Source organism: Arthrobacter sp. NPDC080073, assembly GCF_040686575.1.
Classification (GTDB): Bacteria; Actinomycetota; Actinomycetes; order Actinomycetales; family Micrococcaceae; genus Arthrobacter.
This window is the reverse complement of record NZ_JBFBKR010000003.1, coordinates 1-56622: the sequence shown is the minus strand read 5'-3', so window position 1 is coordinate 56622 and position 56622 is coordinate 1. Positions and strand designations below refer to the sequence as shown.

At 62.8% G+C, this 56622-nt stretch carries 51 protein-coding genes, 1 tRNA gene and 2 pseudogenes; 21 read left to right on the top strand and 33 right to left on the bottom strand.

Annotation, left to right across the window (positions count from 1 at the left end; genetic code table 11):
- Positions 1-38: 38 nt before the first annotated feature.
- Genes AB0O52_RS04495 through AB0O52_RS04485 form a run of 3 tightly spaced genes read left to right on the top strand, consistent with a single transcriptional unit; the run spans position 39 to position 3276 of the window.
- Positions 39-941, top strand: coding sequence for an alpha/beta hydrolase (locus AB0O52_RS04495; RefSeq protein ID WP_364533992.1), 903 nt, complete (start codon positions 39-41; stop codon positions 939-941).
- Between the two features lie 7 nt (positions 942-948).
- On the top strand, positions 949-1962 hold the full coding sequence (locus AB0O52_RS04490) for an NAD(P)/FAD-dependent oxidoreductase (protein ID WP_364533989.1): 1014 nt from the start codon (positions 949-951) through the stop codon (positions 1960-1962).
- Positions 1963-2007: 45 nt separating this feature from the next.
- Positions 2008-3276, top strand: a complete 1269-nt coding sequence (locus tag AB0O52_RS04485; protein WP_364533986.1) for an FAD-dependent monooxygenase — start codon at positions 2008-2010, stop codon at positions 3274-3276.
- 301 nt (positions 3277-3577) lie between these two features.
- Here AB0O52_RS04485 and AB0O52_RS04480 read toward each other — a convergent pair.
- Positions 3578-3650 (bottom strand) — tRNA-Ala (locus AB0O52_RS04480).
- A 247-nt stretch (positions 3651-3897) separates the two neighbouring features.
- Positions 3898-4833 (bottom strand): NAD(P)-dependent oxidoreductase, encoded by a 936-nt coding sequence (locus AB0O52_RS04475; protein ID WP_364533983.1) that lies wholly within the window; start codon positions 4831-4833, stop codon positions 3898-3900.
- Between AB0O52_RS04475 and AB0O52_RS04470 the strand changes: the two genes are divergently transcribed.
- Positions 4824-5522 carry a ScbR family autoregulator-binding transcription factor gene (locus AB0O52_RS04470; RefSeq protein ID WP_364533980.1) on the top strand — a complete coding sequence of 233 codons (699 nt, stop codon included), beginning with the start codon at positions 4824-4826 and terminating at the stop codon, positions 5520-5522. The genes AB0O52_RS04475 and AB0O52_RS04470 overlap by 10 nt on opposite strands.
- A gap of 19 nt (positions 5523-5541) precedes the next feature.
- On the opposite strand, the gene AB0O52_RS04465 is transcribed toward AB0O52_RS04470, so the two are convergent.
- Positions 5542-6429 (bottom strand): ScbA/BarX family gamma-butyrolactone biosynthesis protein, encoded by an 888-nt coding sequence (locus AB0O52_RS04465; RefSeq protein ID WP_364533978.1) that lies wholly within the window; start codon positions 6427-6429, stop codon positions 5542-5544.
- 133 nt (positions 6430-6562) lie between these two features.
- Here AB0O52_RS04465 and AB0O52_RS04460 point away from each other — a divergent pair, with 133 nt between their 5' ends.
- On the top strand, positions 6563-7180 hold the full coding sequence (locus tag AB0O52_RS04460) for a TetR/AcrR family transcriptional regulator (protein ID WP_364533975.1): 618 nt from the start codon (positions 6563-6565) through the stop codon (positions 7178-7180).
- A gap of 75 nt (positions 7181-7255) precedes the next feature.
- Positions 7256-8035, top strand: a complete 780-nt coding sequence (locus AB0O52_RS04455) for an SDR family oxidoreductase (protein ID WP_364533972.1) — start codon at positions 7256-7258, stop codon at positions 8033-8035.
- 44 nt (positions 8036-8079) lie between these two features.
- On the opposite strand, the gene AB0O52_RS04450 is transcribed toward AB0O52_RS04455, so the two are convergent.
- Positions 8080-8712 (bottom strand): TetR family transcriptional regulator C-terminal domain-containing protein, encoded by a 633-nt coding sequence (locus tag AB0O52_RS04450; RefSeq protein WP_364533969.1) that lies wholly within the window; start codon positions 8710-8712, stop codon positions 8080-8082.
- Between the two features lie 83 nt (positions 8713-8795).
- On the opposite strand from AB0O52_RS04450, the gene AB0O52_RS04445 reads away from it, so the two are divergent.
- Both AB0O52_RS04445 and AB0O52_RS04440 read left to right on the top strand, forming a co-directional pair.
- Positions 8796-9842: an agmatine deiminase family protein gene (locus AB0O52_RS04445; RefSeq protein WP_364533966.1), complete on the top strand. Its 1047-nt coding sequence runs from the start codon at positions 8796-8798 to the stop codon at positions 9840-9842.
- Entirely contained in the window at positions 9839-11560 is a 1722-nt protein-coding gene (locus tag AB0O52_RS04440; RefSeq protein WP_364533963.1) for an amidase, read from the top strand. The genes AB0O52_RS04445 and AB0O52_RS04440 overlap by 4 nt, the downstream gene beginning before the upstream one ends.
- 4 nt (positions 11561-11564) lie before the next feature.
- Here the strand turns inward: AB0O52_RS04440 and AB0O52_RS04435 are convergent, their stop codons facing one another.
- Both AB0O52_RS04435 and AB0O52_RS04430 read right to left on the bottom strand, forming a co-directional pair.
- Positions 11565-11924, bottom strand: coding sequence for a sec-independent translocase (locus AB0O52_RS04435; RefSeq protein WP_364533960.1), 360 nt, complete (start codon positions 11922-11924; stop codon positions 11565-11567).
- A gap of 53 nt (positions 11925-11977) precedes the next feature.
- Positions 11978-12581: pseudogene (locus AB0O52_RS04430) on the bottom strand (transposase); the annotation flags it as partial.
- 632 nt (positions 12582-13213) lie between these two features.
- On the opposite strand from AB0O52_RS04430, the gene AB0O52_RS04425 reads away from it, so the two are divergent.
- Positions 13214-13510, top strand: a complete 297-nt coding sequence (locus tag AB0O52_RS04425) for an Imm8 family immunity protein (RefSeq protein WP_364533957.1) — start codon at positions 13214-13216, stop codon at positions 13508-13510.
- Between the two features lie 635 nt (positions 13511-14145).
- Here AB0O52_RS04425 and AB0O52_RS04420 read toward each other — a convergent pair.
- From AB0O52_RS04420 to AB0O52_RS04380, 9 genes are all read right to left on the bottom strand, one after another.
- Complete coding sequence (locus AB0O52_RS04420; protein ID WP_364533954.1) at positions 14146-14976, bottom strand: aldo/keto reductase; 831 nt, start codon at positions 14974-14976, stop codon at positions 14146-14148.
- Between the two features lie 761 nt (positions 14977-15737).
- Positions 15738-16931: a Gfo/Idh/MocA family oxidoreductase gene (locus tag AB0O52_RS04415; RefSeq protein WP_364533951.1), complete on the bottom strand. Its 1194-nt coding sequence runs from the start codon at positions 16929-16931 to the stop codon at positions 15738-15740.
- Between the two features lie 29 nt (positions 16932-16960).
- Positions 16961-17818, bottom strand: coding sequence for a mycofactocin-coupled SDR family oxidoreductase (locus tag AB0O52_RS04410; RefSeq protein ID WP_364533948.1), 858 nt, complete (start codon positions 17816-17818; stop codon positions 16961-16963).
- On the bottom strand, positions 17808-19541 hold the full coding sequence (locus tag AB0O52_RS04405) for a GMC family oxidoreductase (protein ID WP_364533945.1): 1734 nt from the start codon (positions 19539-19541) through the stop codon (positions 17808-17810). The genes AB0O52_RS04410 and AB0O52_RS04405 overlap by 11 nt, the downstream gene beginning before the upstream one ends.
- Positions 19538-20083, bottom strand: coding sequence for a gluconate 2-dehydrogenase subunit 3 family protein (locus AB0O52_RS04400; protein WP_364533942.1), 546 nt, complete (start codon positions 20081-20083; stop codon positions 19538-19540). The genes AB0O52_RS04405 and AB0O52_RS04400 overlap by 4 nt, the downstream gene beginning before the upstream one ends.
- 13 nt (positions 20084-20096) lie before the next feature.
- Entirely contained in the window at positions 20097-20957 is an 861-nt protein-coding gene (locus AB0O52_RS04395) for a sugar phosphate isomerase/epimerase family protein (protein WP_364533939.1), read from the bottom strand.
- 28 nt (positions 20958-20985) lie between these two features.
- A complete protein-coding gene (locus tag AB0O52_RS04390) occupies positions 20986-22044 on the bottom strand; it encodes a substrate-binding domain-containing protein (RefSeq protein ID WP_364533936.1) in 1059 nt (352 codons plus the stop codon).
- Between the two features lie 59 nt (positions 22045-22103).
- Positions 22104-23207, bottom strand: coding sequence for an ABC transporter permease (locus AB0O52_RS04385; protein ID WP_364533933.1), 1104 nt, complete (start codon positions 23205-23207; stop codon positions 22104-22106).
- A 2-nt stretch (positions 23208-23209) separates the two neighbouring features.
- Entirely contained in the window at positions 23210-24688 is a 1479-nt protein-coding gene (locus tag AB0O52_RS04380) for a sugar ABC transporter ATP-binding protein (RefSeq protein ID WP_364533930.1), read from the bottom strand.
- A 149-nt stretch (positions 24689-24837) separates the two neighbouring features.
- Between AB0O52_RS04380 and AB0O52_RS04375 the strand changes: the two genes are divergently transcribed.
- Complete coding sequence (locus AB0O52_RS04375) at positions 24838-26091, top strand: ROK family transcriptional regulator (protein WP_364533927.1); 1254 nt, start codon at positions 24838-24840, stop codon at positions 26089-26091.
- A gap of 303 nt (positions 26092-26394) precedes the next feature.
- Here the strand turns inward: AB0O52_RS04375 and ppgK are convergent, their stop codons facing one another.
- From ppgK to AB0O52_RS04325, 10 genes are all read right to left on the bottom strand, one after another.
- Positions 26395-27165, bottom strand: a complete 771-nt coding sequence (ppgK, locus tag AB0O52_RS04370) for a polyphosphate--glucose phosphotransferase (RefSeq protein WP_364533924.1) — start codon at positions 27163-27165, stop codon at positions 26395-26397.
- A 108-nt stretch (positions 27166-27273) separates the two neighbouring features.
- Positions 27274-28275: a sugar phosphate isomerase/epimerase gene (locus AB0O52_RS04365; protein ID WP_364533921.1), complete on the bottom strand. Its 1002-nt coding sequence runs from the start codon at positions 28273-28275 to the stop codon at positions 27274-27276.
- A gap of 31 nt (positions 28276-28306) precedes the next feature.
- Complete coding sequence (locus tag AB0O52_RS04360; RefSeq protein ID WP_364533918.1) at positions 28307-28630, bottom strand: putative quinol monooxygenase; 324 nt, start codon at positions 28628-28630, stop codon at positions 28307-28309.
- Between the two features lie 75 nt (positions 28631-28705).
- Positions 28706-29878 carry a Gfo/Idh/MocA family oxidoreductase gene (locus AB0O52_RS04355; RefSeq protein ID WP_364533915.1) on the bottom strand — a complete coding sequence of 391 codons (1173 nt, stop codon included), beginning with the start codon at positions 29876-29878 and terminating at the stop codon, positions 28706-28708.
- Positions 29879-29947: 69 nt separating this feature from the next.
- Positions 29948-30763, bottom strand: a complete 816-nt coding sequence (locus AB0O52_RS04350) for a sugar phosphate isomerase/epimerase (RefSeq protein WP_364533912.1) — start codon at positions 30761-30763, stop codon at positions 29948-29950.
- A complete protein-coding gene (locus tag AB0O52_RS04345) occupies positions 30760-31914 on the bottom strand; it encodes a Gfo/Idh/MocA family oxidoreductase (RefSeq protein WP_364533909.1) in 1155 nt (384 codons plus the stop codon). Before AB0O52_RS04345 ends, AB0O52_RS04350 begins: the two co-directional genes overlap by 4 nt.
- Positions 31915-31920: 6 nt before the next feature.
- The gene (locus AB0O52_RS04340) at positions 31921-32907 is read right to left on the bottom strand and encodes an ABC transporter permease (protein WP_364533906.1); all 987 of its coding nucleotides are present in this window, start codon (positions 32905-32907) and stop codon (positions 31921-31923) included.
- 3 nt (positions 32908-32910) lie between these two features.
- The gene (locus AB0O52_RS04335; RefSeq protein WP_364533903.1) at positions 32911-34419 is read right to left on the bottom strand and encodes a sugar ABC transporter ATP-binding protein; all 1509 of its coding nucleotides are present in this window, start codon (positions 34417-34419) and stop codon (positions 32911-32913) included.
- A 51-nt stretch (positions 34420-34470) separates the two neighbouring features.
- Complete coding sequence (locus AB0O52_RS04330; RefSeq protein ID WP_364533900.1) at positions 34471-35631, bottom strand: substrate-binding domain-containing protein; 1161 nt, start codon at positions 35629-35631, stop codon at positions 34471-34473.
- A gap of 47 nt (positions 35632-35678) precedes the next feature.
- Positions 35679-36158, bottom strand: a complete 480-nt coding sequence (locus AB0O52_RS04325) for a hypothetical protein (RefSeq protein ID WP_364533897.1) — start codon at positions 36156-36158, stop codon at positions 35679-35681.
- Between the two features lie 210 nt (positions 36159-36368).
- On the opposite strand from AB0O52_RS04325, the gene AB0O52_RS04320 reads away from it, so the two are divergent.
- Positions 36369-37457 carry a LacI family DNA-binding transcriptional regulator gene (locus AB0O52_RS04320; RefSeq protein ID WP_364533894.1) on the top strand — a complete coding sequence of 363 codons (1089 nt, stop codon included), beginning with the start codon at positions 36369-36371 and terminating at the stop codon, positions 37455-37457.
- A 476-nt stretch (positions 37458-37933) separates the two neighbouring features.
- Here AB0O52_RS04320 and AB0O52_RS04315 read toward each other — a convergent pair whose 3' ends face one another.
- A complete protein-coding gene (locus tag AB0O52_RS04315) occupies positions 37934-38461 on the bottom strand; it encodes a hypothetical protein (protein ID WP_364533892.1) in 528 nt (175 codons plus the stop codon).
- Positions 38462-38723: 262 nt separating this feature from the next.
- Here AB0O52_RS04315 and AB0O52_RS04310 point away from each other — a divergent pair, with 262 nt between their 5' ends.
- Entirely contained in the window at positions 38724-39485 is a 762-nt protein-coding gene (locus tag AB0O52_RS04310) for a hypothetical protein (protein WP_364533889.1), read from the top strand.
- Positions 39486-39582: 97 nt separating this feature from the next.
- On the opposite strand, the gene AB0O52_RS04305 is transcribed toward AB0O52_RS04310, so the two are convergent.
- From AB0O52_RS04305 to AB0O52_RS04295, 3 genes are all read right to left on the bottom strand, one after another.
- Positions 39583-39726: a hypothetical protein gene (locus AB0O52_RS04305; RefSeq protein ID WP_364533886.1), complete on the bottom strand. Its 144-nt coding sequence runs from the start codon at positions 39724-39726 to the stop codon at positions 39583-39585.
- A gap of 87 nt (positions 39727-39813) precedes the next feature.
- Positions 39814-40047: a hypothetical protein gene (locus AB0O52_RS04300; protein WP_364534788.1), complete on the bottom strand. Its 234-nt coding sequence runs from the start codon at positions 40045-40047 to the stop codon at positions 39814-39816.
- Positions 40047-40232, bottom strand: a complete 186-nt coding sequence (locus AB0O52_RS04295) for a hypothetical protein (RefSeq protein WP_364533883.1) — start codon at positions 40230-40232, stop codon at positions 40047-40049. Before AB0O52_RS04295 ends, AB0O52_RS04300 begins: the two co-directional genes overlap by 1 nt.
- Positions 40233-40238: 6 nt before the next feature.
- On the opposite strand from AB0O52_RS04295, the gene AB0O52_RS04290 reads away from it, so the two are divergent.
- Positions 40239-41084 carry a phosphotransferase gene (locus AB0O52_RS04290; RefSeq protein WP_364533880.1) on the top strand — a complete coding sequence of 282 codons (846 nt, stop codon included), beginning with the start codon at positions 40239-40241 and terminating at the stop codon, positions 41082-41084.
- A gap of 7 nt (positions 41085-41091) precedes the next feature.
- On the opposite strand, the gene AB0O52_RS04285 is transcribed toward AB0O52_RS04290, so the two are convergent.
- Positions 41092-41880 carry an alpha/beta hydrolase gene (locus AB0O52_RS04285; protein ID WP_364533877.1) on the bottom strand — a complete coding sequence of 263 codons (789 nt, stop codon included), beginning with the start codon at positions 41878-41880 and terminating at the stop codon, positions 41092-41094.
- A gap of 134 nt (positions 41881-42014) precedes the next feature.
- On the opposite strand from AB0O52_RS04285, the gene AB0O52_RS04280 reads away from it, so the two are divergent.
- The 8 genes from AB0O52_RS04280 to AB0O52_RS04245 all read left to right on the top strand — a co-directional run bounded on the left by AB0O52_RS04280 (position 42015) and on the right by AB0O52_RS04245 (position 54120).
- Positions 42015-42842 carry an ABC transporter ATP-binding protein gene (locus AB0O52_RS04280; protein WP_364533874.1) on the top strand — a complete coding sequence of 276 codons (828 nt, stop codon included), beginning with the start codon at positions 42015-42017 and terminating at the stop codon, positions 42840-42842.
- Between the two features lie 8 nt (positions 42843-42850).
- The gene (locus tag AB0O52_RS04275) at positions 42851-43639 is read left to right on the top strand and encodes a dipeptide/oligopeptide/nickel ABC transporter ATP-binding protein (RefSeq protein ID WP_364533871.1); all 789 of its coding nucleotides are present in this window, start codon (positions 42851-42853) and stop codon (positions 43637-43639) included.
- A complete protein-coding gene (locus AB0O52_RS04270) occupies positions 43636-44907 on the top strand; it encodes an MFS transporter (protein ID WP_364533868.1) in 1272 nt (423 codons plus the stop codon). Before AB0O52_RS04275 ends, AB0O52_RS04270 begins: the two co-directional genes overlap by 4 nt.
- Before the next feature lie 35 nt (positions 44908-44942).
- The gene (locus tag AB0O52_RS04265) at positions 44943-46469 is read left to right on the top strand and encodes an ABC transporter substrate-binding protein (protein WP_364533865.1); all 1527 of its coding nucleotides are present in this window, start codon (positions 44943-44945) and stop codon (positions 46467-46469) included.
- Positions 46469-48301 carry an ABC transporter permease subunit gene (locus tag AB0O52_RS04260; protein ID WP_364533862.1) on the top strand — a complete coding sequence of 611 codons (1833 nt, stop codon included), beginning with the start codon at positions 46469-46471 and terminating at the stop codon, positions 48299-48301. Before AB0O52_RS04265 ends, AB0O52_RS04260 begins: the two co-directional genes overlap by 1 nt.
- Before the next feature lie 76 nt (positions 48302-48377).
- Positions 48378-49034: a hypothetical protein gene (locus AB0O52_RS04255; protein ID WP_364533859.1), complete on the top strand. Its 657-nt coding sequence runs from the start codon at positions 48378-48380 to the stop codon at positions 49032-49034.
- A complete protein-coding gene (locus AB0O52_RS04250; RefSeq protein ID WP_364533856.1) occupies positions 49031-50647 on the top strand; it encodes a DNA polymerase Y family protein in 1617 nt (538 codons plus the stop codon). Before AB0O52_RS04255 ends, AB0O52_RS04250 begins: the two co-directional genes overlap by 4 nt.
- A 41-nt stretch (positions 50648-50688) precedes the next feature.
- Entirely contained in the window at positions 50689-54120 is a 3432-nt protein-coding gene (locus AB0O52_RS04245) for an error-prone DNA polymerase (protein WP_364533853.1), read from the top strand.
- On the opposite strand, the gene AB0O52_RS04240 is transcribed toward AB0O52_RS04245, so the two are convergent.
- The 3 genes and pseudogenes from AB0O52_RS04240 to AB0O52_RS04230 all read right to left on the bottom strand — a co-directional run.
- Complete coding sequence (locus AB0O52_RS04240) at positions 54113-54862, bottom strand: ThuA domain-containing protein (protein WP_364533850.1); 750 nt, start codon at positions 54860-54862, stop codon at positions 54113-54115. The two genes, AB0O52_RS04245 and AB0O52_RS04240, sit on opposite strands and share 8 nt — an antisense overlap.
- A complete protein-coding gene (locus AB0O52_RS04235; RefSeq protein ID WP_364533847.1) occupies positions 54862-55965 on the bottom strand; it encodes a Gfo/Idh/MocA family oxidoreductase in 1104 nt (367 codons plus the stop codon). The genes AB0O52_RS04240 and AB0O52_RS04235 overlap by 1 nt, the downstream gene beginning before the upstream one ends.
- A gap of 138 nt (positions 55966-56103) precedes the next feature.
- Positions 56104-56622, bottom strand: a pseudogene (locus AB0O52_RS04230) (DUF3417 domain-containing protein); the annotation flags it as partial.

Below are 56622 nucleotides of genomic sequence, written 5' to 3'. Positions count from 1 at the left end.
TCTCTTCTCCGCCCAACCTCGAAACAGGCGCAACACATATGGACTTCGAACACGTCACTTTCGACTTGCCGCATGGCACTTTTCACGCTCTGCAGGGCGGTGACCCCACAGGTCAACCGACGATCTTCCTGCACGGGTTCCCGGACCACCCGCCGACGGCGAAGGCGTTCCTCGCCGAACTCGGCCGCCAGGGTCGCTACGTCCTCGCGCCCTGGCTTCGCGGTTACACCCCGTCCCCGACCGCGGGTCCATTCGATTTCGCATCCTTGACCGGCGACATGGTCGCACTGATCGACCAGTGGTCTCCCCGGCGCCAGGTGGACCTCATTGGCCACGACTGGGGCGCCTTCATCACGTACGACGCCACCGTCACCGCGCCGGAGCGCATCAAACGCGCAGTCACGCTCGCTATCCCCCACCCCCTCACATTCATCGGCCGGCCTCGCCCCGCCCAGCTCCGCCGGAGCTGGTACATGGCCTTCTTCCAGCTTCCCGGAAGCGGCATGATCGCCCGAGCCCGCGACTTCGCCCTCATCGACCGCCTCTGGCGTCAATGGTCACCAAGCCTGACGCTCGACCCGGCTCTCCAAGTGGAGCTACACGAGCACCTCGGAGCGAGCTTTCCCGCGCCCCTCAAGTACTACCGGGCGATGACTCGCCTGGGCATGCTGAAGGCTGCACGCCGACTCTCCCACCCCATCACGGTGCCCCTGCTACACATCCACGGCGCAGACGACGACTGCATCCTCCCCCCGAACGTCGACGACCGGCATCGATACGCCGTACCGCACGTGCGCGCGATCGTCCCCAACCTCGGCCACTTCCTGCACATCGAAGCCCCCGAAGCGATCGCGGAACGGATCGCGACATGGGTGGCGAGTGGCTCACCTGACCCTCGCGGCGAAACCAACCCAATGGCCGTCCAGAACCCGAAAGGCTGACCAAACCATGACTGAGACGACTCCTCCATTCACGAGCGACGAACTGGCCGAAGGCACTATCGACACGGTGGTGATCGGAGGCGGCGCCGCAGGACTGAACGGCGCTCTGATCCTCGCCCGCTCCCGCCGCTCGGTCGTCGTGATCGACAGCGGCTACCCCCGCAACGCGCCAGCGGAAGCCGTGCACGGCCTCCTCGCCCTAGACGGCACTCCGCCCTCCGAGATCCTTCGACGAGGACGGGAGCACGTGCGCCACTACGGCGGACGCATCGTCCTCGGCGAGGTAGTCACGGCTGAGCCTGCCGCCCCCTCAGCTGACGGGGATTTGCGGTTCACCATCACCCTCGCCGACGGCCGCAGCATCACCGCCCGCCGCATCCTCGTGGCCACCGGCCTCACCGACGTTCTGCCGGACGTGCCCGGCCTCGCCGAGCACTGGGGGCACAGCGTGGTGCACTGCCCGTACTGCCACGGCTGGGAGGTCCGCGACGAACCCATCGGTATCCTCGCCACCGGTCCGGTCTCCATCGCCCACGCGTATCTGTACCGTCAGCTGACCGAGGACCTGACCTACTTCACGGACGGCACCGAGCTGGACGAGGACAACCGCGCCCGCTTCGCCGCCCGCGGCATCCGTGTCATCGACACCCCGGTCACCGAGGTCGTCAACGGCGAGGAGGGCGCTCTCGCCGGGGTGCGCCTGGCCGACGGTCAGGTTGTGGCCCGCCGCATCCTCGCGGTCCTTGCGCAACTGCAGATCCGCGCCCAGGGCCTGGGAGGTCTACACCTGCCCGTGCAGGACCTGCCGAACAAGGGCCGCAGTTTCGCCTCCGGCACGGCCGGCATCACCGACGTGCCAGGGGTGTGGGTGGCCGGCAACGCCACTGATCTGACCGCCCAGGTCGGGGCCTCCGCAGCGGCCGGCGCACTGGCCGGAGCCGACATCAACAGGATGCTGGCCATAGCGGACACCGACGCGGCCCTGCACGCGGCTGGACCAAGTCCGACACCCCATGTCTGAACGCGCCGGCGTCGAAACCACCACTCCCGAAAGGTACGAGATCCCATGATTGCTGCTGAAGACACGTTCGACGCGCCCAATCCCATGGACAAGAACATGACATTGCGACAGCGGGCCCTGGTGGTCGGCCTCGGGATCAGCGGGACCGCCTCCGCGCTGCGACTGCATCGCGCGGGCTGGGACGTGGTAGTGCTGGAGAAGGCCCCCGAGCGGCGCCGCGGCGGATACTTCATCGCCCTGTTCGGCACCGGGCTCGCCGCCGCCGAACGACTGGGCATCGCCGATGCCGTACCGAATCGCGTCGCTCCGGAAGCCTTGAGCTACGAAGTCGACCGCAAGGGCCGACGCCGGCCCGGTCTAAGCTACGCCGACGTGTTCGGCGGGTCTCGCCTCGTCTTGCGGGGCGACATCGAAGACGCAGCCTTCAACGCCCTGCCCGACGAAGTGGAGATCCGGTACTCGACCGTGCCGATCGCGCTGGAGCAGTACCTCGACGGGGTGGACGTAGAAATCCGAGACCTGACGACGGAGACGGCCACCGTCGAACGGTTCGACCTGGTGGTCGGGGCAGACGGACTGCGCTCAACAGTGCGCCGGCTTGCGTTCGAACCCGAGCAGAGCCCAATCCGTCCAATGAACTACATGATCGCCGCGTACAGCCTGCCCGGGGCGGTACCTGGCTACCGCCCGCAAGACGGGCTCATCCTGGCCGAGGAGGGCCGATCAGCCTGGGTGTTCCCGTTCGCTGACCGCCCGCCGACGGTGCTGCTCTCCTACCGAACCGACGACGTGGACGCCGAGTTCACCCGGCCGGCCATCGACTCGCTGCGCGCCGCCTACGGCCCCGAGCCCACCGGCTCCACGCTCGGTTGGCTGCTCGATCAGTTCGAGAAGGCCCCGGACCACCTGTTCGACTCCGCCGAGCAGGTTCACCTCGACCATTGGCACCGTGGCCGAGTCGTCCTCGTTGGCGATGCCGCGTGGTGCCTGACCGTTTACTCCGGCATGGGGGCATCCACCGGCCTGGCCGGGGCCGACCTGCTCGGCACCATGCTCGAACGCCACCCGCACGACGTGCCACGAGCGCTGCAGGACTGGGAGGACCACCTGCGCCCGTTCGTCGCCCACCACCTCGGCAGCGGTGTGAACATGCGCAGCTTCTTCACCCCAGGCAACCGCGCCGAGTTGCTGCTTCGGTCCGCGATGATCCGCCTCGCCCGGCTGCCGATCGCCGGCCGGTTGCTCGCCAAGATAAGGACCAACAGCGCGGGCGTGCAGATGAAAAGTCTGGATATCGCCGACGCTGCAGCGTGAGGCCAACCCGGTGCGGACCGTGTCGACCTGAGCACATAGAGAGGCATATGCCAGCCAACACGCCCGCCGACAGCACCCGTTGACGACGGGCATTACCGCCACGCGAAGAAGGCTCCGTCCCACGTGGGGACGGAGCCTTCTCAGAAGAGCCGGTCGCTGGCCGCTAAAGTGGAGACCTCACAAATTTGAGAGTCCAACTTTCGGGGACCAGTTCAACCGGGTGGCTCTCTCAATTTCCAAAAACTTGAGGCCCTACTCGACGGCATGAACTTGGTCCATGCTTCGAATAAGGCCTCCAGAGTGGAGCTGAGGGGACTCGAACCCCTGACCCCCTGCATGCCATGCAGGTGCGCTACCAGCTGCGCCACAGCCCCAAACTTTGCCCGCAGGGACTTCGATCCCCGCCGGAGCAACTCGTCAATACTAAACCACAACGATGTGAGATAGGAAATCGAACACCGGCGGTACCAGGACAGATGAGGTGCGGTCGATTGCTCGGCCGCACCTCCCCCCATTACTGCCCTTTAACTTGTTGCCGCAAACACAACGAGCCACTGCATTGAAGTGTAGAGACTGACGGGCCATTAAACAAACCGTTCAACCGGTTTAGGGTGGAGCGGACTAACGCGGAACTTGGTAGGCGGAAGAAAATTCGCCAAGAGCACTGTTGAACGCCTCCGGTTCCCGCCCGGAGATCCGCCAAAGACCTTCAGAGGAATACCAGTGATCCTTCGTCACCAAGTCAATCTGATGCCCGCTGAATCCCGCAGCGCGCAAGGCCGAGCGGGCACGTTCGTCATCTCCCAGGAATTTCGGGTACTCCACTCCGAACACCCGGGCAACGCTCTCCAAGAGGAATGACACCCGAACAGGTTCCGGATACGCGGCATGGAAGACGTGTCCGGGTTGGCCGGGCGCCAACGCAAGCCCGGAAATCAGCCTTCCCAGCGCCTCCACACCGATAAGCGAAAGCAGCGCCGAACCATCCCCCGGCCACCCTTCAGCCACCCTCATCAGTTTGAGCAGTCCCGGAACAAACCAGCGGTCCCCGGCGCCGAACACGAGGTTGGGACGAACCACTTCGCCGCCGTAGCCGAGAACCAGCTGTTCGGCGACGGCACGGCTGGCACTGGCCACGGAGGCCGGGTGATAGCCGGCTCCGGATTCAAGGATGCCGCGGTGGGGGCCGCTTCCGTAAACGCTGCAGGTGCTGACATAGATCAGCCGGGCAACTCCGGCTTGCCGGCACTCCTCGACGACGTGGCCGGTGCCGGCCTCGTTGATCGCATAGGCAAGACGCGGTTCGGAACCCACATATGATGCGGCATGGATGACAACATCGGTATCGGCGAGGAAGCGGGTCAGGCTCCCAGGTACGGAAATGTCGGCGGTCGCAATGGTAGCGTTATTGTTTCGTAGTCCTGCAGCCGGTTTTCGTGAGAGCGCCACCACGTGCGCCCCTCCGGATCCGGCGAGTGGGGCTACAACCCGGCTTCCAATGAAACCAGACGAACCCAGGACCAGGACCCGGGGAACATGGTCAACACATGTTGACATGGACTCCACCGATCTTCAGGCCCGTCAGTTTCATGTACTCAAGTATCACGGACGCAGAAACCGGAGAGGTCTCCACGCGGATCATGCAACAACGTGCCAAAGCCACTCGAACGGCAGTTATCCAGGGTGCATCGTCGATCTTTGAAGAGGTCGGCTACGGGAATGCAAGCCTAAGCGACGTCACTGACCGCGCTTCGGTCACTAAAGGCGCGCTCTATTTCCATTTCAAGTCGAAGGAAGACCTGGCGTTGGCCGTCATCGCCGAACAGCACAACATCGTGCGTGTCGCCGGGGAGAAGATCGCCGCCGCCGGACTGCCGGCGCTGGAGACCATGATCGCCATGTGCCGGACCTTCGGGCAACAGCTGCTTGACGAGCCAATCGTCAGGGCTGGAATCCGGCTGACATTTGAAGCTTCGGCGTTCAACGGAGACGTCAAAGGTCCCTACCAGGACTGGGTCACAACCATGGAGATGCTGACGCGCCAAGCCCAACTGGAGGGTGACGTGCGGCCCGACGTTGACGCGGCAGACTTCGCACGGTATTTGGTTGCGTCCTTCACAGGGGTCCAGATGGTTTCCAACGTGCTGACCGAACGACGCGACGTTCTCAAACGGATTGACGACATGTGGCGTTTCATGATGCCGGCCCTTGTGCCGATTGACCGGGAAGGCCCAGGCGCTCCCTGAATCAACGCGGGCTTTGACATCAACGCGGGGTTTTGACCCGGGCCAACAAGGACATGAGGGTCTCATCTTTGTGCAACAACCGGACCCTCATGACCGCATCGGCACTATTTGACTCGAACTGTGTCACAGCGACATTCACTGGGTAGCTGAACTCGACCAACTTGATGAATTCCGCCTCAAACAAGGCAAAATCGGCATCCGGTTTGGAACTCGCGGCGCGCACAGCTTGCCTCGCCGCCTCAATCAGGAGCATGCCCGGCACGTGGTCCAGGGGATGGTCAAAGAAGATCGGGTGGGTTGGATCGACCCGCAGCGGCCAGACGAACGGGCTCCGGCTTTGCCCGAGCATCACGTTCCGTTGGGTGGCATGCCCGACGTCGGCACACTCCAGCAAGTCTTCGGCAGCGGCGGCCGACCCGGCAGGGACCGCCCCGCGAAATCGCTCATAGGTCGCCGGATTCACAATGCGGGCGGCCGCCGCCCCCTCCCCCACGGGAGCGCCGTCAACAACGAACCGCGCAGACACCGTCAGGGCCGACAGCTGTCCTCCGCTGAGCTTCATATCCTTGACGTCAAGTTCCACAGCAACCTGCGTGGGCACCAGGGGATCCAAGACCGCCGGTTCCACTGAGATGCTCATGTGCGGCATGAGGAACTTGTGCGTGAGAGGCACTCCGCACAAATGGGACAGGAAGATTACGGCCTGCCTCAACGTCTCAGCCATCAGGGCGGAATCCGGCGAACCGTCCGGGGATCCATAAAATACGTGCCATCGCGGCCATTGCGCTCCCGCAACGAAACGCCTGGAACTTGATTGAACAAAGTCAGTCAAGAAGACTTCCGAAACGGAACGCTTATGAACGAGCTCCCGATTGACGGAAGCCTCGAAGAGCGCTTCATCGCGCATTGGTTCCCCTACCCCTCCCAGGATCTGCCAGATGAATCGTCGCTGCTGTCGCGCCTCCATTAAATGTCCAAATACTATCGGCAAGCCGGGCCGGTGATTGACATACCTACTGGTCGGTTTGTAGCTTGGCAATATGGAGTTTGGCGACACAGGCAGCACGCCCAAGGGCGCGGCCACCCGGAATGAGATCCTTCGGGTTGCCGCGGACGTTTTTGCGCGCAAGGGTTTCGAGCAGACCCGGATGGACGACATCATCCGCGAAGTCGGACTGACGAAGGGAGCCATTTACTTCCACTTCCCCTCGAAAGCGATGTTGGCCCAGGCCGTCGTCGACGAGCAAAAGGCGCGTTGGCTGCGTCGCGTGCAAGAGGAAATTCTCAGCAAGAACAATCCGCTGGAGGAGTTGCGCCATCTCGGGGAGTTCATGGTTAGAACAGTCCTGAGCGACTCATCCGCGTGGGGAGTGGTGCACCTGGCCAATCGACTGGCCTCCTCGAAAGAGCACCCCGGCGGCGCCTCCCCCCTCGCTGCGTGGGTGGACCTCGTGGCCGGCATCCTTCAACGGGGCCGCGCCAGCGGAGTCTTGACGTTTCCAGGGGATCCCGGCGATGCGGCTACCGTTATTGTGGCCGCATTCGACGGATTGAAGTCTGTCACCGACGCCCTTGACCCCAAAGATCTCGATGCCTTCGAACGACGCGCGGCGCTCCTGTTGCAACTCCTCGAACAGCAGTTCATCTCCACCCAGTAACGCAGCACACCACGTGCCAAAGTCTTCGACGCTTGCCAAAAAACAAACCGCACAGTCAGTTTATTAGGAGTAGAAATGAACATCTCAGCCAAAACAGCCCTCATCACTGGAGCGTCCACGGGCATTGGTTCGGTCTTCGCCCGAAGGCTGTCTGCCGAGGGCGCACGCTTGATTCTGGTTGCCCGCAGCCAGGACAAACTTGACGCGCTTGCCGGCGAACTCCGCGAGCACGGCACCGAAGTGACTGTCCTGGCAATGGACTTGAGCCGGCCGGATTCAGGGAAGGAACTCCACCTCGCCACAGAGGCACTGGGGCTCAAAGTGGACATCCTGGTCAACAATGCGGGATTCGGAACACACGGACAAGTTCTCCATGCAGACGCTGACCGCTACGTCGAACAAATCCAGTTGAACTGCTCCACCTTGGTCGGCACCTCTACGCGCTACCTGCCCGGAATGGTCGAGCGCGGCGCCGGGGCCATTATCAACATCGCAAGTACGGCCGCGTTCCAGCCGATACCCCACATGGCCGTCTACGGCGCGACAAAGGCCTTCGTGCTCTCGTTCACCCAGGCGCTATGGGCAGAGACACAAGGCACAGGCGTGAAAGTGCTCGCCGTTTGCCCGGGGGCCACGGACACGCCCTTCTTTGAAATCGCAGGAGAGGCCGCAACCGCTGGATCCATGCGGACCCCGGAGCAGGTTGTGGACACCGCCATGTCCGCGATCCGCGGGAACAAGCCGAGCGTCGTGGATGGCCGGCTCAACTCCTTTATTGCCCGGGTTGCCGTCAAGCTGCTCCCGGAGAAGCTGGTGATCGCGGCCGCGGGCCGGGCCGTGCGCCCGGCCAACTAGTCCCCACCGGCTCCCAGCCTTCGCAAGCGAGCTTTCCTAGTGCGCTAGACACCGCCAGGCAGCAGCGAACCGCGGGCCGCACCTACCATGCCTTCCACTGCGCGGGCCAGGTGCGTACCGCGGTCGCTGACGCCGTCCCAGCGCACCAGTGCCTGGGCATTCAGGCCGTCCACCATGCCCAGGATCTGCCAGGCGACTGACGGAGCGTCGTACGTCTCGAACTCACCAGCGTCGATCCCCGCTTCGACGACGCGCTGAACCACCGCTTGCCATGCATCCATCTGCTCACGGACGCAGGCTGCGAGCGCTTCGTTCCGCCGCCCCAGGGTCCACGCCTCAACCCAGATGGCAGTGACATCGAGGCGGCTCCCGTCCATGAGCGTTTCGAGGAGCATCCCGAGTTGTTCCACGGGAGTCGGCCGCCTCTCCAGAAGGCTGGCGACCTCCTCGGTCTCCGCCGCCACGATGGTCGCAAAGATGCCTGCCACGAGGGCCTCCACATTGGGCTGGTAATGCGCAACAAGCCCCGAGGCCACACCCACCCGCGCTGCCACGTTGCGCAGGGTGATGGCGGAAAGCCCCTGCTCAAGCGCTATTTCCCTGGCGGCCTCGGCTATTTCGGCCGCGCGTTCGGCCGGCGTCTTCCGCGCAGCGCGTTTCTGTATGGTGCTTGACATCACACAACAGTCTAAAGTAGTTTTCTTCTTATTGATCACGCGATCAACAAGAATTTTCACCTCAAAACACGGAGGAGACTTCCATGGCCTGGAGAATGCCAGCCGAAACCGCACCCCACGAGCGCACCTGGATGGCGTTCCCCCGCACTGGCCTGACCTTGGGCAAGGACCCCGCTTCGGCGGAAGAAGCGTACGCAGCCTGGACCGCCGTCGCCCATGCAGTGTCCGAGTTCGAGCCCGTCACCATGGTGGTAGACCCCAGTGAACGGGAGCGGGCCAGCCGCATGCTCGGCGCCGGAATCGAACAGCTCGAGGCTCCCCTCGACGAGTTCTGGATGCGCGACGTCGGAGCCACGTTCGTCGTCGACGACGAGCGTCCCGGCGTGCTCGGCGCAGTCGACTGGATCTTCAACGGCTGGGGCGCCCCGGCTTGGTCCGAATGGGAGAAGAGCGCCGGCATGGCCCGCTTCGTCGCCGAAGCGTCCAGTGCGGAACTGGTCACCTCCTTGCTGGTCAACGAAGGCGGCGCCATCCACGTCGACGGTGAAGGCACTGTCCTGGTCACCGAAACCGTCCAGCTGGATCCACGCCGAAACCCTTACGCGGACAAGGCACGCGTGGAGGCGGAACTGTCACGCACGCTGGGCACTACCCACACCGTGTGGGTACCGCGGGGCCTGACGCGTGACTACGAGGACCTCGGCACGCGCGGCCACATCGACATGGTGGCCACACTCCCCTCCCCCGGCCGGGTCCTCCTGCACTCGCAGACCAATCCCGGGCACCCCGATTTCGAGGTCAGCCGCACCCTCCAGCGGTTCTTCGAAACCCAGCAGGACGCCGCGGGCAAGCCGTTCGAGATCACGTTGCTTCCCGCGCCTGAAACCCTGCGCGACGAGGAAGGATTCGTCGACTGGAGCTATGTCAACCACCTCGTGGTCAACGGCGGCGTGATCGCGTGCGGCTATGGCGAGGAGCGGGCCGACGCCCTGGCTGCGGAAATCCTGGCGGAGGCCTACCCGGGCCGCCGCGTCCTCACCGTGGACGCCCGGCCAATCCTCGCCCGGGGCGGAGGAATCCACTGCATCACCCAACAGCAGCCCAAACTCAACAGCCAGGCCGCACGATGAGCCGCTTCGACGTCGTCGAGGCCTCCATCGCGCAGTTGCGCGCCGCACTGGAGGCCGGCGAGGCAACCAGCGAGGAACTCACGCAGGCCTATCTGGACCGCATCGACGCCTACGACCACAACGGCATCAAGCTGAACGCACTTGTTGTCATGAACCCCGACGCGCTCGCGGATGCCCGGGCCTCCGACGAGCGCCGCGCAAGCGGCGCCACCCTCGGACCCCTCGACGGCATTCCCTACACCGCCAAGGACAGCTACCTGGCCAAAGCGCTCACGGCCGCCGCGGGCTCCCCCGCGTTCGAGAACCTCATCGCCCAACGCGATGCCTTCACCATCGAACGCCTCCGCGCGGCAGGCGCCGTGCTCATTGGCCTGACCAACATGCCACCCATGGCAAACGGCGGCATGCAGCGCGGTGTCTATGGACGCGCCGAGAGCCCTTACAACGGCGAGTTCCTCACCGCGGCTTTCGGGTCCGGGTCCTCGAACGGCTCGGGCACCGCTACCGCGGCGAGCTTCGGAGCCTTCGGCCTGGGCGAGGAGACCTGGTCCAGTGGCCGCGCGCCGGCGTCGAACAACGCCTTGTGCGCGTACACACCGTCGCGTGGAGTCATCTCGGTGCGCGGCAACTGGCCGCTGGTCCCCACGATGGACGTCGTGGTGCCCCACACCCGGTCCATGGCAGACCTCTTGGAACTGCTCGATGTCATTGTTGCCGACGACGCCGACACCCGCGGCGACTTCTGGCGCGCGCAACCGTGGGTGGAGATCCCGGCAGCGTCCCGGGTCCGTCCGGCTTCCTACCCGGCACTGGCACCTGCCGGCGTCGACGGTGCGCGTTCGGCACTGAAGGGCAAACGCTTCGGGGTGCCGGCCATGTACATCAACGCGGACCCCGACGCCGGTACCAGCGGAACTCCCGGCATCGGCGGACCCACCGGCCAGCGAATCCACACGCGCGAATCCGTGATCGAACTGTGGGAGGCTGCCCGGCGGGACCTCGAAGCCGCCGGCGCCGACGTGGTGTTGGTGGATTTCCCCGTGGTGTCCAACTACGAAGGCGACCGCCCGGGCGCGCCCACCATCGCCACCCGCGGACTGGTGAGCCTGGAATTTCTTCGACGGGAGATCGTCGATCTCTCGGCCTGGGCGTGGGAGGACTTCCTCGCAGCCAACGCCGATCCGGCGCTCAACAGCCTGGCCGACGTCGACGGCGCCACGATCTTCCCGCACCCGGACGGCGCGCTTCCGGACCGCTATGACGGGTTCGACGACGACATCGCCGACTACCCGGCGCACATCCGCGCTCACCGGGTTGCTTCCGTTACCGACATCCCGTACCTCGAAGAAGGCCTTCGCGGACTCGAAGAGACCCGGCGGGTGGACCTTGAGGAATGGATGGACGGTCTCGCCCTGGACGCGGTCATCTTCCCGGCCGCCGCCGACGTCGGACCAGCCGACATGGACGTCAACGAATCCTCAGCCGATCTCGGCTGGCGCAACGGCGTCTGGGTGGCCAATGGCAACCTCGTTCCGCGGCATCTGGGGATCCCGACGGTCACCGTGCCGATGGGAACCATGAGCGATACCGGCATGCCCGTGGGGCTCACGTTCGCCGGCCGCGCGTACGACGACACCGCACTGCTCGCCCTGGCAGCGGCCTTCGAAGCAACAGGCGAGCGCCGCACCGCCCCCCCGCGCACGCCGCGCCTGGACTAAAGGATCAGGTGGACTCGTCGTCGAAAGGAGCCTTCTGCCCGGCCGCCAACCGCACAACCGGGCGGGCAGGAGGCTGGACCGGGGTGGGGACAACCGGCTCAGGAACCGGCTCGTCCTCCAGGAGGGCTTCGCGGATAATGCGGCGGGGGTCGTATTGGCGTGGATCCATTTTCCGCCAATCGATGTCCTCGAATTCCGGGCCGAGCTCCTGGCGGATCTTTTCCTGCGCGCCGGAGGCCATGCGCCGCAGTTCGCGGATAAGCCGCCCCAGCTTCCTCGCATACTCCGGAAGCTTGGTTGGTCCAAGGACCAAAACAGCAATGATCAGGAGAAGGACTACCTTCTCGACCGAAATATCGATCATGGCTCCATTCTAAATCCACCGCCCGGGCGCTCCGGGCGGCAGGGGGCCGGGGTGTTGCGCACCTGCCCGTCACGGACCTTGACGACGACCGCGTCCACGAAGAGCACCGGATAGACCGGGTCCAAAGGCCGGGCCGACCACTCCGCGAGTTCGCCAACAACCCTTTCCGTGATGCGGCTGATGGTGTCTTTGGAGACTCTGGCCCCGTAGACCTCCTCAAAGTGCGCGGCGATTTCCCCGGTGGTCAATCCCCGGGCGGAGAGCGAGCACGATCTGGCCGATCCCGTCCAAACGCCGTTTCCGCTTGGGCAAAATGACCGGCTCGAACGAGCCGTCCCGATCCCGGGGCACCTCAATTTCAACCGGGCCGATCTCGGTAAGCACGGTCTTGGACCTGGTGCCGTTGCGCATGTTGCCTGCGATCGGCGTCTTGCCATGCTCGTGCCCGAGGTGCTCGGTCAGCTCCGCTTCCTGCGCGGTCTCCAACACATTCCTCGTGAGCTGGTTCAGCAGCCCGCCCGGGCCGACCAAGCTCACGCCCTGCTCCTTGGCCTGCGCGAGCAACCGTTCCGCAAGCTCCTTCTGATCGATGATCTCTCCCGTCACAGGATCGATCATCACCCCTGCCAACTCAGTCGTGGGCTCTGACACGGCCATCTCCTCTCGGATCAAGCCGGACCCCACACACCGTTTTTCTTACAGTCCCTCCATAGACGAACCGGACGTTTTCCCAGGGTCAGACGTCTTTTGCATGCTTGGGAGTCTTCGCCCGGTATATCTGGATTTGCTGCGTCGAACCTCAGCGCCACAGGTTTCCTGCATCTAAGGCATGTTTCCATGGTTAGGGGTTGCAGTGAGTGGTGTCGTTCCGGGTTTCGTCCCGCGGATACTGGTGGATCCGGATGTCGGGCTTTTCAGGGCCGAGGAGCGAACTTTCACGGCGATGCTGGACGGCTGGCGGGAGATGCTGGCTCGTGGGCTTAAGACGGAGACCATTAAGAAGTACTGCCAGCCGCTGGAGCGATTCCAAAGGTTCACGGGTGAGTTCCCGTGGCAGCGGCGTCCGGCGGCCAAGTCGTCACAATGGCTCAGGTTTCGACCCTCACCGACAATTCATCCGCAGCCTGAAATGGTACGTGGCCAGAGAGCTCTACTACGCTCTCACGAAGGGCCTTATGCAGTGTGGAAAGGGGATGTAGAGGATGTTCGCGGAGGTAAGGCAGTTTCACTGGCTCGACATCGAGGATGACACGGTTGCCCCTGATTTCCCGACTCTCCTAGTGATGTAGGTGGCATCGCCCGGGCGGGCGGCTTTTCTTCGGTACGAGGTAGCCGTCACAACGATAGAGGAACTGACCCTCCGGATGAACTTTCAACCGTGCATAGCCGGATATGGGCAGGTGGTTGTTGCCAAGTTCGACCGACGCAATATCGAGTCCTTTCTTCGGTCCGCCGTTGCTCAAGTGTCCGCCGAATCATGGGGGGAGCTGGACCTTGCACTAGGATGCTTCGGGAGGTCCGAGTTCACCATGTCCGATACATACTGGTCTCCGGATCCTTGGGAAGCTCCTGGAAGAATGATGTGATTCAGAGTGAACTGGGTCCAGATGGACCGACCCGCGCCGCCCATGAGGCAGGCGGATGACGTTTGTCGGACTGGTGCTCCGCGGTCCTTACGAGACTTCCGTGCCCCTTTAAATTAATTTAATAGCGGGTTTAATTAATTTAATAGCGGGGGTATCGTGACGATGATCTGCAGCGGCCTGCTTGAGCGTAATCAGCCACTTAGCCGCGGCATAGGTGCCACGGCTTCAAGCGTTCAGAGCTCGGCCCGCCAAAACGGGACCACGGAGTGCCTCGAGGAGGCGGAGGGGCCCTCTACTTCCCCGGAAGTTCTGCAAGGCAAGCACTGAGATTGACAGTGAAGGAATCGTAGGAATGCCGTGTGACAAGAATTCCTCGGCGCCCTTCGTGGAACGCCCGTGTCTTGGCGGTGGTCACGGCTTGGTCGAGCTGGCGTTCCATGCCGGCACGATTGGTCACACTGACTGCGATTGGGAGGTCAATGGTCGTCCCCAAGGGTCTATCGTTCTTGGGAGGAGCTCTAGAGCTGCCGCTGGTGCCTCCACTGCATATGCCGGTGGAGGCCGGAAAGCTTGAGCTGAAGGAGGGCCTGCACTCTCGTCGCTTGTGGCCGCGGTGCATGTTATATGTGCACGCCCTAACCGAAGTCGTCGGGGTCGTGGCCCGTCCGTCTCCCGCTTTCAAGGGATCGGATCACGGTGTGGTCATGGGCATCCAGCCGGAAATCAAAGATGTCGATGTTCTCTCTCATCCTGGCGGGAGTTACGGATTTCGGGATCACTACGTTGCCGATTTCTACATGCCAACGCAGGACGACTTGGACCAGGCTTTTGGAGTGCTTCCGTGCGATCGCCTCCAGCTTGGGATTTCCGAGAACTGTGCCTCGACCGAGAGGTGACCAGGCCTGAGTTAGCACGTTGTGCTCGGCGTTGAATTGGCGCAGTCGCTCATTTTGGAAGCCGGGGTGTACTTCAATCTGGTTGACGACGGGCTTAACCGAAGTTTCCTTGAAGAGGCGGGATAGGTGGTGTGGCTGGAAATTTGACACACCAATCGATTTGGCCCGGCCTTCAGCAAGAATATTTTCCAACGCTTGCCACGTCTCCACGTACCTGTCTTGCTGCGGATGAGGCCAGTGAATCAGATAAAGATCAACGTAGTCCAGACCGAGAGCGGCCAGGCTCCGTTCAAATGCTGCTGCTGCTGCGGTTTCGGAGCCGTGGCTGTCGCCCCAGATTTTAGTCGTGATATGGACCTCGTCGCGGGGCACACCTGAGCGTCGTATCCCTTCGCCGACTCCCGGCTCGTTTGCGTAGAACGCGGCCGTATCGATGCTGCGGTAACCGAGTCCCAGTGCGTTCTCGATTGCAGCAGCCGCCACCTCGTTTGCGGTACCGTCGACGCCCAGTCCAATTTGAGGAATGGACCGTCCGTTATTCTGGTGCAGCCATGGAAGCTGTTTGGTCAAAACGGAACCTCCTGAGGTTCTCCAATGGTTCTTACTCGGTGGCGGTCCCATCTCCACACTTGCGGTCCGGCTTTGAGGCGCCCTTCGCAGGAACTGATGTCAGTGCAGGTCCACTGCGAACCGAGTGTCCATGTCTGGACAGAGGCGGTGTAGTATCCATATTCGCTATCGCGCCACACATTGAGATTTGAAAATGTCCGCTTGGAGTTGGCCGGCTGGTGCGGATCCAGACAGAGAAAATCCGACATGTCTGCTGAAACAGGCGTGAAGCATTCGTTATCCGTACGCGGGGAAGCATCTCCGAGTAGTTCTCGGAGCAAACGGCAGTCTCCAGCATCTACAGCGAAGCACCACAACGACAGCAGATTCTCCACGTGGTGCCTGAGCGTGGCCATTCCGCTCAGATTTAGCTCCATACACAGAGGCAAGGGCCGGAAATTCGCTGCCAGTCCATTTTCGCGACGAGCTGGTTCGTTCAGCCCAGCCTGCGAGGGGTTGCAGCGCCCAGGACCGTGCTCCCCCACGCGGAATTCGCTGCCGGTCAGTCGCTTCGAAATTACAGATTTGCCGGGCGGATTCGTCATCGCTGTTTTCCTTTTGTAGCGGCTTGTAGCGGCGCGGTGGCACCTGCCCAAAGGCCGTCGGATTGATAACCGGCCACGGGCGGAACCTTTGTCGAACTGGCGAACACCCTGCCGCCGACCCCTCCGAGTAAAAGGCGCTTTGCCCTCAGAATCGGCCGGCGGCACGGGGTGCACTGGCTAGGGGGTCAACGCGTATTCCTTAGCCCACGGGGGCTGGACGTCCTGGTCAAGTTCGACAACGATCGGTTTCTTGTCCGTTAGGGTCCACTCCGGAAGATAGACGCGTTCCCCGCCCCGCATAGCCGATTCGTGCGAGAGGATGCCGGAACAGGTAATGTTCGCCGCCTGAACGGCGTTCGGGAAGGGTTCGGCCTCCCCGAGGACGGCTTGCAACAGACGGTTGGCCAGATGGGGGTGAGAACCGCCATGGCCCCCTCCCTGAACGAAGGAGCGGTGTTCCGTTTCGCCTCCCGCCGTGTAGACCCCGGCAGTTGTAAAGTGCCGGATTGGTTCGGGGAGACGATCGGCGAAGTCGGGGACCGTGATGCGTTCGGGTTTTTCGCCGAGGTACAGCACGTGGGCCGCATCTTCTGTCTGTGCCCATTCGAAGGAACGAATGGAGCCGTATACGTCAAAACTTTCGCGGTATTCGCGAGCTACGGCCCAAAGGTGCCTTGTCACTTCTGCACCTGTATCGCTGTCAAGGAATTTGATATGCGTGGATTCGATCGCGAAGGGGGAACCATACTGGCCCTTCATCCGGTCGAAGACGCTCCCCGAGCCCAGGCACTGGACGTACTCGGCTTGGTTACCGCCGAGCCCAAGGGTGGGCCCAATGGCGTGGGTGCCGTTATACATGGGCGGCATGCCATCCCAGTAGGACGGCCAGCCCGTCATGTCCTGATGGTGGGAGGCGCGAAGAAACTGGACTTTCCCGAGGGCGCCTGTCCGGTAGAGCTCCTGGAGGTAAAGGAATTCCCTGCTGTACAGGGTGGTCTCCATCATCATGTATGTCAGTCCGGTCCGCTGTTGGGCGTCGACTATGCGCTTGCAGTCCTCCACAGAGGTAGCCATTGGTATGGTGCAGCCGACATGCTTGCCGGCTTCCAGGGCCGCGACCACCTGATCGGCGTGCAGCTGGAGAGGCGTGTTGATGTGGATGACGTCGATGTTGGGATCGGCCAGCATTTTGTCGTAGTCGGTGTATCTGACCTCGACTCCGTACTGGTCACCGACCTCGTTCAATTTCGATTCGGTGCGCTGGCAGATCGCGTACATTTCAGCGTTCGGGTGCTGCTGGTAGATGGGGATGAATTCGGCGCCGAATTCCAGGCCGACGATGCCGACCTTGAGGATCTTGGAGGATGACACAGCGTGCCCCTTTCTGATGCTATGAGTGGTTATTTTTTGCTCTCGCCAGCGTCAACGGTCATTTCCAGACCGGTGATCAGGCGTGCTTCGTCGGAGAGTAGCCACAGGACGGCGGCGGTGGTATCCGCTACTTCCAGATCGGTGTTGATCAACTGCCCGGCGCGGAAATCCGCCAGCAGTTGCTCCCGAGGGACATTGTTCAGTTCCACCATCGCCGTCGTCATTTCCGTGTTGATGCCCCCGGGAAGGACGGTGTTACAGCGGATGCCGTATTCCCCCAACTCCTGGGCCAGTGAAGTGCTCAAGCCCCGCAGTGCCATCTTCGCGGCAACGTAGTGGGCCAAGCGGGGCACGGCCTTCAGACCAACCCCGGAGCTGATCAGCACCAAGGACGAACCCGCTCCCCGCCCTATCAGGTGCGGCACGGTTGCCTTGCAGGTGTAGAAGACTCCGGTGAGATTGATGTCGATCATGGTTTGCCAATTCTCGACGGGCAGCTCCCACGTGCGGTGGAACCCGTCGGTGATGCCGGCATTGGCAATGACAAAATCAATCCCGCCCAGCCGGGCTGCGGTGTCTGCCGCCGCCCGGGCAAGACCGTCATAGTCGCGCACGTCTACTTCGAAGGACACGCAGCGCCGGCCCAGGGCGAGGACGTCCTCTCGGGTCTGTTTCAGGTCGGCGCTGGTGGCGGTGTTGTAGTGTGGCTCGTTGACATGGCCCGCGGACCCTAGATCCACCAGTGCGATATCCGCCCCTTCACGTGCCAGGCGCAGAGCATGGCTCCGGCCCTGCCCGCGTGCCCCGCCCGTGATAAACGCCACCTTGCCGGAAAACCTGGGTGGCGCGGATTGATCCATGGGCCCGGCGGGGAGGTCATGATGCATGGATGAGCCCCATCTGAGCGCCGTCCACGCCCAGTTTCTTGAGCAGGTGCTCTGCGCTGAAGTAAGCCAACGCCTGGATGGTCTGGTTCGGGTTGTACCCGCCGTAGCTGACGAACTGGCCGCCGCCAATGGCGTACAACCCCTCGCACTCGTGGACCTCGCCGTAGATGTCCGTCACGGATGTGGCGGGATTCTCGCCCATCCGGTGCACCCCGACGTCGTGTGTTGAGAGGTGATACGGGGGCCGGGGCGAATCCATCCAGTAATCCTTCGCCCCCATCTCGCGGGCGATTTTCTCCTTGTACCGGCCCATCAGAGTGACGGAATTGGCATCGTGATCGTCCCAGTCATGGGTGATGCGCAGCGCCGGCTGGCCCCAGCGGTCCTTGATGGTCGGATCAAGGTCGGCGTAATGGCGCGCGTACGGGAAGTTCGTGGTTTGGGAGTACATGCGGTGCATGTGTGTGTAGTTGTCCCGGAGCCAGTGCTTGAGGTCCCGGCCCCACTTGCGGGTCCGCGGATCCATGTTGTGGTACGCCTCGATGGGCTGAAGGTCCCCGACCACGCTGATGATGGGAGATCCCCAGAGGACTCCCAGGTCGTTGTCCGGGACAAGTTCGGACGTATAGTCATCCACTGCGCTGGAGGCGTTGAACGTGCCCAGGAACGGGTTGGTGGGCTCAGGCAGGATGGAAGTGAACCAGCCGAAGTTGTGGGTCATGAAGTGCTGGCCCACCTGACCGTTTCTATTGATATCCGAGAGCAGCAACAGACGGACGTTCTCCAGGGAATAGGCCGTCAGGATGACCTTGTCGGCAGTCGCCTCCCGGTACGTGCCCGCGCTGTCGAGGTAGCTCACGCCAGTGGCACGCTTGCCGTCCGCGGTCCGGTTGATCCGCAGAACGCGGCTCAGGGGCCGGAGGTCCAGGTTGCCGGTGGCTTTCGCGGCTGGCACCGACGTTACCTGCGTGGTGGACTTAGCCTTGACGTGGCACGGGTAGCCGTGGCAGAAGCCGCAGTTCACACAGGCGGGCCGGCCCTTGTATTCCTGGGAGTTGATGGCCAGCGGCTGGCGGAAGGGGTGCAGACCCAGCCGCTTGGTCGCCGCCACGAAGGGTACGTCCCCTGGTCCCTGTGTGACCGGCGGCATCGGGTAGTCCCTGCTGCGCGGCGGTTCGAACGGGTTACCGCCCTCGGGGATCATTCCGCCGGTGTTGCCGAGCCCGGAGATGCCCTGCTCGTATTCCACTCTGTCGTAGTACGGCTCCAGGTCGGCGTAGCTGATCGGCCAGTCCTCCAGCGTGGAGCCTTCAGGCAGTGCCTGGCCGCCGAACCGTTCAGCGATGGCGCTCTTCATTCGGAAGTCGGCTTCTCTGAACCTGTAGGCGGCGGCACCCCAGTGCAGGGTGCCGCCACCGGTTCCGATGGACGGCAGACCGTACAGAGGCTCATCGTTGCCTAGGGCCCCGGCGGACCAGGGAAGGACGCGGGCGGTCTCGCCGTCGGAGGCGCGCCAGGTCACCGGGTCCACGTTCACGCCGGCGACGATGGCGCCCCGCTGGTAGTACCGGATTTCGTCCTGCTTGATGGCGAAGTCTTCCTCGGTGTAGTCCTGGCCCTTGTCCAGACCAAGCACCTTCAGACCGGCTTTGGTCAGTTGTTCGGCCAGGATTCCACCGGTGGATCCCATGCCGACGATGATGGCGTCGAAGTTCTCGCTCATTGTGCTCCTCCAATACGGGAGTAAAGATCCTTGATGGTCAGCATCGGAATGGTCCGGGTGTCGAAGTCCGGAGCCATCTGCTCCGCCGTGTACCCCCACTGGGCGCCGGGAAAACCGACCAGCTCCCAGCCGACCAGCCCGCGGTTTCCGCCATAGGCCGGATCCCCGAAGAAGCCCTGCACCGTGTGTTCCCGGACGATGCGGAAGAACTGGCCTGCAAAGTCCGAAGGATCCCTTTCGCTCAGCTCAGCCAACTGGCGAACGACCTCTTCCTGCTGCCCGTCGGACAGTTCGTGGAACCGTCCCTCGGTAATACCCGCTGTGAACTCCGCCAATGCGATCAGGCCGCTGCGGTACACGGACTGCAGCTCCCGCAGGAATCCGCCCAGAGCCTTATCGATGTATTCCGTTACTCCTGCCTCCCTGGCACCCGGCGAGCCGGGCTCGGACGGGATGATCTGCCCCGCAAGGGCATCAATCACCGCGGCCTCCTCGCGGTTGAGGAAGGTCAGAGGAAAGTCGAGCACAAATTTCGACGCCATCTACGTCGCCCTCCTATACCTGCGCGCCCAGGCGCAGTTTCTTGCGTTCCTCCACGAGCGGGCGCAGGAACTCAATGCTTGACCGCGCGTCCTCGTCCGGCTCGATGCCACGCTGGTGGAAGCCGGTTTCCATCGTCAGGTACCCGTCAAACTTGATGTCCAGCATCGCGTCGACCAGGGCCGGCCAGTCACCGATGCCCTTACCGGGGGGCAGCCGGTCGTTGTCAGAAATGTGGATGTGCTTCAGGTTCTCGCCCATCTTGTAGACGTAGTCCGTGTTGACTTCGCGGCGGTACATGACGTGGAAGGTGTCGAACATGAGTTTGACGTTGTCCCGGTTGACGTCCTCCATCAGTTCGATGGCGTCATCGGCGCTTTCACACAGGTTCGTGTCGTGCGAGGTCGGTTCGATCACTAGGGTGACGCCCGTGTGCGCGACCCGGTCCGCGATCTCGGTGAGGCATTCACGGGTCCATGCCCAGGCCTGCCGCCGGGTCGTGCCGAAGATCATCCAGCCGGGCAGGTATATCAAGGTCTTACCGCCCCACTGGGCGGTGAGTTCGGCCAGCTCGACGTAGTGTTCGATGGTGGCGCGGCGTTCCTCAATATAGGGCGACGCCGGGTTGTTTCCGGGGCCGCCGGAGGGAGCGGGCAACATGCTGGAAAGCGACAGGCCATGTTCGTCGAGGAGATCCTTGATCTCGGCCCGCCGTTCGGCTCCGAGGTAGGCCGGGTAGGCGTGCGGGGCTGCGCCACCGATCTCAATGCCGTCATAGCCCATTTTGGCGATCCGCTTGATCGTCTCCTCGAGTGTGTAGGAGGGGACCCAGACGAAGAAGCTGGAATAAGCCCAGGTGTTGTACGAAATTTTCATAATGGTTCCTTTTCTTGGCAGTGAGGGTTTACTGGGGTGCTTTGCCCAGGTACTGATCTACGTTGGTCTTGTCGATAAGGGTGGAGTCGAGCTTGATGCGCGGATCGAGGGGCTCGCCGGCGCAGAGCTTCGCGGCGGCAATGACCGATTCCTTGACCACGAGTGGGTACCCGACGGTGGCTGCGTAGCTTCCGTCCTTGACCAGATCCAGCGCTTCGGCCTCCCCATCGATGCCGAACACCTTGATTTCGCCTTCGCGGCCGGCTTCTTTGATCGCCTGGATGGCGCCGAAGGCCATCTGGTCGTTGTGTGCGTAGACCGCCTGGATCTTGCCTGTTCCGAAGCGCTGCAGAAGGTCCTCCATGACCTTCAATCCTGTGGCGCGGTCGTAGTTTGCGGTCTGGGACGCGATGATTTGAACCTTTGATCCGGCGATACCCTTGCGGAAGCCGGCTGCCCGGGCGATTGTCGGGGACGCGCCAAGGCTTCCGGAGAGTTCCACGACGCTTCCGGTTCCCCCGAGAGCCTGAGCCACGGCCTGGCCGTCGACCACGCCGGCTTCCTCGTTGTCCGAGCCAATATAAGTGGAAACCTCTGCGTTGACCTGGCGGTCCGCGGCAATGACTTTGATGCCGGCGGCAGTGGCCTGTTTCGCAACTCCTGCCAAGGCGTTGGCATCCTGGGGCGAAAGGATAAGCACCTTGATGCCCTGGGCGATCATTTCTGACACCTGGTTTGACTGGTTGGTCGCATCGCCGCGTCCGTCACTGACGGTGACCTTCATTTTCGGGAAGAAGGCTTTCGCAAATTCTGGAATCTGCTGCGTTGATTTCGCTCCGTAGGGGAAGGAGGCGCTGCTCCAGGAGACACCGACTTTGCAGTCGATTCCCGCCGGATCAGCCTTTAGCTGAAGCTGTCCTTGGCATGTTTGGCCGCAGTAAATGCTCGGGGCGAGTTTGTTGCCGACGGCTTCGTTTGAAGATGTCGCAGTGGTTTGTCCGGTGCAGGCGGTAAGCAGAGTCACTGCGACTCCTGCGGCGGCCATGGCGGTGAAGGACCGGGTGCGCTGTTTTGTGGCGTGCGTCATTGCATTTCTCACTTTCGTTGGTGTGTCAGGATTGCGATTGCGTTTCGGCTGAGATGATGTCAGCGGGGCATCGTCTGCTCAGCAGGCGAGGATCCATCCGGCTGTGGGGAGTCTGGAATCGCTTCAGACGCTGGGAGGGCGGGTGGCTGGCTGGTGGCTGCCTTCGGTGAGTCGGTGCGTCGTTCTTTGAACCGCCTCACGGTTGCTTTGGCGGCGACCAGGACGGCGATCACGATGACGGCGCCCTTGACGATCTGCTGGTCAAACGGTGAGATCCCGAGGAGATTCATGACGTTGGACAATATGGCCAGCAGGATGGCTCCGAACACTGTTCCAACAGCACCGCCGATGCCGCCCATCAGGCTGGTTCCGCCGATCACGACGGCGGTGATGGCGTCCAGGTTGGACAGGCTGCCGGCCGTCGGATCTCCGACGCCGAGGCGGGCCGCGGTCATGACTCCGGCCAAGCCCGCACACAGGCCGCTGATGGAATAGGCCAGCATGATGGTGCGGGTGGTCCGGACTCCCGAGAGACGTGCGGCTTCTATGCTGCCGCCGATGGCGTAGATGTACCGCCCGAAGGCAAGGTAGCGCAGTACAAGAATGCCGCTGACGGCGATCAACAGGAACACGATGAAGGGGCCCGGTATGCCGAGGAAGCTGCCGCTTCCTATGAAGGTGAAGAATGGTTCGCGGTTGGAGAATTGTCTTGGGCCTCCGTCCGTGAGGCGTAGCGAAAGGCCCTGGATGGCGACCATGGTGGCCAGGGTCATGATGAAGGGCTGGACCTTCAGGACTGCGACGCCGATGCCGTTGATGATGCCTGCCACTACTCCGACAAGCATGCCAGCCACGATGGCCAGTGGAACGATCAGGCCGTTGTTTATCAGGATCGCCGTCGTAACGCCGGAAAGAGCGAGGATGGAACCAACGGAAAGGTCGATCCCGCCGGTGAGGATGACGAACGTCATTCCAACCGCAATTATCCCCACGATCGCTGATTGGCGACCGACATTGAGCATGTTGCTGGGCTGGAAGAACGAGGGGACCAATAGGGCCACGGCAGCGACCACAATGACAAGGATCAGGATCGGCAGCAGATTATTGCGCAGTTTCAGGGACAGGCTGTTGGCTCCTGGCCCTTTTCGCATTTGGGTTGTCACTTCTATCTACCTCCAACGGCGTAAAACATGATTTGTTCTTCTGTGGCTGTAGCGCCTTCGAGTTCGGCCGCAACCTCGCCGTGATACATGACCAGAATGCGATTGCTGAGGGCCAGGACCTCGGGCAGTTCCGAGGAGATGACGATGATGGCCAGGCCTTGACGGCACAGTTCGTGGATCAGTTCGTAGATTTCCTGCTTGGCGCCGATATCGATGCCGCGAGTGGGCTCATCAAGGATGAGGACGTCCACGCCAGCCTCCAGCCACTTCGCCAGCACAACCTTCTGCTGATTTCCGCCCGAAAGCGTGGCCACCGGGGAGGAGACGTCCGGGAGTTTGATGCGCAGCTTGTCAACATAACCCTTTGCCAGGGTCCGGTCCCGGCTTGGGGAGGCCGTGGCTGTGCGGTTCTTGAGCATGCTGACGAGAGGGATGTTCATCGCGGTGGACAAGGCGGTGAACAGCCCTTGGGTTTTCCGCTCTTCGGGCACGAGGCCGATTCCAGCATCGATGGCCTGAAGTGGCTTTCCGGCTTTCAGCTTCCGGCCCTTAATGAAGACTTCACCGCTTGTGTAGGGATCGGCACCGTAGATAGCCCTTGCCAGTTCCGTACGTCCTGCACCTCTGAGGCCAGCCACCCCGACTACCTCTCCAGATCGAACATGGAAGGAGATGTCGTTCAGGACTCCTTCGCGGGTCAGGTTCTTGACTTCGAGAGCCGTCTCTCCCAGTGTTCCGGAGACTTCACGTTCCCCGCGAGTGAAGTTTCTGCCCACCATTTTGGAAACGAGGTCGTCATGATCGGTCTCTGAGATCTTTCCAGCGCCGGTGAGCTTGCCGTCTTTCAGGACGATGTAGCGGTCGGCGAGATCGAAAACTTCTTCCAGCCGGTGGGACACAAAGATGATGCTCACACCCCGTTCCTTCAGACCGTGGACCAGCTGGAGAAGGTGATCCACATCGTCGCCCCCGAGTACAGCGGTGGGTTCATCCAGAATCAGAACCTGGGCATTACGGTGCAGCGACTTGGCAATCTCAAGCATCTGCTTTTCGGCCACGCTCAACTGACGCACCTTACGATTGACGTCGACGTTGAGTCCAAGGCTTCCCAAAAAATCCCGCGCTTCGCGCTTCGCGGCCTTCCAGTCGATTACGCCCTTGCGAGGGTATGCCCCGAACACCAGGTTTTCCGCCACCGTGAGGTCCGGGAAAAGATTCAGCTCCTGGTAGACGGTAGCGATCCCGTGGGCTTCAGAGTCCTTGGGGCCGTGGATCTGTACGGGCCTGCCGTTCATCCTCACCTCACCCGTGTCGGGTTGGTGCGCTCCAGAAAGGATGCGGATAAGAGTGGACTTCCCGGCGCCGTTCTCTCCAATAAGGGCCAAAACCTGACCTGGATGGAGCTCAAAACTTACGTCTTGGAGGGCCTGTACGCCTAGGAAGTGCTTGGAAAGATTCTTGACGGCTAAACGCGGGGCCATTTATGCCTCCGTGCGCCGTTGGATGCTGTAGACGACTGCGTCTATCATCGAATAGGTCATGGATTCACCCTAAAAGAGCTTAAGATATGAAAAAAACTGCCTGATTTATTTTGTTTTCGACATAAAACATACGGAATGTGGAGCGTGCCATGGGATCCTTGTGGACTGAAGTCGGCCTCCTGCATCAGGACCAGAATCTGGCGCCTGATGCTGTGGCCGCGCGGAGCGTCGTCGCCCGATTGATAGCCGACGAGGACACCGTGACGCGGACGGACCTCGTTAAAGCCACCGGGCTCGCCCGCTCCACTATCGAGAACCACCTCAGCATCCTGCTGGAATGCGGGCTGATCGAAGATGCAGGACCTGGCCCACAGGGCAGCCGGGGGCGGCCCGCCCAGGCTTTTCGCGTAAGCCCCGGCAAAGGGGTCGTTCTGGTAGCCGATGTCTCCTCGCGCACGACCAGGTTGGCTGTCACAACCCTGGACAAGCAAGTCGTTTCCCGTCGCGAAATCAAGATGGAAGTCACGGTCGGTCCTGACGAACTGCTGGGCGAGATCACCTCGGCCTTTGAGGCGATGCTCGCGGACGGTGGATTGGGCACGCAGGATGTTCTCGTCATTTCGGTCGGACTGCCAGGGCCCGTGGATGCCAAGCTCGGGATGGCCGTGCGGCCCCCGCTGATGCCGGGCTGGGACGGTTTTGGGGTCTGCGGTTACTTCGCTCGTCATTTCGGATGCGATGTGATCGTCGATAACGATGTCCACTTGATGGCCCTCGGTGAGGCCCGCTCGTATAGGGGTGAGCACCTGCCTCTGCTGATGATCAGTATCGGCACGGGTGTGGGCGGAGGGTTTGTCAGCGAGAGCGGCCATCTTCTGCACGGAGCCGACGGCGCCGCCGCCGACATCGGCCACAGCAAAGTACCTGACATGAAGGACATGCTTTGCCGCTGCGGCAGCCACGGCTGCTTGGAGGCGGTGGCGTCTATCAGCGCAATGGCCGCGCGCGTTTCCGCCATACGCCATGATGAGATAGGTGAGGAGCAACTTTTCGAACTGCTGGTGCGGGGCGACCCCGCCACCGTAAGCGTCGTGCGGGATAGCGCGACAATCGTTGGGCAGGTCGTTGCCGATCTGGTGAACTTCTGCAATCCGGCCCGCATTGTCCTGGGAGGTGCCATCACACAATGCACCGAAGACATACTTGCCCAGGTCCGGAGCGTCGTTTACCAACAGGCCCAACCTCTGGCGACACGCAATCTGTCCTTGGTGCATAGCACCTTGGGTAACGAAGCAGGCCTGATTGGGGGAATGATCTCCGGAATCGAACAGGTCTTGTCCCCGCGAGGGATCGCTTACCACACCCGGCCCGCGGGCTCGACGATGCAGCCGCTTGGACTTTAGCCGGCGCTTGCTCAGTAGGCGCGGCCGATGGGGCACCAATGAACCGAGGGTTGCCGCGGCTAGCGCTCTCGGAGGGTGTAGAGCCCGACCGACCTAGCTCACGGGCATGCAGATGGGCGCCGGAAACGGCGACCTTCACCCCAACAAAACCCAGCCGGAGGCCAGGCGAGACTTCTTCGAAGGGCTGGTCGGCCAATTGGCCGTTGAACGGGGTATAAGGGCGGGCGATGGCAGGTTCCTTTGGGCTCGGTAGGTTCAGGCGAGGGGCACTGCTTGAAGCGGATCCAGTGCTGCTGCTTCCAATCAACTGTGTTCCGGAGCAAACGCTTGGATCGCTGCGCCGACTATGCCTGCTTCATTGCGGAAAACCGCGGGCACGATGGGGGTCTGAAGTTTGAGGTTGGGTAAGTATTCGCTTGCGCGCTGTGAGATGCCGCCGCCGACGATGAAGAGTTCGGGTGACAGCAGGAATTCCACGTGTGAGAAGTAGCGCTGCAGCAGGACGCTGTACTCTTCCCAGGAAAGTTGGTCCCGTTCGCGGGCCACGGCCGACGTCGTTGTTTCGGCTCTACAGCCGTCAACTTCCAAGTGTCCGAACTCGACGTTTGGCATGAGTTGCCCGTTAAGGATGAGCGCGGACCCGATGCCCGTACCCAGCGTGATCACGAGGACGGCCCCGGAAACTCCAGCCCCGGCACCGTAGCGCGTTTCGGCAAGGCCAGCGGCGTCGGCGTCATTTATGACTTCCACCCGCCGTCCCAGCCGGGTGGTCAGGAGTTCGTTGATGTCGGTGTTCAGCCAGCTTCTGTCCATGTTCGCTGCGGAGTGGACCATGCCATGGCGGATGATGCCGGGGAATGTGACACCCATGGGCGAATCGGCTGCCGGAGCTTCCGGATAGACCGACACGTCGGCCACCAGCAGGGCAACGGCTTGGGCAACGGCTTTGGGGGTTGCTGGCTGCGGCGTTGGTACGCACACGGGTTCGCCTAGGAGTTTGCCTCTAGTTGGGTCTACGAGGCCTCCTTTGATTCCGGTGCCTCCGATGTCGATGCCGATAACTGGAGGGTTCATGTGTTCCTGTCCTGGAATGGCTTATGTGGCTTCGGGCACGTTGGCTGGAAGGATCGCTTCCTGCAATCCTGGCCAGGTGCTAGCTGCGGGTTAGGCTCGCCGTCCCATTCAGTCCTTGGTGCTGAAGGCGGCGTCGAAGCTGGTTTGCGACGGCAGGAAGTCGAACTTCTTGAGGTTGGCGAGGGCTTCGGGGGCGCCGTGGAGGCGGTCCATGCCCGCGTCTTCCCATTCGATGCTGATCGGCCCGGTGTAACCGATCGCGGTGAGGGCGCGGAAGGAGGATTCCCAGGGGACGTCGCCGCGTCCGGCGGAGACGAAGTCCCAGCCCCGGCGCGGGTCGCCCCAGGGCAGGTGGGAGCCCAGGACGGTGTTCCGGCCGGTGGGGCGCAGCTTGGTGTCCTTGCAGTCCACGTGGTAGATCCGGTCTTTGAAGTCCCAGATGAAGGAGACGGGGTCGATGCCTTGCCACATGAAGTGCGAGGGGTCCCAGTTCAGCCCGAACGCTTCCCGGTGCCCGATCGCTTCCAGGGTCCGCACGGTGGTCCAGTAGTCGTAGGCGATCTCGGAGGGGTGGACTTCGTGGGCGAAGCGGACCCCGCACTCGTCGAAGACGTCCAGGATGGGGTTCCAGCGGTCCGCGAAGTCCTGGTAGCCGGCCTCGATGACTTTCTCCGGGACGGGCGGGAACATCGCGACGTACTGCCAGATGGAGGAGCCGGTGAACCCGACGACGGTGTCCACCCCGAGGGCCCGGGCGAGGCGGGCGGTGTGTTTCATTTCCTCGGCGGCGCGTTGGCGCACGCCTTCGGGGTCCCCGTCGCCCCAGACTTTGGCCCCGACGATTCCCTGGTGGCGGAAGTCGATGGGGTCATCGCAGACGGCCTGGCCCTTGAGGTGGTTGGAGATGGCCCAGACCTTGAGGTTGTATTTTTCCAGGACGGCGAGCTTGGATTCGACGTATCCGGGTTCGTCCCAGCGCCAGGCGTCCAGGTGGTTCCCGGACACGGCGATTTCCAGGCCGTCATAACCCCACCCGGAGGCGAGTTTCGCGACGTCCTCGAAGGGCAGGTCGGCCCACTGGCCGGTGAACAGGGTGTACGGGCGGGGCATGGTCAGGCTCCTTCGCTGGCGGCGGTATGCATCAGGTGAGAGGCGTGAGGGGAGTCACGGAGAAAGGTACTGCCAGTAGCGGGTCCACTCCCTTCACAAACTCCTTTACGTGGTCTTCTTCGTTGTGGGCTTCGAGGTCCTCGTTACGAGCCCAGCCTTCGAAGAGGACAAAGGTTCCGGGTCGCTGCCCGTCGGAGAAGACGGTGTACTCCAGGCATCCCGAGTCTTTTCGGCTTAACGTCTGCAGAGTGTGGAGGGCCTCTTGAAGGTCGGTTTCGAGCCCTGCTTTGGCGATGAAGACTGGCATTAGCCAGACTTCTCCTGTCTCCTGGCGGGTCGGGAGGGGATTGGGCATCTTGTCTTCCTCGGTGATGTTCGTGCGATTTGGGGAGGGACGGCTCTCGGCCGTCCCTCCCGGAGTTGGTTTGGATCAGGCGTTGATCTGCGGGACCTCGACCCAGGATTCTTTGGCGGCGGATTCGATGATCGCGTCGTCGATGAGGGCGACCTGGTAGCCGTCGGCAAAGTTGGGGCTTACACTGCCGCCTTCCGCGATGGCTTTGAAGAAGTCGTGGGCCTCGATGATCTTCGTTTCGCCGTAGCCAATGCCGAGGGCAGGAATGGGCCAAAGTCCTTCTCCGTAGGGATGCGCCGGCCCGGTGTAGACGGTGCGGAATCCGCGGCGGTCGTCCTGGTCGGACGCGAAGCAGACCTGCAGTTCGTCGCGTCGTTCGTAGTTGAAGACGATGCTGCCTTCTGTTCCGTGGATTTCGAAGGTGATGTAGTTGTTCCTTCCATGGGCGTTGCGTGTTGCCTCGACGGATCCGACGGCTCCGTTGGCGAAGCGGATCATGGTCATCACTTCATCATCGACGTCAACCTGGCCGCGCGGGCCTTCCCCGCCCCGTACGGTGCCGAGTGCGTCCGCTCCGCCGGTCTGGAGCGGTCGTTCCGGGATCCAGGTGGACAGGAGGGCGTTGACGGCGCTGAATTCGCCGACGAGGTATCGGGCCATGTCAATGACATGTGTTGCAATGTCGCCAAGGGCGCCGGAACCGGCGACGGATTTCTGGAAGCGCCAGGACAGCGGGGAGTTGGGGTCGGCGCTCCAGTCCTGCAGATAGGTGCCGCGGAAGTTGAGGATTTGTCCGATTGCCCCTTCCTCGATGTATTTCTTTGCCAGCGCGACTGCGGGGGTGCGCCGGTAATTGAAGGCGACCATGTGGACGATGTTCTTGTCTTTGACAGCGTCGTACATCGCTTTGGATTCTTCGCCGGTGCGGGCCAGCGGCTTTTCGCAGATGATGTGCTTGCCTGCTTCGGCGGCGGCGATGGCAATTTCGGCGTGGAGGTGGTTGGGTGTGGCGATGTCTACGACGTGGATGTCTGGATCGTCGATAATGCTGCGCCAGTCCGCGGTGGAGTTCTCGAAGCCGAAGCGGCGGGCCGCTTCGGCGGCGAGGTCCGGGTTGGCTTCAGCGATGACTTTGCGGACCGGGAGTGCCGGCGCTGGCCAAAAGAACATGGGCATCGCGGCGTAGGCCAGGGAGTGGGCCTTGCCCATGAAGCCGCCTCCGATGAGGCCGACATTGAGGTTTTGCATGTGAATCTTGTTCCTTCCGGAAGGCTCGGGAGGCGCCGATTGGGGCGTTCCCTTGGGTCCAAAAATTTGTCAGAGGAGTTTTTCGAGGTATTTCTTGCTAAGTTCCGCTGCGGCTCGCGGGTCACCGTCGTAGGTGTCGAGTTCGACCATGAGCCAGCTGTCGTATCCGCTTTCGCGGATCGCGGCGATAATGTCCGGGAAGTCAAGTTCTCCCTGTCCCAGGGGCAGGAAATTGAAGGGGTCCTTCTGGAAGTCCTTGAGGTGGACGTGCTGGATCCTGTCGGGGTACTTCCGGATGACTGCGGCCGGGTCTGCGCCGCCCGCTGCAAGGTGTGCGGTGTCCGGGCAGAAGCCGATCCGGGTCAGCGGCATGAGCTTGTCCAGTTCCTCCGGGCCCTCGACGATGGTGCTCAGGTGCGGGTGGTAGCTTGCCGACAGGCCGAAGCTTTCTGCGATGTCCGCTACGCTGTCCAGCGCCTGACCGAGGCGTTGGTAGTCCTCGTCGGTGGTTCCGGCCGCGCGCCGTGCTCCACCACCCACCACGAGCCGTTCCGCCCCGAAGCCCGCGGCCAATTCGGCGGCACGGTGAATGCGGTGCATTTCATCCGGGAGGATGTCGGCGTAGATGAAGTTTGCCCCGGTATACACACTTGTCAGTACGACTCCTGAACTGCTCAGGATCTCTTTGAGTTCCTCGGGCTTTTCTGCGTACTCCGCAAGATTCCCGTCGAACATCTCAACACCCTGATAGCCAGCAGATGCGATGTCTTTGACGGCGTCCCTCATGGAGCCGTGGGTCATGTAAAAGAGGTCCTTGACGCTTGTTACGCCTTGCGGGTGGCCAACGACGCCGCCCCAAGTGATGGAACAGTAACCAAGTTTCATTGCTTCTGCCTTTCAGCTGCTGAGGAAGACCTGAGTAATTCGAATGGGGTGTCAGTGCCGGGAACGTCTACCCACGACTGTTGTGCAGCGGAGGTGACGAGTGCATCCGTCAGGAGTGCTGCGCGCAGCCCGTCCCGGAACGTGGGCAGGCCTTCGGGTGCCTGTCCCTGAACGGCTGCGTAGACGTCGGCGACGAAGGAGTTGAAGCTGTCCTGGTATCCCTGGGGATGTCCCGGTGGCAGTTTCGCGTACCGTCGGCCGCCGGGCGTGCTGAGGGTCTGCGGGCCGACGGTGATTTCGGAACTGGACCCTGTACTTCCCACGTGAAGGGTGTCCGGTCGTTCCTGGTTGAAGCTGAACGATGCATCAGTTCCGTCGAAGGAGAACCACAGCCGGTTTTTATAGCCCGGGCTGACCTGGCTGACGACGAGGGAGCCTGTAGCCCCCTTGTCGGTCTCGAACAGGATCGTGGCGCCGTCCTCGGTAGCAACAGAGGACAACTGGCCGCCGGATTCGCGCTGGTCGTAGGCCCGGCTGGTCTTCGCCACCAGCCTGGTGATCCTGTGTCCTGTGGTGAACTCCATCAGGTCACACCAATGCACACCGATGTCACCGAAAGCCCTGGAGGCTCCTCCGAGCTTTGAATCGACCCGCCAGTTTGTGGCTTCCGCGCCCGCCAGCCAGTCCTGCAGGTAGGAACCGTGCAGCAGCCAGAGGCGGCCGGCGTCGCCGCGCAGGATACGGTCGCGGGCCTCACGGACGGCCGGATAGAACCTGTAGACGAAGGGCACGCCCGTGACGACGCCCGCCCGATCGGCCAGGTCCGTGAGTTCCGCAGCGTCTTCAACGCTGGTGGCGAGGGGCTTCTCGCAGACAACAGGTTTCCCTGCTGCGATGGCCTTGCGGGCCAGGTCGGCGTGGGTCGAGTTCGGGGTGCAGATGTGGATGACATCCACATCTTCTCGTGCGATCAGTGCTTCGGGGGACTCGGCCGCGGTTCGGGCGCCGAGTCCCGCTGCTGCTGCTTCGGCGGAAGCCTGGCTGCTTCCGGCGACTGCACTCACTTCGCCGCCGGCTGCGCGCACCGCGTGGGCATGAACTGAGCCCATGAATCCTGTGCCTATGATTCCGGACCGTAGTTTGAAGGTCATCTGGTTCTATTTCTTCCGGGCCAGGGCGACGGCCAGGATGATGATGGCGCCACGGACCACCTGTTGCTGGCTGCTGTCCAGGCCGGCCAGAATCAGGCCGTTGTTGATCAGGCCAATCAGGAGGGCACCGAAGAGAGTTCCCATGATGGAGCCGAATCCGCCGAAGAGGCTTGTCCCGCCGAGGATGACGGCGGCGATGGCGGAGAGCTCGTCGCCCGATCCCCACTGGAACCGGCCGGACTGGAGACGCCCGGCGTACAGCATGCCGGCCACGCTCGCGACCATGCCCGAGATGAGGAGCACCTGGAACTTGATCCGCTTGGTGTTGATTCCGGTGAACTCGGCTGCGTTGCGGTTGCCGCCGGTCGCGAGTACCTGGCGGCCGAACTTCGTGCGGTTCAGCACAACGGCGCCAATGGCAACGAAGATGGCGCTCCAGACGACCAGGCCCGGAACGGGACCAAAGTCGCCGGACCCGAACACCATGTTGAACGTGTCGTTAAGGATCGGCTGCGGGGCCGAGGCAGTGATCCACTGGGCGACACCCACAGCGATACCCAACATGCCCAGCGTCACCAGGAAGGAAGGGATGCCAAGGAGACTGACCAGTGCGCCATTGATGGAGCCGACCACGAGCCCGACGGCAAGGCCGGCGAGGATTCCGGGGATCAGGCCCCACTGTGACAACGCCATGGCCGTGCAGACGCTGGACAGGCCGGCTACGGATCCGACGCTCAGGTCGATTTCAGCGCAGGAGATGACGTAAGTCATACCCACCGCGATGACGGTGATCGTAGCGGTCTGCCGGAAAATGTTCAGCAGGTTTTGCGTGGACATGAAGCCCTGGTCGCGCAGCAGGACGGCGAAGAAAAGGAAGACGACGACGAAGCCGATGTAGATGACGTAGCGGCGCCAGTCGAGCTCTTTCAGGACCGTTCCGAAACTGCGGTGTGCCGCGGTGTCGCTGGCGGGGATGGTGTTTGCCTTGCTCACTGTTCAGACTCCCTGGACTGCAAGTTGAAGATATTCCTCGTCAGCGATGTCGCTGCGGGGGATGTCACGGATGACGGACCCGTCCTTGAGGACGAGGACGCGGTCGCTGACCGCGAGGAGTTCGGGGTATTCGGAGGAGATGACGATGACCGCTTTGCCGGCGCTGGCGAGTTCGCGGATCATGTCCAGGATCTCGCTCTTGGTGCCGATGTCAACGCCGGCTGTGGGTTCGTCGAGAATCAGGATGTCCGGGTCGGTGCCTAGCCACTTGGCGATCACCACTTTCTGCTGGTTTCCGCCCGAAAGCAGCCGCACCGGGCGGTTGGGGTGGGCGACCTTGACCGCGAACTTCTTGATGAGAGAAGAGGACAGATTCTTGCCTTTCACGGAATCAAGCAACGGTCCCCGCTTAATCTGGCCAAGCAGGGGCAGCAGCAGGTTGTCGCGGACGGAGTGGTCGAGGACCAGGCCTTGAGCCCGCCGGTCCTCGGGAATGAGGGCGACGCCGGCGTCAATGGCCTGCTGCGGGGAGTTCAGATTGGTTTTCTCCCCGCGGATGAGGATGTCTCCGCTGTCCCGGCGGTCGATGCCGAAAAGTGCCCGGGCGAGTTCGGTGCGGCCGCTGCCCATGAGACCGGCCAGGCCCAGAATCTCCCCTGGGCGGAGCGAGAAGGAGACGTCCCTTACCCGTGGCCCGGCGTTCAGCCCGCGGACCTCCAGCAGGGGCGCTCCCTCGTGAGCGACGTGGTCCCGCTCGCGGTAGGCAAGCTGGCCCTCTATCTTCTTGCCGACAATACCCTCCACAATCTGTTCCGGTGTCACAGCAGTCAGCGGCTCGGTGAGGAGTTTGCGGCCATCCCGGAGGATAGTGATCCGGTCGGCGAGCCGGTAGACCTCATCCATGCGGTGCGAGATGTAGATGATCGAGATGCCGCGCTGCTTCAGCCGGTCAATCAGTTCGAAGAGCGCTTCCGACTCGTGGCGGGCAAGGCTTGCCGTGGGTTCGTCCATGATCAGCACCTGGGCGTTCTGCGAGAGCGCCTTGGCGATCTCGGTCAACTGCCAGTAGGCCGTGCCGAGCCGGGAAACCTGGGCCTGGGGGTCGACGTCCACCTCCATCTCGGCGAAGACATCTTTGGCCCGCCGCACCGAGGCGCGGTCGTCGATGAACCCGCCCGGGCCGAGCGGCTCAGCGGCCAGAAAGATATTTTGAGCGACAGTCAGGCTTGGTACGAGGCTGAATTCCTGGAAGACCATCCCGATGCCGGCAGCCTTCGCGTCCTGAATCGAGTTGATGGTCGCCGGCTTGCCGCCCATGACGATCTCGCCGGCGTCGGCCTGATAGACGCCCTGAAGAATCTTCATAAGCGTGGACTTCCCGGCCCCGTTGCCTCCTGCGAGGGCGTGGACCTCGCCCTTCCGGACGTCGAAGCTGACATCCTTCAGAACTGAAACCCCGTTGAAGCCCTTGGAAATCGAGCGCATCTCGACGACATTGTCTGCGGTGTTCATTGTTGCCCTTTCGGGACGGTGCGGGTTGGGTACCCGCACCGCCGGGTCTGGCTACTTCTTGTAGGACTCTTGAATGTCCTTCGGAGCGTCCTCGTGGTAGACCTGCTTCCAGGCTTCCAGGACGTTGGAGTGGTCGACCGGGACAGCGCTCAAGGCCACATAAGCGGGTGCGTTCTTGCCGATCAGTGCGCCTGCAGCCAGCCGGGCCTCCGTGACTCCTTGGTCGAAAGGAACCTGGGCGCCGAGCCCAACGACGAGCTGGTCTTTGGCCAAGGCAATGGCAACGTTCTTACCGAGGTCCTCGGTGGCGATCTTGAGGTCCTGGCGGCCTGCGGCGCGGGCTGCGGCCATGACACCTTCTGCGGGGACGTCCCACACTGCCCAGATTCCGTTGAGGTCGGCGTGCTTGCTTAGCATGGCGTTGGCAGCTGCCTGGGCATCACCTGCGAAGTCGGGGCCGGCGATGCCTTTTTCTTCGACGATCTGGATGTCCGGGTAGTCCTTTGTGATCGTTTCCTTGAAGCCCTGGTAGCGCTGCTTGGTCACGAAGAAATCGGCCTGGTGGAAGATGACGCCGATCTTGCCTTTGCCGCCGAGGGCCTTGGCCATCTGGTGTGCGGCGACGACACCGTTGCCGTAGTTGTCGGCAGAAACCACGGAAACGTAGTCCTTGCCGGCTGTCAGCCCCTGCGGAATGTTGTCCATGAAGACGAGCTTCGTTCCGGCGGCTGCTGCCTTCTTGTAGGCCGAGGCGGTGGCCACGGGGTCAGTGGGGATGGAAACAATGATGTTTGGGTTCTGCGTCATCACGGTCTCGATGTCCGACACCTGCTTGTCCGGCTTGAAGTTTGCGTCAGTTGTTGCGATGACTTTGATGCCGAGCTTTTCGAATTCGCTCTTGAGGCCGTTGGTCTGCGCGGTGGCCCAGTCGTTGCCGCCGTAGTGCATCACGATTGCAGCCTTGGCATTGAGCGCCTTGATCTTGGCAATCTCTTCGGGCGTGAGATCTGCTGTCGATGCCGGGGATGGCGTCTCGCCGTTGGGGCCCTTGCTCAGGACTTGTCCCTTGATCTTGTCGAGGGCCTGCTGGGCTTTCTCGGACACGCCGGTATCAGGAGCGTTTGAGCTGCCCGAGGTCGAGTTGCTACAGGAAGCGACGGAAATTGACAGGGCTGCGGCCAAGGCCACAAAGGGAAGCCTGCGGATCATCATTGTTCTCCAGTGCTTTGTCTGAGGGATAGGTGGGTGGATGGTTGGGGTCAGGCCAGGGCAATGGCGAGGGAAGTGGGCACCGGTGAGAGGACGAGTCCACCGGCGGCGGAGGCTGTGCGGACAGCAGCAGCCTTATCTGAAGCCCTAACGAGGGCCTCTGCGTGTTCTTTGGCGACGAAGAGCCCCAGGGAGCACGGCCCGTAATGGGCTTGTACCCATTTCACCGCCTCACCCGCGGCCGTTGTCAGGTCGCCGGCCGCCTCAGCGACCGAGCCGTCAATGGTCGACAGCGACTCGGGAGCCCCGGCCTGGTCGACAGAAACGACCAAGCTTGTCCACAGGAAGTTGTCATCGAATACGCCGATGACAGCCGAGGAGCCAGCCGAAACGAAGGTGCGGACAGCGACTGCGAGATCATCACGTGCAGCGTCCGCCAGGAGCAGTACCAGATTTGCCCACTGGACCTGGTCGATGTTTCGACGGCCAACGCGCGGGTCGAGCAAAAGCGCGTCGGTAGTGTCGCTCATCCCGCTCCTCTCCATTCAAGTACTCATTTTGTGAACGTTTACGAACCTACCGTGAACGTTTACGCTAGAAATCGTAAACGTTCACGGTGACCAGTGTCAAGCATCACAGTAGGAGTCGATGCGCAGTCCGAGGAGGGGCTGGCGACGTAAGATGGAGGGCGCACAAAACCGCCCTCGGCTCGGACCGCAGAATGCAAGACAGGAGAGAGCATGACAGGCATGGCGATCCCCCGCGAGGACAATGGCTGGGCTACCGACGCTCCGCTGCGCCGGAAACCGACCATCAACGATGTTGCCCAACTTGCAGGCGTCTCGTTCGGGACGGTTTCGAGAGTCCTCAACAACGCCCCCGATGTCAGCGCCTCGACCCGTGAACGGGTCCTCCAAGTCATCAAGGACATCGGCTACCGCCGGAACCGCGCAGCCACCGCGCTGGTCACCAGTCGGTCGACCTCCATTGGCATACTGTCGGACGGCTCCCCGCGTTTCGGTCCTGTCGGAACGCTCTTGGCACTGGAGAACGTTGCGCGGAACAAGGGCTACGCCACAACGGTGATCAGCGTCCAAAAACCCTACGAAGATTCCGTTCAGGCCGCCCTCGACAGTCTGGACGATACTGGCGTAGGAGGGATTATCGTCATCGCTCCTCTCGTCGAGATGGCGGCGGCAGTGTGGAACGCCACATGCCGTGTACCAGTGGAGATGATCGCGGCCGGCGCGTCGTCAACTCCAAATGTTTTCACGTACTCAGAAAATCAGGAGCTCGGAGCGAGGCTTGCCACCCAGCATCTTATAGACCTGGGCCACACCGACATCGCACACTTCGCTGGCTCCATGGACTGGTTCGATGGGCGGGTGCGCAAACGCGGCTGGGAGGCCGCTCTCCGCGAGGCCGGCCTGGAACCAGGGCTGTGCATCGAAGGTGACTGGAGTCCGCGATGGGCCTACGAAGCCGGGCTCCAACTCGTCCGCGAAGGGAGAATTCCCCAGGCGATCTTCGCCGCGAGCGACCATACCGCCCTCGGACTTATCCGCGCGTTCGCCGAGAGCGGCGTCCGCGTCCCCGATGATGTCAGTGTCGTTGGATTCGACGACATCGAAGGGTCAGACTTTTTCCTGCCTCCGCTAACCACGGTGCGCCAGGACTTCACGGCACTGGCACTCATGAGCACCGAAGTGCTTATCGGCGCCATGGAGGGGCGCGAAGTGGACCGCACGCCGACAGCGCCGACCCTCATCGTGCGCGACAGCGCCGCCCGCGCCACCGTCCATCACCGCGATTCGCCAAAAAACGCTTGATACTCCCCGAAACAAAATTGCAGACGCAGTCCTGTTTGTTGCCGTCTCACTGGAGCACGACCCACGACTGAAGCAGTCCGAAGTGCAGACCACTCGGCGCCGATTACTGGATTCCCTTTGACACCGGGAACCAGATAGTCGCTGCGGGAAGAGGAAAATCTTGGTGCGATGAACGCCCGTTGCAGCTGATCAAGCATCAGGTTGAAGTACACCCCAACCTGACGTCAGATTTCCACCGCGAGGCCGTCAGAATAGGGTCCAAACCCGGTTTTACTGACAACCGCTAGTCAGGCTCTGAAATTCCAACCTGACAATTCCGGTTCGGTCCTTGCTCCGGGGCATTGGGCGTCTGAGGGAACGGCAGGTGGATGTTCCTTATGGCAGGCAAAGATTTTCCAGCCGTAAGTCAATCTCTAACCGTCCCTGGTGGGGTAGGGAGGATACCCTCTAGTGCTGCCAGATTTTCGGGCGTGGGATTATGTCTCACCTGAAAAGCACAGTGTCCTCAAGTCAACATCACGAATGTCGTGATTACACAGGAACGTCCCGGTCAGCGTCAGCAACGAAGCATCGAGCATCGATACGCGAAGTTCCCGGGTCTTGAGTTCGGCCAAATCGATAACGTCAATTTGTCCCCCTTGATACTCACGTTTCTTGACGTAGTTGACGTCGCCGGTCTCGACAGTAAGCAATGAATGTACCGTCGAATGTGTCAAGCTATTGCGATACTTCTGGATAGTGTCCACGGCAACGAGCAACCGCTTCTTGTCGGGCCAATCATCGGGGAGGGCACGCTTTAGTAAGCGCACTTTGGTACTGACCTGTTCGCCTTCAAAGATCCGCTGCGCTGCTTTCCGATCGGCGGCCCCGGTCATCCATGCAAGGAGAACCGACAACTTTTGATCGACATGGGCAGCAAGAACTGTGAACCTTCCGATGTGTTCGAAGATGCGATCCTCGTTCTCCCGCACAGAATCTAAGTCAAAACTTCGGCTGTTGATCAAAAGTGCCTCCATCGTTCAGCTAGCCCAAGGGCCAGACATGCTGCCTCGCTCTGAGCCTACAGTTCCGTTCTCAGGGTCCGGCCATGGTCGAAAACTCTTCCGGTGGGCCGCCAATGGAGTCGATCGACTCTGAGCGGTGCGGCGATGGCGTCGGCACAACAGACCTCAAGCTAGCCTTGACTAAGGGAGACAGGGCCGTGTCCAAGGTCAACAGAGTGTCCTGGCAGATTTAAGGACCGTGAGCTACCTGGGGAGCGTAAGCATGCAGTTACCCGGACCTGCATTGAAGATGCAACGCGCTTTACGACATCTGGAAGAAACGCGGCAGCAGATTTTGGAATATCTGCAATCTGATCCCTACCAAATTTCGGTGGAAACAGACATGTCTACATCTTCGTATCTTGTGACAGCGTCTCACGTTCCGCCCCCGCAACGTATCGCCTTGTCATTCGGCGATTTTCTCCACAACCTGAGGTCGGCATTGGACCATCTCGCTCGAATCATGGTTAACGAGAATGGCGGCATTCCAATCGACGGCCCAGGAGGAACTACCTTTCCTATCCTTGCTCGCGCGAAGCCGGGGATAGTGGACATTAAAGGTGGAATCTCGATGCCCCGCCTGGAGGTTCTTCAACGGATCCAGCCCCATAACCTAGGCAGTGATTATCAGCAGCATCCTTTGTGGAAACTGAACGAACTCGACAACATCGACAAGCATCGGGTACTTCACGTCGCCAACCTTGTGGGGTACAGCAGCGTGGCGTTCTTTCCTTTAGAGAGCCATGACGTCGCCATTACGCCAGAGACGAACCGATATTCAGTTTCGCTTCATACCACGGAACCGCAGAGGATCACAGTGGCAAAGGAGGACTTGCATGAAGCTGCCAGAGCAGGCGGCATGCACACAACTACGGTCCGGTTGGCCGAGGATGAATTCTGCGGTGGAGCGCATATCTGGGGCCTCTGTGACGAACTTTATAACTATGTGCGCGATGAGGTCCTCCTGCCGCTGGTTTCTGCATGAACCAAAGCACGCACCGCCGCCCGTGGTTATGAAGTGCATAGATCAACAGAGACCTGAACTCTTCCTCGGAGCGCGTACACTTCAGCGGAACCATTGATCAGGGCGTCAAGGATCTGCTTGAACTCCGGTTCACGTCTTTGTCATAGGTCCAGGTTTCAGTGGTGGACTCCGTGACGGCGGAGGTGAGGCGGTTGACTTCGTCGTAGCCGTATGTGGTGACGGCTCCGGTTTCGGTGGTCACGGTCTTGCGCAGTGCCGCGTCCTTGGTGCCGTTGACTAGGTAACGGTCCCGGTCGGGTCGACCGAAGTCAGAACATTTGAGGCTCCGTCATACGTGACCGAGGTGGTCACGCCGCCGATGGTCTTGGACTTGGTTCTGCGCATCGAAACCGTAAGTGGTGATCCCGGAGTCGTCCTCGCGCTGGGTCAGGTTTCCCACGGTGTCATAGGTGTAGGTGATGCAGTTTGTGGCGCAGTTGACGCCTTTGTCGACCTGGATCAGCCGGTCGTTGTCGTCATAGTCGTAATGGGTGACCTGGCCTTTGCCGTCGGTGGAGGTGATCAGCCGGGACGCGCGTCGTCGTACACGTTGGTGATGGCGCCGAGCGGAGAGGGCATGGTGATGGTGGTGGGCATCCCTAGGGCCCCGTAGGTGAAGCTGGTGACGTTGCCGTTGCCGTCTGTGGACTTACAGACCTGTCCTTTCGCCAGCGCCGGCTGGCGCCACCGCCCCGGCCGTGGCAGCATCGGACGGTGACTACAGATACCCGTCCGTACGTCGAGCCGGGGCGGCCGGAACCTGCCGTTCCGCTGCTCGGCGGGGACGTGACGGAGGGGCTCGTCCGGGTGGGCGACACGGTGCGGCGCCCTGTAAGCGATGCTTCGCAGCGGGTCCGCCGCCTCTTGGACTACCTGCAATCGGCCGGATTCCGGGGAGCACCCCGCTTCCTGGGCATCGACGGAAGCGGCAGGGACACCCTGAGTTTCGTTCCAGGCGACACGGCCGGCCGCCCCTGGCCAAGCTGGGTCGCCGATGAATCGAGCGCCGTCAGCGTCGCCCGCTTGGTGCGCAGCTACGATGACGCCGTGCAACCCCTCGGCATACCCGGCTGGGCACGCACGGGCGAGGACGCCGATCCGCAGGGGTGCCCGGGCTCGATTGCGGGACCGGCGACATTCCTCGCCCACATGGACATCACCCCGGAGAATGTCGTCTTCCGGCAAGGTACCGCCGTCGCCCTGATCGACTTCGATTTGCTGCGCCCCGCAACCCGGGCGGAAGAAGTCGCGAACTTGCTCCTCTGGTGGGGCGCCTGGATGCCCGACGCCGACCGCGATCCGGTGATGCGCAAGGCCGACGCCGCCTCCCGCGGTGCCGTGCTGGTGGACGCCTATGGCCTGGGTCCAATTGATCGCGCCAAGGTAGTTGAGGTGGCCAGGAACGGGGCCGACCGTTCCTGGCATTTGATGCGGCACAGGGCGCTCACCCTGGGCGGCGGCTGGAAGAGGATGTGGGACGAAGGCGTCGGTGACAAGATTCTTCGCCGCCAGGCGTGGCTGGCCGAAAACGCCGAAGTTCTCCACGCCGCAATAACCTGAGCGGCCTCTACACCTCGTCGAGGTGACGCAGGATAAAGGGAAGCGTGGCACGCATCGTCCGCAGATCGCCGTCGCTGGCTGCTTGCTCCCCAAGGTAGTCTCCGTGGTTTCCCGGCACGATCATCAGCCGGCTCCCCGGGATGGCCCGCACCATCTGCACCCCGTGCTCGGGCTTGATCACGTCACGGTCGGCGAGCAACACGAGGGTCGAGGCCGTGATGGAGCCCAATTGCTCGTCGGACCATCCGGGAAACGTCAGCATTCGCTGGCTGTCCAGGACAAAGAGTTTCTCAAGGTGTTGCGGGTCCGGATTGAGCTTGCGGTCGGCCTCCCGGTAGACCTCGGGCATGTCTGCGGAGGTGGCGTTTTGGAGCCCATCCCAGAAGCCATCCACCATGCCATCGGGTGCGGCCATCGACGACGCGATGATCAACTTTCGTACCACCCCAGGATGTTCCATGGCCAAGGCGAGCGCGGTGTGGCCGCCGGCACTGAAGCCGAGCACATCCACCAACGGCACGTCCAGCTGACGAAGGACAGCCGCGACGTCTGCGGCTGAGTTTTCGGCGGTGAGGGGGCGGTCGATCGGCGCCGTGCGGCCATGACCTTCCTCTTCGACGGCGATGACTTGCCTCGTCCCGGTCAGCAGCGGGATGAGCTCCCGGAAGTTCGACTCGATCGTGGAACCGCCGCCATGGATCAATAACAAGGGCGGGCGGTCCAGCCGGCGTTTGCCATGAACCTCGTAATACATCCGCAAGGGGCCGTTGTCCGCGTAGCCGTGCTCAAAGTCCACGTCCCCACCCTAACTGCCGGCTGTAGCTACTTGGCAAGGGATTGAAGAACTCAACGCGCCTCAACAATTCGATTAATGAGAATGATTATTGATAGCATCAATGCTCATTCATCGCTCCTATCCGAAAGTTCCCCATGCACCCTGCCCTCCTGGTTCAAGACCTGAGGGTGTCCCTCCGGGGACGCGCCCTCATTGACGGAGTCAGCTTCGCTCTTGACCGGGGTCAAAGACTGGCCCTACTCGGAGCCTCGGGGTCCGGCAAGTCCCTGACCGCGGCCGCCCTCCTGGGACAGCTTCCAGCCGCGATGAGTGCTTCCGGACGGTTGCAGATCAACGGAGTAGACGTGCCGTTGTCCAAGAGGCGAAGCAGGCGCGCGGGGATCACCGCAATCCATCAGGACCCGATGTCCTCGCTCAATCCCTTGGTACGCCTGGGCAAACAGCTTGAGATCCCGCTACGTGATGCCGGCCTTTCCGTGCCCGCGGCACGGCAACAGGCACTTGAACTCCTCGTGTCGGTGGGAATAGAGGAAGCCGAACGGACCATGGAAAGCTTCAGCGGCGAATTGTCGGGCGGCCAGCTGCAGCGGGTCTGCATCGCTCTCGCCCTGGCCTGCCGCAGCACCGTCCTCGTGGCGGATGAACCCACCACCGCACTGGACATGGTCAGTCAGGCCAAGGTCCTCGATGCGTTGTCCTTGTATTCGGAATCCTCCCATTCCATAGCCGAGCAATCCACAGCCGCCGCGATGTTGTTCATTACACACGACCTCGCCGTGGCTGCGGCCTTTTGCCACCAGGCCCTTGTCCTGGGTTCCGGCCGGATCGTCGAGGAGGGACCGATGCAGTCGCTCCTGGAGCGGCCCAGGCACCCATACACGAAGCAGTTGGTGGAAGCCGCCCATGCCGGCTTCGGTTCCCTCCCCTCGGAAGCCACCGCGCCCTCGGAAGCAACGGCATGAATGCGGTGTTGAGCGCCGACAAGCTGGGTCTGCGCTACCCGGGCAGAGGGCTCCTGAAGCAACGGTCAGCCCGGGCCGCCTTGCGGGACGTTTCCCTCAGCATCGCCGCCGGCGACAGCATCGGGCTCGTGGGCGCCTCGGGCGCCGGAAAATCTACGCTCCTGCGGATCTTGCTTGCTTTGGAGAAGCCGGATGCCGGAACCGTCGCTTTCAATGGCTCCCCGGTTGTGCCCGGCCCGGCATCGTCCTTGAGGTGGTACCGCCGGGCGGTGCAATATATCCCGCAGAATCCGTCCGCGAGCCTTGACCCGGCCATGAGCGTGGAGCGCCTCCTCCTGGAACCCCTGAGGCAACTGCGCATCGACGGAGACCACCGCGGGATGATCGTGGATGCCCTGCAGCGGGTCGATCTCGATCCGGGCATGCTGATGCGCCGGCCCCGTGAACTCTCCGGCGGGCAAAAGCAACGCGTGGCCATTGCACGGGCCCTGGTCCCCGCGCCGAGCATCCTTCTGGCAGACGAGCCGGTCAGCGGACTCGATCTTCCCCTCAGGAATACGGTCCTGGAGCTCATGGAACAGCTGGTCCATCGGGACGGGCTGGGGCTCCTGTTCGTCTCCCACGACCTGGCCGCGGTAGCCCGCCTGTGCCCTCAAACCCTGGTCCTCTCCGGGGGACGCGTGGTGGAACAAGGACCCACCGCGGCCGTGTACGCCAACCCAAGGACCCGGGAAGCCAAAGAGCTCGTAACCGCCATCCCCCGGCTGAACTTGTACAAGGGAAAGGAAAGGCCATGAAGGATGTGATCCCGCGCGCGGAGCCCTCGCCCCGGCTCCTGCTGGCCAGCCAGCTCATCTTCAACCTTGGCTTCTACTCGGTTGTCCCCTTCTTGGCGGTATCGATGCGCGAGGACTTTGGCATGGGTGCAATGATGGTGGGAATCGTCCTCGGCGCCCGGACCTTCGCCCAGCAAGGATTGTTCCTCATGGGCGGTGCTGCCGCGGATCGTTGGGGAGCCCGGCCCGTGATGATCGCCGGATGCCTGGCCAGGATTTCCGGGTACCTTCTGTTGCTCTGGGCTTCGGACTTCCCCCTTTTCCTCCTGGGGGCTGTCATCACAGGGGTGGGTGGTGCCCTCTTCTCACCCGCTTTGGACAGCCTCGTCGGCGCGGCCGAAGAACGACGCGCCGCCATTCAGCCCCACAAAACCACTGTTTTTGCGCTGCTGGTCATTTTCGGAGAAATCGGGGCCGTAGCAGGTCCCTTGCTGGGCTCCGTCCTGCTCGGGACCGGCTTCGACACTGCCTTGCTCGTCGGGGCGGGCATCTTCGCCGTGATGGCTGTGGTCTTCGCAGCCTTCCTTCCAGCGACAAACGCGGGTGCGGTCAAGACGTCCGCCGGACACGCGGCGGACGCACCGGCGTCGGACGCTTGGTCCTGCCTCAGGAAGAAGCGCTTCGTCTCATTCGCGGCCTTCTATAGCGTCAACCTCTTTGCCTACAACCAGCTCTACTTCGGGCTACCCATCGAGCTGGAACGAAGCGATGCGGGTTCGGGTGCGCTTTCGGCGATTTTCGCCTACGCATCCATTGTGACCATCGCCCTGCAGTGGCCCATCGCCAGGCTCACGAAACGGACGGGGGCCGGTGTCGCGCTCGCTGCGGGATTTGCCGTTCAGGCCTTGGGGTTCGTCGCTATCGCAGCCATGGCCGCCTTTCCCCCGCCTGCCGCTTTTCCTGCACTGCCGGCGTTCCTGCTGGTCACCGCGCTCGTCCTCGGACACATGTGCGTGGGACCCGTTGCCATGGATCTGGTCCTCGATTTTGCCTCGGAACGCCCCACCGGCGCGTACTATGGCCTGCTCGCCAGCTGCGGCGGAACGATGGTTCTCCTCGGCAATGTCCTCCTGGCACCCTTCTATGAACAGGCCGCCACACCATCCGCTGCCGCGGCCACTCCCTGGCTGATATCGGCAATCTTCGCCATAACGTCCGCGGTTCTCATTGGCCGTTTCCTTCCGGCACCGGCCCCGGCGCCGCGGCCGCAACAACTCCACTCCGTCTAATCCACTCGCACCCACAAAAGACAGGCACCCCATCCATGGCTATTCCACGTTCAAAGGCTATTGCCGCGATACTCGCCTCCTCCGCGATGGCCGCAGCACTGACCGCTTGCTTCGCCCAGGGCAACACTCCAGCTACCAGCAGTACTGATTCCCGAATCAAAGTAGCCATGCTGCAGCCACCCCGTTCAGGACTCACTCCCCTGAGCGACGACGCCTTCAAACTCTCACGTTGGAAGACCGCCGAGACACTGATTGTCCTGGATGCCCTCGGCGATGCCCAGCCATCGCTTTCAACAGCCTGGAAGCAACTGGACAGCAAGAACTGGCGCTTCGAACTCCGCCCAGGCGTGAAATTCCATGACGGGACGCCTCTGACGGCCGAGCAAGTGGCAGCATCGTTGACAGCTGCGGCCAACGCAAAGCCCAGGCCGCGGATCCTCGACGGCGTCCAGCTGAGCGTCCGCACGGACGGCGGGAACGCCGTCGTCGTGACCACCCAAACGGACGACCCCCTGGTTCCGCAGCGGCTTTCCAGCCCGCAGCTTTCCATCCTTGCCGCGTCCGCCTACAAGCCCGGCGGGGTCGTGAGCCCCATCAACGCCGGAACGGGCCCCTATGTCCTTGCGTCCGCGGACGGCACCAGCTCGGCAACACTCAACCGCTTCGCTGACTATTGGGGCGAGAAGGCGGCGAGCGGCGGCGTCGACGTCCAATACGTTCCCGACGGTACGGCGCGCGCGGCCGCGCTGAGGACCGGAACTGCCGATGTCGTGGAGGCCATTCCCGTCGGGCAGGTCTCTCAGATCAAGGCGGAGCTGATTCATGAAGTCCCCATGCCCCGCACCAATACCCTCTATTTGAACACCAAGGCGGGTCCCTTTGCGGATCCGGCTGTCCGGGCAACGGCACGCAGCTCGGTGGAACGGGACACCATTGTCGACCGGGTCTACGAGGGACGCGCGGACATCGCCGAAGGCCTTCTGGGTCCGGCTCTCCCCTGGGCCGCCAAGGAGCGGCAAAACACCACATACGTCGAAACCCTGAAGAGGCGCGCGGAAGCAGCCCCCGCCAATGGCCGCCGTATCAAACTCGGCACGTTCACGGACCGGGCAGAATTGCCTGAAGTTGCCGTGCAGCTTGAGCAGCAGCTCGAAGCCGCAGGCTTCATCGTGGACCAGGAAGTGCGCGAGTACCAGCACATCGAGGCAGACGCCCTTGCCGGAAGGTTCGACGCGTTCATCCTGTCCCGGGCCACGGTCCTCGACTCCGGCGACCCCGTCGCCTACATGTTCAGCGACTTCTCCTGCAAAGGCTCCTTCAATATCTCCCAATTCTGCGATGCAGAGGTGGACGCAGCACTGAGCAAGGCCGCAGCCATTCCGGCGGGCCCGGAGCGCCGGGCGGCCATTGCCGCCGCCGAGGCGCTGATCCTCTCCAAGGATGCGGCCGTGCCGCTGCTGCACGAACGCGTCATCCAAGGCGAATCAGCCAGGATCCGCAACGTGGAACGTGATCCCCGCGAGCGCGCACTGATCACCAGCAAGACAGGAATCACTGACTGATGTGGGCCCCGGCGTTCATCAAGACCGCGGCTTCCCGGGCCGTGGCACTCTTCGCCATCGTCGTGCTGATCGGGCTCTTGCCATGGCTTTCGGGGCAAAGGCCGGAATACACCATCCTGCGGGCGCGGTACGCCGACCGGGAAGCGACTGATGAAACGTTGGGCATGATCCGCGCTGAGCTCGGACTCGATCGAGGACCAGTGCACATCTTCCTCGACTGGGCCGGAGGCCTTTTGCGTGGGGATATGGGAAATTCCTGGATCACCAATACGCCTGTTGGCCCCGGCACCGTGGAAACCCTCGGAGTCTCCGTCACCCTGATGGCGTGCGCGGTGGCCGTTGCAACGGTGGTGTCCACCGCACTGTGCGTTCCTTCCGTGATGCGCGGGCTGGCCGGGAATCCCGGGCGAGGCTCCGGCGTCGTGGCGGCGGCCATGACTGCCCTCCCCGAGTTCCTTTTGGCAGCGATGCTCCTTATCATCGGTGCGGTATGGCTGGGCTGGTTCCCGCCCTATGGCTGGCAGGGCCTGGACCACGCGGTATTGCCGACCCTCTCCCTTGGCCTGCCCGCCGGCGGCCTCATCGGGCGGCTGCTTGCCGACGCCATCAGCCTGGCGTTCGCCGAAAAATGGGTGGCCACGTGGGCCATGGCCGGAGCCAGCCGCGCCAGGCTCACCGCGGCGGTGCTCCGCCGGGCCCTGCCATCGGTGACGAGCCAGATCGGGCTTGTCCTCATTGGCCTCACCGGCGGGGCCGTCGCAGTGGAGAAGGTCTTCGCGATTCCAGGTTTGGGCCGTGCGGTCCTGGGCGCGGCAAGCGCCCAGGACATACCGGCGCTGCAGGCGGGAGTACTGGCCCTCCTGATGCTGGCCATCGGGGCAGGTTCCCTGAGCGCCGGGGCCCGATACCTTCTGTTGGGAGCGGCACTGCGCTCGGGGACACTTCCGGTTCCGGACCCGCCGGGAAGTTCACGACGGCGGGATGCCACCGTTCCGCTCGTTGCGGCGGGAGCGTTGCTGCTCATCGTCGTCGCGGGCTTGCTTCGCGATCCATTCACCTCAAGATATGCGCGGCTTGCAGGCCCGGGCTTCGAACTGCCCTTCGGGGCCGATGCCAGCGGACGGGACCTCCTGGCGCGGGTAGGACACGGTGCCGTGTCAACGTTGGGAACGGCTTTGCTCGTGGTGCTGGCTTGCCTTGTGATCGGGATTGTCGTCGGGCTCTTCCCGCTCGCCGCGACCGGTCCCCTTGAGGTAGCCAACGCCGCTCCGCCCATCCTGGCCGGCCTGATCGTTGCCGTGATGACCGGGCCTTCGGCCGAAGGTGCGGCGATAGCCGTCACCCTGGTCAGCTGGGCACCCCTGGCCGCCCACACAGCGGCCTTGGCGCTGGAAGCCAGGGCGCAGCCCCACGTGAAGATCCTTCCGGTCCTGGGCGTGGGAAGGGTCCGCATCCTCTGGCGCTATATCCTCCCGGCCGTCGTCGGCCCGGTGTTCAGGCATTCGATGCTGCGGATACCGGGGATCGCACTCGCCTTGGCTGCCTTGGGGTTCCTCGGACTCGGCCCCCATCAGCCCTCGCCGGAGTGGGGCCTTATCCTTGCCGAGGGAATCAACTACGTGGAGCGTGCCCCCTGGGCCGTTGCCGCTCCGGCGTCGGCGTTGATCCTCGCCTCGATCCTGGCGGTTTCACTGTCGAGCGTGGCGTGGTCGCGCTCGCAGGGGTCAATGAGTGAGGGCAGCCCTCAACAACCGACCAGTTTCGCCCCCGAAACTGGCGTGCCCTCCCGGAACCACGCGGCGGGAACCGGGAACCTGGGTCAAAAGCAGTAGATCGTTGAGGAGGCCAACCCTCGAAGCGGGATTCCGGGCAATTGACTCATTCGAATATATGTTCGAAAATTGAAGCATGTCACCTCGCCTGTCTTCCGCCTCGCCGGCTTCGCTGCGCGATGACTTACAGGCGCAGATCCACCTCATGCAGGGCAAACGGGGAAGCGAAAGATCCCTGCCCGTACTCCCCTCGCTCAGCAGGCTCCTCCCGGGAGGACTGCGCCCGGGAGCGGCGTACTCCATACAGGGATCCATGTCGCTGGCCATGGCATTGATGGCAGGTCCGTCACGCAATGGCTCATGGTGCGGGGTAGCAGGGCTGCCTGACTTCGGCGTCGAGGCGGCAGCAGGTTTCGGCATTGCGCTCGACCGGCTGGTGCTGGTGCCTGACCCCGGGAGCAGCTGGACGCCGGTGATCGCCGCCATGGCGGATGTTCTCTCGGTGGTGCTCGCCCGTGCTCCGGAAAGAATCGCACCCGCCGAGGCTGCCCGCTTGGGAGCCAGGCTCCGGGAGCGGAGTTCCGTCCTCCTTGTCCTGGGACCATGGGCGCAAAGTGAAGCCGTCTTGCAGGTGAATGGATACGAGTGGGCAGGGCTCGGACAGGGGCACGGACATCTCGCCAAGCAGGAGCTTGAGCTCGAAGTCGCCCTGCGGGGCAGTTCCCGCAGGGCCTCCGTGGACCTTGCGGACAGCGGTCCGGTAGATCTGTCCCGGCATCGGATGGGAGCATGATGCTGTTTCAGCTTGAAACCCCGGTGCGCGCGTTGGTGACCTGGTTCCCGGATTGGCCCCTTGTCGCCGCCCGCTTGGCAGACGCCCTCCCGCCTGATGTACCCGCGGCAGTCATAGGCCAAGGCGTCATAGCTGCTTGCTCCGCGGAAGCCCGGGCCGAGGGAGTGGTCCGGGGCCTGCGGCTGAGGGAGGCGCAGACCCGTTGTCCTGAGCTGGTGGTATGTGCCGTTGATCCTGTGCGCGATGCGAGGGAATTCGAGCCTGTGGTCTCCTCCCTCGAGGAACGGACTCCTGGCGTGGAAGTGCTCCGCCCCGGCCTGTGCGCTATCCGGGCCAAGGGTGCCGCCCGATATTACGGCGGAGAAGAAGCGGCCGCAGGTGCCGTGCTGGAATCGGCGGACAGCCTCGGCGTGGAAGCCCGGGTGGGGATCGCCGATTCCGTGTTCGCCGCCGAGCAAGCAGCCCGGAGCACAAGCGAACTCTCTGCCGTTCTTGTCCTCCCGCCGGGTTCTTCCCGGGATTTCCTGGCTCCATTTCCTGTGGGGGTACTAGGCCAGCCGAAGCTGGCTTCCTTGCTCAAACGCCTTGGCATCCTCACCTTGGGGAATTTCGCCAATCTCCCTGCCGCAGATGTCCGGGCCCGTTTCGGGGCTGCCGGAATCACTGCGCACGCCTTGGCAAGCGGACAGGATCCTCGCAAAGTGGTCCCCCGGACTCCGCCGCGGAAACTGGATCAACGGGTGGAATTCGAACCCGGCCTGGACCGGGTTGACCAACTCGCCTTCCAGCTCCGGGCCACGGCAGACGCCTTCGTGGCCGGGGTGCAGACGGAAGGCCTGGTCTGCACGGAGCTGAGGGTCCTGATCACCGACGAGGCAGGAAGCCGCTCCGAGCGGACGTGGGGCCACCCCCGCCACTTCACGGCCAGCGACGTCGTGGACAGGGTGCGTTGGCAGCTTCAGTCACAGCCTGTTGCCCAGAGCAGAATGCCCGACGGCGGGACGCACGACGGCGGCATGGCTCGCGGCGGGCTGTCGTCACCTGTCACTCGGGTCGAGTTCGTCCCCGTCCGGGTGGACTCCATCGCCCATCACGGGCGGGCGCTCTTTGGAGACGGAGCCGAGGAACAGATTCATCATGGACTCAGCCGGATCCAAAGCATGCTGGGACATGAAGCCGTAGTAGTGCCTGCGATCTCCGGAGGTCGCTTGCTGGCCGAGCGGCGCCGCTTGGTTCCTTGGGGAGATGCGTTGCCCGCGGGAACGGCCGCCCTGGCCTCCAGGCCGTGGCCCGGCCGGATTCCAGACCCGCAGCCCGCCACGGTATTCGCTTCCCTCATCCCTGTCCTGCTTCTTGATGCGGACAAGGAAAAAGTCCGCACAGACCATCGAGGCGGATTGATGGCCCCGCCTATGTGGTTCTGTCCCGGCGGAGACCCTGCACGACGACGACTCGTAGCTCAGTGGGCAGGACCCTGGCCGCTGAAACAGCGATGGTGGGACGCCGACCACCGCCTTGAAGCTGACCGGTTCCAGCTTGTGGACGGCAACGGAGAGGCCTGGCTCCTTCTCCTGGACGAGCAGAACTGGTGGGCCGAGGCCCGCTACGACTGAACACCCGGTCGAACACCGAACTTTTAGTCAGGAAGACAAAGATGGCTTGGAACAACCCGTCAATCCCATGGTCGGAGTTCGAACGCACACTGTCGGACCGGCGAGTGCCGGAGATCGGCAAGGCCACAGGAGACGGCGGTGACAGCCCCGCCTGGTCAAGGAAACGCGGGCCATACCGCCCGGTCCCCCTCGATCCCGCAAGGGTCGCGTCCAGGGCGGGTGCCGCCGTCGTGCCTTATGCCGAACTGCATGCGCATTCGCACTACAGCTTCCTGGACGGCGCCTCCTCACCCGAGAAACTGGTTGAGGAGGCGGTCCGGCTGGGCATCCATGCCCTCGCGCTGACCGATCACGACGGCTTCTACGGGATCGTGCGGATGGCGGAGGCCGCCGAAGCCTACGAGCTGAAGACAGTGTTCGGCGCTGAGCTGTCCCTCGGACTCAGCAAACCCCAGCAAGGGGAAGCCGACCCCGAAGGTGACCATTTGCTCGTCCTCGCCCGCAAGGAAGAGGGCTACCACCGCTTGGCAGGGGCGATGACGTCCGCGCATCTGGCTGCCGATGCCGAGAAAGGCCATCCCATCTACGACCTCGATGCGCTGGCGCATTCCCTGAGGGACCACTGCCTGGTGCTGACCGGATGCCGCAAAGGCTCGGTCCGGAGGGCCCTCCTTAGCGACGGCGAGCAAGCCGCCGCCCTTGAGGTGGAGGGGTTGATCGAGAGATTCGGGCGGGAAAACGTGGTGGTGGAGCTCTTCGATCACGGGAATCCCCTCGACAGCAGCCACAACGACGCCCTCGTCCGTATTGCCGACCGGGCGGGCATACCTTTCATCGCCAGCAACGCCGTCCACTATGCGTCCCCGGAGGGATACCCGCTGGCAACGGCCATGGCGGCTGTCCGGGCACGCCGCAGCCTGGAGGAACTAGACGGGTGGCTGCCCGCAAGCAGCGGCGCCCATCTGCGGAGCGGTTCCGAGATGGCGGCGCGGTTCGCCCGCTACCCCGGCGCGGTGGAACGGACTGTCGAGATCGCTGACGAGCTGGCGTTCCAGTTACGGGCCGCCCGCCCGAAGCTCCCCAAGCTTGATGTTCCGGCAGGGCACAGCCTTATCACCTGGCTGCGGCAACTTGTCGAAGAAGGCGTCAGGAACAAATATCCGGGCGCCGACGAACGGGTCCATCGCCGGATCGAACAGGAACTCGCAGTGATCGAGGCGAAGAACTTCCCCGGCTATTTCCTGATTGTGCACGACATTGTGAAGTTCGCCCGTTCCCGCGGCATCCTCTGCCAAGGCCGGGGTTCCGCGGCGAACTCGGCCGTCTGTTACGCGCTGGGGATCACCGCCGTCGACAGTATCTTCTACAACCTTCCGTTTGAGCGTTTCCTCTCCAGCCTGCGCGAGGAAGAACCGGACATCGACGTCGATTTCGACTCTGACCGGCGGGAAGAAGTCATCCAATACGTCTACCGCAAGTACGGACGGTTCAACGCGGCCCAGGTAGCGAATGTCATCAGTTACAGACCGAAGAACGCCGTCAGGGACATAGCCAAGGCGCTCGGCTACAGCCAGGGCCAGCAGGACGCCTGGTCCAAGCGGCTCGACCACTGGGGAGACCTCAGCGAAGGCAAGACCAATAACATCCCGGGCCCGGTCCTGGACCTTGCCGATCAGATACTCGGCTTCCCCCGGCACCTGGGCATCCACTCCGGCGGCATGGTCCTCACCGAACGGCCTGTTGGCGAGGTGGTACCCATCGAGCGTGCCCGGATGGAAAACCGCACGGTCCTGCAATGGGACAAGGACGATTGCGAATGGATGGGCCTGGTCAAGTTCGACCTTCTCGGCCTCGGCATGCTGGCCGCCCTGCAGTACTCCTTTGATTTGATCGACAAGCACTTCGGTGAGCGCTGGACCATCGAGACCATCCCGCGGGAAGAACAGGCCGTCTACGACATGCTCTGCCGGGCCGACTCGATCGGGGTGTTCCAAGTGGAATCACGGGCCCAGATCAGCACGCTGCCGAGGCTGAAGCCGAGGGAATTCTACGATCTGGTGGTCGAAATCGCGCTGATCCGCCCGGGTCCTGTCCAAGGCGGTGCCGTCCACCCGTACATCCGGCGCCGTGCAGGCACGGAAAAGGTCACGTACCTGCATCCATTGCTGGAGCCCGTGCTTAAGCGGACCTTGGGTGTGCCCTTGTTCCAGGAGCAGTTGATGCAGATGGCGGTTGCCGTGGGTGGCTGCACCGCCGAGGATGCGGACCTGCTCCGCCGCGCGATGGGCTCCAAACGGGGCCGGGAGAAGATCGAGTCGCTGGAGGCCAAGCTCTATGCGGGGATGGCGGCCAACGGGATCAGCAAGGACGACGCCGACGCCATCTACGCCAAGATCCAGGCCTTTGCGAACTTCGGTTTCGCGGAGTCCCATTCCTTGAGCTTCGCAGTGTTGGTCTACGCGAGCTCGTGGCTGAAGCTGCACTATCCGGGCGCTTTCCTCGCGTCCCTCCTTCGGGCACAACCCATGGGTTTTTACTCCCCGCAAACCCTCGTGGCGGATGCCCGCAGGCACGGGGTCCACGTACTGCGCCCGGATGTACTGCATTCCCTTGCCGAGGCGACCCTCGAAGTGCTCGACGAGGCCACAACGGCCGAGGCGGGCCAGGTGGGCGGCATGGATTCCTGCCTGGACTTCCACCAGCCGGAGATCGGCCTCTTCCAGCAGGATCAACCACGCGAGGACCACCTGCACCGGCGGGACGGCTCACATGCGGTGCGGTTGGGGCTCGACGGCGTCACGTCCATCGGGGCCGAGGTGGCGAAGCGGATCGTCGCCGAGCGTGAGGAGCATGGCGCCTACCGGGACATGGCGGATCTGTCCCGCCGGGCGAATCTCAGCGCGGACCAGCTCGAGGCACTCGCGTCGGCCGGCGCGCTCGATTCGCTGGGGATGAACCGCCGCGAAGCACTGTGGCAGGCCGGCGATGCCGCGCTTGAGCGGGAAGGACAATTGCCAGGGACCCACGTCGCCGTCCAGCCGCCGTTGCTGCCCGAGCTCTCCCCCCTGGAAAATGTTGCCTACGACATGTGGGCCACAGGAATCAGTACCGATGACCACCCGATGCGCCATGCCCGCGGGGACCTGGATTCCAGAGGGGTGCTGCGGGTGGACCGGCTTTCCCGGGTCGAGTCCGGTACGCGTGTTGAAGTGGCCGGGGTCGTGACCCACCGCCAACGCCCCCAGACCGCGCAAGGGATCACCTTCGTCAATCTGGAGGACGAGAGCGGCATCCTGAACGTCATCTGCAGCGTTGGCCTCTGGAAGAGGCATCGCCGCGTGGCCCGGGAATCATCCGCACTGATCGTCCGGGGTTTCCTTGAACGATCGCCGGAAGGAGTCACCAATCTCGTGGCGGACAAGCTGGAACCCTTGGTCCTGACAGTGAAGTCCAATTCCCGCGATTTCAGGTAGCCGGAAACCAGGCCCGGGCCGGGTTGGTCACTGCCGGGGTGTCCCGGAACTGTTCGGGCTGCGCGACCCAGCCCACGCCGTTGGCGATGACCCTCTGGATCTGCGGTTGGTGGTAGACGGGGTACTCCTGGTCGCCCGGGCTGAAGTAGAAGATCCGCCCCTTGCCACGGGAGAACGTCACGCCGGAGCGGAACACCTCGCCGCCTTCGAAGGAGCTGATGAAGATCAAGTCGTCCGGCTCCGGGATGTCGAAGAGCTCGCCGTACATCTCCTGTTTGGGGATCAGAATGGGGCTTTCGACGCCGGCGGCGATCGGGTGCGATGGCTTGACCGTCCACACGAGCTCGCGTTCGCCGTCGTTGCGCCATTTGAGCGAACACGTTGTACCCAGCAGCCGGGTGAAGATCTTCGCGAAATGCCCTGAGTGCAGCACCACGAGGCCCATCCCGCCCAAAACATGCCGTTGGACGCGTTCCACCACTTCATCGCCCACCTCGTGGTGCGCTATGTGCCCCCACCAGAGCAGGACGTCGGTGGCAGCCAAGGTTTCCTCGTCCAGCCCGTGTTCGGGATCGGCGAGGGTCGCCGTCGATATTCCGGCATCCGGGAAGAAGCCCCGCAGGCCGGCGGCAATGGCACCGTGGATGCCGTCCGGGTACATCTCCGCCATGGTGTCCGGATCGTTGCGCGACTCGTGGACGGCTTCGTTCCAGACGACGATCTTCAGTTTCTTGTCGGTCATCAGAGCACCACTTCGCGCTGTTCGAGGGCGGACTTGTAGCAGGCATCAAGGATAAGGGCCCGGCTCAGGGCGAGCGATCCGTCGTGTTGTCCCCAGACCGTCTCCCCGCCGCGGATCGCGGCAATGAAGTCGTCGACGACGGCCTGGTGGGCAAGGCCGGGGAGGGCTTCGGGCTCGTAGTCGGCGTTTTCGCCGTCTTTCTCCGTGAAGATCTTCAAGCTGCCGACCGGCTGCAGCGGCGCCCCGACGGCGCGCAGTTCGGCACCGCCGTCGGTCCCGTAGACCGTGAAGTCGAGGAGGTCGTCCATCTCGCGGTAGCTCGCCCAACCCGCTTCGAGGATCAGGGTGCCGCCGCCTTCGAGCCGGATGAAGGCAGAGGCGAAGTCCTCTACTTCGAATTTGTGGCTCGCGGGCCCAGCGGTGTACCGGGCGTTGCCGCCACGGCCCTGAGGACCAAGCTCCGAGTGTGTCTGCGCGGAGACGGACAGGACCTTGGGCTCGCCCAACAGGTGGAGCGAGTAGTCCAGCACGTGGACTCCGATGTCGGCCAGCGGACCGCCGCCGGACAGCTCGGGATTGGTGAACCAGCTGCCGAGGGTAGGGATTCCGGCGCGGCGCAGCCAGGAGGCCTTGGCGTAGTACGGACGTCCGAGTCCGCCGTCGTCGATGATGCTCTTGAGTTTTTGAACGTCGCCGCGGCGGCGGTGGTTGAACGCAACGTCCAGGACGCGGCCGGCCTTCCGGGCCGCCTCGACCATGGCTCGTCCCTCGTCACCGTTGCGCGCCAATGGCTTTTCGCTCAGCACATGCAGCCCACGCTCCAGCGCCGCTATGGAAATCGGCGCGTGCAGGAAGGTCGGAACGGCGACGCTGATTGCATCCAGGCCTTCCAGCCCGATCATGTCTTCCCAACGGGCGAAAGCATGCGGAATGCCGTATTCCTGCTTCATCCGGGCGAGGAGGTCTTCTTCCATCCCGGCGACGGAGACGATATCCACGCCTTCGATGCTGCTGTAAGCCTTAAGGTGCTGTTGGCCAGCCCATCCGATGCCCACAACGCCCACTTTGAGTCGGGCCGGCGCTGCTTGCTGCTGAATGCCCACGGAATTCCTGTCTTTTCACGTATCTCGGTTAGGGCCGATAAATACGCTTTCATGGGCCTCAGACAGCGTCAACCGGTTAGGCGCTTCGACTTTTGGAACGCACCCCCGCTGCTTGGGCTGCAGCGGGGGTGCGTTCCATCAGGCGTTGGCGATCAGTCCCAGTTCGGCCTTCGAGGCCAGGGAGGGGTGCTTCGGGAAGACCCGGACGGTGTAGCCGAAGGAACCGGAGCGGTTGATCAGGATGGAACCGGTGAACAGGTGGCGCCCGTTTCCGAGGTCCTCCGTTTCGGTCAGCTCGACCAAGGCGACATCCTCCAGTTCGTCTCCGTCCTGGGCCCGGCCATATGCCACTTCAACCGACACGTCCTCGGGCGTGAGTTCCTGGAGGGCGATGTAGGCGTTGACCTGGAGGGTGTCTCCGATCTGCGGTTCTTCGGAGACACCGATGGAATCGACGTGTTCCACGCTCAGCTGCGGCCAGGCGCTGCGGACCTTCGTGATCCAGGCCGCGAGTTCCTTCGCTTCCTTGAACGATGCCGTTCCCGCCTGCCTGCCGGCGACGGCTGCGGGGCGGTAGAGGGTGTTGACGTAGTCCTGGAGCATGCGGTCGGCCGAGACTGCCGGGCCGAGGTGGGCCAGGGTGTGCTTGATCATCGA

Bases quoted from the DNA above. Each gene is read 5' to 3' on its own strand.
- AB0O52_RS04400 (WP_364533942.1), bottom strand. From the start codon at position 20,083: ATGGCGTCGAAATTTGTGCTCGACTTTCCTCTGACCTTCCTCAACCGC.
- AB0O52_RS04465 (WP_364533978.1), bottom strand. From the start codon at position 6,429: ATGCGCGATGAAGCGCTCTTCGAGGCTTCCGTCAATCGGGAGCTCGTT.
- AB0O52_RS04455 (WP_364533972.1), top strand. From the start codon at position 7,256: ATGAACATCTCAGCCAAAACAGCCCTCATCACTGGAGCGTCCACGGGC.
- AB0O52_RS04435 (WP_364533960.1), bottom strand. From the start codon at position 11,924: ATGATCGATATTTCGGTCGAGAAGGTAGTCCTTCTCCTGATCATTGCT.
- AB0O52_RS04495 (WP_364533992.1), top strand. From the start codon at position 39: ATGGACTTCGAACACGTCACTTTCGACTTGCCGCATGGCACTTTTCAC.
- AB0O52_RS04485 (WP_364533986.1), top strand. From the start codon at position 2,008: ATGATTGCTGCTGAAGACACGTTCGACGCGCCCAATCCCATGGACAAG.
- AB0O52_RS04265 (WP_364533865.1), top strand. From the start codon at position 44,943: ATGGCTATTCCACGTTCAAAGGCTATTGCCGCGATACTCGCCTCCTCC.
- AB0O52_RS04295 (WP_364533883.1), bottom strand. From the start codon at position 40,232: ATGCTGCCACGGCCGGGGCGGTGGCGCCAGCCGGCGCTGGCGAAAGGA.
- AB0O52_RS04380 (WP_364533930.1), bottom strand. From the start codon at position 24,688: ATGGCCCCGCGTTTAGCCGTCAAGAATCTTTCCAAGCACTTCCTAGGC.
- AB0O52_RS04445 (WP_364533966.1), top strand. From the start codon at position 8,796: ATGGCCTGGAGAATGCCAGCCGAAACCGCACCCCACGAGCGCACCTGG.
- ppgK (WP_364533924.1), bottom strand. From the start codon at position 27,165: ATGAACCCTCCAGTTATCGGCATCGACATCGGAGGCACCGGAATCAAA.
- AB0O52_RS04245 (WP_364533853.1), top strand. From the start codon at position 50,689: ATGGCTTGGAACAACCCGTCAATCCCATGGTCGGAGTTCGAACGCACA.
- AB0O52_RS04270 (WP_364533868.1), top strand. From the start codon at position 43,636: ATGAAGGATGTGATCCCGCGCGCGGAGCCCTCGCCCCGGCTCCTGCTG.
- AB0O52_RS04335 (WP_364533903.1), bottom strand. From the start codon at position 34,419: ATGAACACCGCAGACAATGTCGTCGAGATGCGCTCGATTTCCAAGGGC.
- AB0O52_RS04395 (WP_364533939.1), bottom strand. From the start codon at position 20,957: ATGAAAATTTCGTACAACACCTGGGCTTATTCCAGCTTCTTCGTCTGG.
- AB0O52_RS04280 (WP_364533874.1), top strand. From the start codon at position 42,015: ATGCACCCTGCCCTCCTGGTTCAAGACCTGAGGGTGTCCCTCCGGGGA.
- AB0O52_RS04470 (WP_364533980.1), top strand. From the start codon at position 4,824: ATGTTGACATGGACTCCACCGATCTTCAGGCCCGTCAGTTTCATGTAC.
- AB0O52_RS04325 (WP_364533897.1), bottom strand. From the start codon at position 36,158: ATGAGCGACACTACCGACGCGCTTTTGCTCGACCCGCGCGTTGGCCGT.
- AB0O52_RS04260 (WP_364533862.1), top strand. From the start codon at position 46,469: ATGTGGGCCCCGGCGTTCATCAAGACCGCGGCTTCCCGGGCCGTGGCA.
- AB0O52_RS04475 (WP_364533983.1), bottom strand. From the start codon at position 4,833: ATGTCAACATGTGTTGACCATGTTCCCCGGGTCCTGGTCCTGGGTTCG.
- AB0O52_RS04330 (WP_364533900.1), bottom strand. From the start codon at position 35,631: ATGATGATCCGCAGGCTTCCCTTTGTGGCCTTGGCCGCAGCCCTGTCA.
- AB0O52_RS04345 (WP_364533909.1), bottom strand. From the start codon at position 31,914: ATGACCTTCAAACTACGGTCCGGAATCATAGGCACAGGATTCATGGGC.
- AB0O52_RS04320 (WP_364533894.1), top strand. From the start codon at position 36,369: ATGACAGGCATGGCGATCCCCCGCGAGGACAATGGCTGGGCTACCGAC.
- AB0O52_RS04255 (WP_364533859.1), top strand. From the start codon at position 48,378: ATGTCACCTCGCCTGTCTTCCGCCTCGCCGGCTTCGCTGCGCGATGAC.
- AB0O52_RS04310 (WP_364533889.1), top strand. From the start codon at position 38,724: ATGCAGTTACCCGGACCTGCATTGAAGATGCAACGCGCTTTACGACAT.
- AB0O52_RS04375 (WP_364533927.1), top strand. From the start codon at position 24,838: ATGGGATCCTTGTGGACTGAAGTCGGCCTCCTGCATCAGGACCAGAAT.
- AB0O52_RS04365 (WP_364533921.1), bottom strand. From the start codon at position 28,275: ATGCCCCGCCCGTACACCCTGTTCACCGGCCAGTGGGCCGACCTGCCC.
- AB0O52_RS04350 (WP_364533912.1), bottom strand. From the start codon at position 30,763: ATGAAACTTGGTTACTGTTCCATCACTTGGGGCGGCGTCGTTGGCCAC.
- AB0O52_RS04410 (WP_364533948.1), bottom strand. From the start codon at position 17,818: ATGCATCATGACCTCCCCGCCGGGCCCATGGATCAATCCGCGCCACCC.
- AB0O52_RS04440 (WP_364533963.1), top strand. From the start codon at position 9,839: ATGAGCCGCTTCGACGTCGTCGAGGCCTCCATCGCGCAGTTGCGCGCC.
- AB0O52_RS04355 (WP_364533915.1), bottom strand. From the start codon at position 29,878: ATGCAAAACCTCAATGTCGGCCTCATCGGAGGCGGCTTCATGGGCAAG.
- AB0O52_RS04250 (WP_364533856.1), top strand. From the start codon at position 49,031: ATGATGCTGTTTCAGCTTGAAACCCCGGTGCGCGCGTTGGTGACCTGG.
- AB0O52_RS04240 (WP_364533850.1), bottom strand. From the start codon at position 54,862: ATGACCGACAAGAAACTGAAGATCGTCGTCTGGAACGAAGCCGTCCAC.
- AB0O52_RS04405 (WP_364533945.1), bottom strand. From the start codon at position 19,541: ATGAGCGAGAACTTCGACGCCATCATCGTCGGCATGGGATCCACCGGT.
- AB0O52_RS04490 (WP_364533989.1), top strand. From the start codon at position 949: ATGACTGAGACGACTCCTCCATTCACGAGCGACGAACTGGCCGAAGGC.
- AB0O52_RS04460 (WP_364533975.1), top strand. From the start codon at position 6,563: ATGGAGTTTGGCGACACAGGCAGCACGCCCAAGGGCGCGGCCACCCGG.
- AB0O52_RS04390 (WP_364533936.1), bottom strand. From the start codon at position 22,044: ATGACGCACGCCACAAAACAGCGCACCCGGTCCTTCACCGCCATGGCC.
- AB0O52_RS04360 (WP_364533918.1), bottom strand. From the start codon at position 28,630: ATGCCCAATCCCCTCCCGACCCGCCAGGAGACAGGAGAAGTCTGGCTA.
- AB0O52_RS04450 (WP_364533969.1), bottom strand. From the start codon at position 8,712: ATGTCAAGCACCATACAGAAACGCGCTGCGCGGAAGACGCCGGCCGAA.